This window comes from Vulcaniibacterium gelatinicum (assembly GCF_008033445.1).
Lineage (GTDB): Bacteria > Pseudomonadota > Gammaproteobacteria > Xanthomonadales > Xanthomonadaceae > Vulcaniibacterium_B > Vulcaniibacterium_B gelatinicum.
In genome coordinates this window covers 1-56,042 of record NZ_VNKO01000004.1, presented here as the reverse complement: position 1 = coordinate 56,042, position 56,042 = coordinate 1, and the positions used below count along the sequence as shown (strand labels likewise).

Annotated in this window: 50 protein-coding genes; 17 read left to right on the top strand and 33 right to left on the bottom strand. The window is 70.6% G+C overall.

From position 1 onward, the window contains the following. Positions 1–142 precede the first annotated feature (142 nt). The 6 genes from lpdA to FPV26_RS03625 form a co-directional block, all read right to left on the bottom strand. Positions 143–1,567, bottom strand: a complete 1,425-nt coding sequence (gene lpdA, locus FPV26_RS03650) for a dihydrolipoyl dehydrogenase (RefSeq protein WP_147652360.1) — start codon at positions 1,565–1,567, stop codon at positions 143–145. Positions 1,568–1,621: 54 nt separating this feature from the next. After that, positions 1,622–2,821, bottom strand: coding sequence for a dihydrolipoyllysine-residue succinyltransferase (gene sucB / locus FPV26_RS03645; RefSeq protein WP_147652359.1), 1,200 nt, complete (start codon positions 2,819–2,821; stop codon positions 1,622–1,624). Positions 2,822–2,845: 24 nt separating this feature from the next. Next, on the bottom strand, positions 2,846–5,677 hold the full coding sequence (locus FPV26_RS03640; protein WP_147652358.1) for a 2-oxoglutarate dehydrogenase E1 component: 2,832 nt from the start codon (positions 5,675–5,677) through the stop codon (positions 2,846–2,848). Positions 5,678–5,818: 141 nt separating this feature from the next. Continuing rightward, complete coding sequence (locus FPV26_RS03635) at positions 5,819–6,733, bottom strand: GNAT family N-acetyltransferase (protein ID WP_147652357.1); 915 nt, start codon at positions 6,731–6,733, stop codon at positions 5,819–5,821. Positions 6,734–6,740: 7 nt separating this feature from the next. Further along, positions 6,741–8,087, bottom strand: coding sequence for a JmjC domain-containing protein (locus FPV26_RS03630; protein WP_147652356.1), 1,347 nt, complete (start codon positions 8,085–8,087; stop codon positions 6,741–6,743). A gap of 172 nt (positions 8,088–8,259) precedes the next feature. After that, entirely contained in the window at positions 8,260–8,631 is a 372-nt protein-coding gene (locus FPV26_RS03625; protein WP_147652355.1) for a winged helix-turn-helix transcriptional regulator, read from the bottom strand. 140 nt (positions 8,632–8,771) lie between these two features. Between FPV26_RS03625 and FPV26_RS03620 the strand changes: the two genes are divergently transcribed. Together FPV26_RS03620 and gstA are read left to right on the top strand one after the other, a co-directional pair. After that, positions 8,772–9,887 carry an NAD(P)H-dependent flavin oxidoreductase gene (locus FPV26_RS03620; protein WP_147652354.1) on the top strand — a complete coding sequence of 372 codons (1,116 nt, stop codon included), beginning with the start codon at positions 8,772–8,774 and terminating at the stop codon, positions 9,885–9,887. Continuing rightward, positions 9,884–10,504 (top strand): glutathione transferase GstA, encoded by a 621-nt coding sequence (gene gstA, locus FPV26_RS03615; protein WP_147652353.1) that lies wholly within the window; start codon positions 9,884–9,886, stop codon positions 10,502–10,504. The genes FPV26_RS03620 and gstA overlap by 4 nt, the downstream gene beginning before the upstream one ends. 75 nt (positions 10,505–10,579) lie before the next feature. Here gstA and purB read toward each other — a convergent pair whose 3' ends face one another. After that, positions 10,580–11,947 (bottom strand): adenylosuccinate lyase, encoded by a 1,368-nt coding sequence (gene purB, locus FPV26_RS03610; protein WP_147652352.1) that lies wholly within the window; start codon positions 11,945–11,947, stop codon positions 10,580–10,582. Between the two features lie 126 nt (positions 11,948–12,073). Here purB and FPV26_RS03605 point away from each other — a divergent pair, with 126 nt between their 5' ends. Then, entirely contained in the window at positions 12,074–13,483 is a 1,410-nt protein-coding gene (locus FPV26_RS03605) for a class II fumarate hydratase (protein ID WP_147652351.1), read from the top strand. Between the two features lie 55 nt (positions 13,484–13,538). Here the strand turns inward: FPV26_RS03605 and FPV26_RS03600 are convergent, their stop codons facing one another. From FPV26_RS03600 to FPV26_RS03580, 5 genes are all read right to left on the bottom strand, one after another. After that, positions 13,539–14,129 (bottom strand): DUF2884 family protein, encoded by a 591-nt coding sequence (locus tag FPV26_RS03600; protein ID WP_147652350.1) that lies wholly within the window; start codon positions 14,127–14,129, stop codon positions 13,539–13,541. A 69-nt stretch (positions 14,130–14,198) separates the two neighbouring features. After that, positions 14,199–15,230, bottom strand: a complete 1,032-nt coding sequence (locus tag FPV26_RS03595; protein ID WP_147652349.1) for a hypothetical protein — start codon at positions 15,228–15,230, stop codon at positions 14,199–14,201. Further along, positions 15,227–16,099, bottom strand: a complete 873-nt coding sequence (locus tag FPV26_RS03590; protein WP_147652348.1) for an ABC transporter ATP-binding protein — start codon at positions 16,097–16,099, stop codon at positions 15,227–15,229. Before FPV26_RS03590 ends, FPV26_RS03595 begins: the two co-directional genes overlap by 4 nt. Beyond that, positions 16,096–16,461 (bottom strand): GntR family transcriptional regulator, encoded by a 366-nt coding sequence (locus FPV26_RS03585; protein WP_147652347.1) that lies wholly within the window; start codon positions 16,459–16,461, stop codon positions 16,096–16,098. Before FPV26_RS03585 ends, FPV26_RS03590 begins: the two co-directional genes overlap by 4 nt. Before the next feature lie 3 nt (positions 16,462–16,464). Next, a complete protein-coding gene (locus FPV26_RS03580) occupies positions 16,465–16,728 on the bottom strand; it encodes a hypothetical protein (RefSeq protein ID WP_147652346.1) in 264 nt (87 codons plus the stop codon). A 172-nt stretch (positions 16,729–16,900) separates the two neighbouring features. On the opposite strand from FPV26_RS03580, the gene FPV26_RS03575 reads away from it, so the two are divergent. From FPV26_RS03575 to FPV26_RS03550, 6 genes are all read left to right on the top strand, one after another. Beyond that, positions 16,901–17,467, top strand: a complete 567-nt coding sequence (locus FPV26_RS03575; protein ID WP_246109196.1) for a glutathione peroxidase — start codon at positions 16,901–16,903, stop codon at positions 17,465–17,467. Between the two features lie 97 nt (positions 17,468–17,564). Then, a complete protein-coding gene (locus tag FPV26_RS03570) occupies positions 17,565–18,497 on the top strand; it encodes an FKBP-type peptidyl-prolyl cis-trans isomerase N-terminal domain-containing protein (RefSeq protein WP_147652344.1) in 933 nt (310 codons plus the stop codon). Between the two features lie 50 nt (positions 18,498–18,547). Next, entirely contained in the window at positions 18,548–19,315 is a 768-nt protein-coding gene (gene bamJ, locus FPV26_RS03565; RefSeq protein WP_147652343.1) for a BamJ family beta-barrel-assembly machinery protein, read from the top strand. Between the two features lie 64 nt (positions 19,316–19,379). Beyond that, a complete protein-coding gene (locus FPV26_RS03560; protein ID WP_147652342.1) occupies positions 19,380–20,726 on the top strand; it encodes a UDP-glucose dehydrogenase family protein in 1,347 nt (448 codons plus the stop codon). Then, the gene (locus FPV26_RS03555) at positions 20,723–20,950 is read left to right on the top strand and encodes a SlyX family protein (protein WP_147652341.1); all 228 of its coding nucleotides are present in this window, start codon (positions 20,723–20,725) and stop codon (positions 20,948–20,950) included. Before FPV26_RS03560 ends, FPV26_RS03555 begins: the two co-directional genes overlap by 4 nt. Positions 20,951–21,023: 73 nt before the next feature. Then, positions 21,024–21,590, top strand: a complete 567-nt coding sequence (locus FPV26_RS03550; RefSeq protein WP_147652340.1) for a DUF2058 domain-containing protein — start codon at positions 21,024–21,026, stop codon at positions 21,588–21,590. Positions 21,591–21,596: 6 nt separating this feature from the next. Here FPV26_RS03550 and metH read toward each other — a convergent pair whose 3' ends face one another. The 3 genes from metH to FPV26_RS03535 form a co-directional block, all read right to left on the bottom strand. Then, complete coding sequence (metH, locus tag FPV26_RS03545; protein ID WP_147652339.1) at positions 21,597–24,293, bottom strand: methionine synthase; 2,697 nt, start codon at positions 24,291–24,293, stop codon at positions 21,597–21,599. A gap of 148 nt (positions 24,294–24,441) precedes the next feature. Then, positions 24,442–25,542, bottom strand: a complete 1,101-nt coding sequence (locus tag FPV26_RS03540) for a homocysteine S-methyltransferase family protein (RefSeq protein ID WP_147652338.1) — start codon at positions 25,540–25,542, stop codon at positions 24,442–24,444. 192 nt (positions 25,543–25,734) lie between these two features. Then, complete coding sequence (locus FPV26_RS03535; protein WP_147652337.1) at positions 25,735–26,661, bottom strand: ArsR/SmtB family transcription factor; 927 nt, start codon at positions 26,659–26,661, stop codon at positions 25,735–25,737. Between the two features lie 114 nt (positions 26,662–26,775). Between FPV26_RS03535 and FPV26_RS03530 the strand changes: the two genes are divergently transcribed. The 5 genes from FPV26_RS03530 to FPV26_RS03510 all read left to right on the top strand — a co-directional run bounded on the left by FPV26_RS03530 (position 26,776) and on the right by FPV26_RS03510 (position 37,956). Next, the gene (locus FPV26_RS03530; protein WP_425473045.1) at positions 26,776–27,966 is read left to right on the top strand and encodes an acyl-CoA dehydrogenase family protein; all 1,191 of its coding nucleotides are present in this window, start codon (positions 26,776–26,778) and stop codon (positions 27,964–27,966) included. 24 nt (positions 27,967–27,990) lie between these two features. Beyond that, positions 27,991–32,973, top strand: a complete 4,983-nt coding sequence (locus tag FPV26_RS03525; RefSeq protein ID WP_147652335.1) for an NAD-glutamate dehydrogenase — start codon at positions 27,991–27,993, stop codon at positions 32,971–32,973. Between the two features lie 114 nt (positions 32,974–33,087). Continuing rightward, positions 33,088–33,861, top strand: coding sequence for an NAD kinase (locus FPV26_RS03520; protein ID WP_147652334.1), 774 nt, complete (start codon positions 33,088–33,090; stop codon positions 33,859–33,861). A gap of 316 nt (positions 33,862–34,177) precedes the next feature. Next, complete coding sequence (locus FPV26_RS03515) at positions 34,178–36,982, top strand: bifunctional diguanylate cyclase/phosphodiesterase (RefSeq protein WP_246109200.1); 2,805 nt, start codon at positions 34,178–34,180, stop codon at positions 36,980–36,982. 68 nt (positions 36,983–37,050) lie between these two features. After that, positions 37,051–37,956 carry a 5'-nucleotidase gene (locus FPV26_RS03510; protein WP_147652332.1) on the top strand — a complete coding sequence of 302 codons (906 nt, stop codon included), beginning with the start codon at positions 37,051–37,053 and terminating at the stop codon, positions 37,954–37,956. A gap of 138 nt (positions 37,957–38,094) precedes the next feature. Here FPV26_RS03510 and FPV26_RS03505 read toward each other — a convergent pair whose 3' ends face one another. From FPV26_RS03505 to asnS, 16 genes are all read right to left on the bottom strand, one after another. Continuing rightward, the gene (locus FPV26_RS03505) at positions 38,095–38,598 is read right to left on the bottom strand and encodes an Hsp20/alpha crystallin family protein (RefSeq protein WP_147652331.1); all 504 of its coding nucleotides are present in this window, start codon (positions 38,596–38,598) and stop codon (positions 38,095–38,097) included. Positions 38,599–38,798: 200 nt separating this feature from the next. After that, the gene (locus FPV26_RS03500; protein ID WP_147652330.1) at positions 38,799–39,485 is read right to left on the bottom strand and encodes a DUF2461 domain-containing protein; all 687 of its coding nucleotides are present in this window, start codon (positions 39,483–39,485) and stop codon (positions 38,799–38,801) included. Then, a complete protein-coding gene (sbcB, locus tag FPV26_RS03495; protein ID WP_147652329.1) occupies positions 39,482–40,924 on the bottom strand; it encodes an exodeoxyribonuclease I in 1,443 nt (480 codons plus the stop codon). The genes FPV26_RS03500 and sbcB overlap by 4 nt, the downstream gene beginning before the upstream one ends. A gap of 20 nt (positions 40,925–40,944) precedes the next feature. Beyond that, positions 40,945–42,309, bottom strand: a complete 1,365-nt coding sequence (locus FPV26_RS03490; RefSeq protein WP_147652328.1) for an FAD-dependent oxidoreductase — start codon at positions 42,307–42,309, stop codon at positions 40,945–40,947. A gap of 100 nt (positions 42,310–42,409) precedes the next feature. Next, positions 42,410–43,690: a kynureninase gene (gene kynU / locus FPV26_RS03485; protein WP_147652471.1), complete on the bottom strand. Its 1,281-nt coding sequence runs from the start codon at positions 43,688–43,690 to the stop codon at positions 42,410–42,412. A gap of 11 nt (positions 43,691–43,701) precedes the next feature. Next, on the bottom strand, positions 43,702–44,712 hold the full coding sequence (locus FPV26_RS03480; protein WP_147652327.1) for an amidohydrolase family protein: 1,011 nt from the start codon (positions 44,710–44,712) through the stop codon (positions 43,702–43,704). 16 nt (positions 44,713–44,728) lie between these two features. Continuing rightward, complete coding sequence (locus tag FPV26_RS03475) at positions 44,729–45,133, bottom strand: type II toxin-antitoxin system VapC family toxin (RefSeq protein WP_147652326.1); 405 nt, start codon at positions 45,131–45,133, stop codon at positions 44,729–44,731. A 16-nt stretch (positions 45,134–45,149) separates the two neighbouring features. Then, positions 45,150–45,386, bottom strand: a complete 237-nt coding sequence (locus FPV26_RS03470; protein ID WP_147652325.1) for an AbrB/MazE/SpoVT family DNA-binding domain-containing protein — start codon at positions 45,384–45,386, stop codon at positions 45,150–45,152. A gap of 126 nt (positions 45,387–45,512) precedes the next feature. Further along, a complete protein-coding gene (locus tag FPV26_RS03465) occupies positions 45,513–46,061 on the bottom strand; it encodes a 3-hydroxyanthranilate 3,4-dioxygenase (protein ID WP_147652324.1) in 549 nt (182 codons plus the stop codon). Positions 46,062–46,065: 4 nt separating this feature from the next. Next, positions 46,066–46,491: a RidA family protein gene (locus FPV26_RS03460; RefSeq protein ID WP_147652323.1), complete on the bottom strand. Its 426-nt coding sequence runs from the start codon at positions 46,489–46,491 to the stop codon at positions 46,066–46,068. A gap of 1 nt (position 46,492) precedes the next feature. After that, positions 46,493–47,155, bottom strand: coding sequence for a carbonate dehydratase (gene can, locus FPV26_RS03455; protein ID WP_147652322.1), 663 nt, complete (start codon positions 47,153–47,155; stop codon positions 46,493–46,495). Beyond that, positions 47,152–48,579, bottom strand: a complete 1,428-nt coding sequence (locus FPV26_RS03450; RefSeq protein WP_147652321.1) for an aldehyde dehydrogenase family protein — start codon at positions 48,577–48,579, stop codon at positions 47,152–47,154. Before FPV26_RS03450 ends, can begins: the two co-directional genes overlap by 4 nt. A gap of 80 nt (positions 48,580–48,659) precedes the next feature. Then, positions 48,660–49,445: an SDR family oxidoreductase gene (locus FPV26_RS03445; protein ID WP_147652320.1), complete on the bottom strand. Its 786-nt coding sequence runs from the start codon at positions 49,443–49,445 to the stop codon at positions 48,660–48,662. Positions 49,446–49,454: 9 nt separating this feature from the next. Then, positions 49,455–49,760, bottom strand: coding sequence for a hypothetical protein (locus tag FPV26_RS03440; RefSeq protein WP_147652319.1), 306 nt, complete (start codon positions 49,758–49,760; stop codon positions 49,455–49,457). Continuing rightward, positions 49,753–50,058: a hypothetical protein gene (locus FPV26_RS03435; RefSeq protein ID WP_147652318.1), complete on the bottom strand. Its 306-nt coding sequence runs from the start codon at positions 50,056–50,058 to the stop codon at positions 49,753–49,755. The genes FPV26_RS03440 and FPV26_RS03435 overlap by 8 nt, the downstream gene beginning before the upstream one ends. Positions 50,059–50,069: 11 nt before the next feature. Continuing rightward, positions 50,070–51,470 (bottom strand): asparagine--tRNA ligase, encoded by a 1,401-nt coding sequence (gene asnS, locus FPV26_RS03430; RefSeq protein ID WP_147652317.1) that lies wholly within the window; start codon positions 51,468–51,470, stop codon positions 50,070–50,072. A 123-nt stretch (positions 51,471–51,593) separates the two neighbouring features. Between asnS and FPV26_RS03425 the strand changes: the two genes are divergently transcribed. Next, a complete protein-coding gene (locus FPV26_RS03425) occupies positions 51,594–51,935 on the top strand; it encodes a HesB/IscA family protein (protein WP_147652316.1) in 342 nt (113 codons plus the stop codon). 96 nt (positions 51,936–52,031) lie between these two features. Next, positions 52,032–53,831, top strand: a complete 1,800-nt coding sequence (locus FPV26_RS03420) for a DUF885 domain-containing protein (RefSeq protein WP_147652315.1) — start codon at positions 52,032–52,034, stop codon at positions 53,829–53,831. A gap of 144 nt (positions 53,832–53,975) precedes the next feature. Here FPV26_RS03420 and FPV26_RS03415 read toward each other — a convergent pair whose 3' ends face one another. Further along, the gene (locus tag FPV26_RS03415; RefSeq protein WP_147652314.1) at positions 53,976–54,932 is read right to left on the bottom strand and encodes a patatin-like phospholipase family protein; all 957 of its coding nucleotides are present in this window, start codon (positions 54,930–54,932) and stop codon (positions 53,976–53,978) included. Between the two features lie 26 nt (positions 54,933–54,958). Further along, positions 54,959–55,444: a DUF456 domain-containing protein gene (locus tag FPV26_RS03410; RefSeq protein WP_147652313.1), complete on the bottom strand. Its 486-nt coding sequence runs from the start codon at positions 55,442–55,444 to the stop codon at positions 54,959–54,961. 209 nt (positions 55,445–55,653) lie between these two features. Between FPV26_RS03410 and FPV26_RS03405 the strand changes: the two genes are divergently transcribed. Further along, positions 55,654–55,863, top strand: a complete 210-nt coding sequence (locus FPV26_RS03405; RefSeq protein WP_147652312.1) for a cold-shock protein — start codon at positions 55,654–55,656, stop codon at positions 55,861–55,863. The last annotated feature ends 179 nt before the right edge of the window (positions 55,864–56,042 follow it).

Sequence of the window (56,042 nt, the reverse complement as noted above, 5' to 3'; positions counted from 1 at the left end):
GGAACCGCGGGGCAGCGGGGAGGCCATGCCCATGCGCGACCTTCGGCGGCATGGATGCCGCCGAAGAGCCTACATGGATGTACTTGCGGCGTGTCGCGCATGGGCATGGCCTTCCCGCTGCCGACCATGAAGCTCACGGCACTCAGTTGGCCTTGTGGATGGCGCGCTTGTGCACCGCCATGGCCGCGTCGTGCACCGCCTCCGACAGCGACGGATGGGCGTGGCAGATGCGGGCCAGATCGTCGGCCGAACCCTTGAACTCCATGGTCAGCACGCCCTCGTGCACCAGTTCGGAGACGTTGGCGCCGACCAGGTGCATGCCGAGCACGCGGTCGGTCTCGGCGTGGGCGAGCACCTTGACGAAGCCCGCCGGCTCGGCCATCGCCACCGCGCGGCCCACCGCCGCGAACGGGAAGCTGCCGGCCTTGTACGGGATGCCCTCGGCCTTGAGCTGCTCCTCGGTCTTGCCGACCCAGGCGATCTCCGGCTCGGTGTAGATCACCCACGGGATGGTCTCGAGGTTGACGTGGCCCGGCAGGCCGGCGATCAGCTCGGCCACCGCGATGCCTTCCTCGAAGCCCTTGTGCGCCAGCATCGGCCCGCGCACGCAGTCGCCGATCGCCCACACGCCGTCCACGCCGGTGTGGCAGTGCTCGTCCACCTCGATGAAGCCGCGCTGGTCGAGCCTCACCCCGGTGTCCTCGGCCAGCAGGCCGCGGGTCGCGGCGCGGCGGCCGACCGCCACCAGCAGCCGGTCCACGACCAGGGTCTGCTCGCCCTTGTCGTCGGCGTAGGTGACGTGCACCTCGCCCTTCTTCACCTCGGCCTTGCTCACCTTGGCGCCGAGGCGGATGTCCAGGCCCTGCTTCTTGAACTCGCGCGCGGCGACCTTCGACACCTCGGCGTCGGCGGCGGCGAGGAAGTTCGGCAGCGCCTCGAGGATCGTCACCTGCGCGCCGAGCCGGTTCCACACGCTGCCCAGCTCCAGGCCGATCACGCCGGCGCCGATCACGCCCAGGCGCTTGGGCACTTCCTCGAAGTCCAGCGCGCCGACGTTGTCCACGATGTGCTTGCCGTCGAACCTGGCGAACGGCAGCTCGATCGAATCCGAGCCGGCGGCCAGGATCACGTTCGTGCCCTTGAGCTCGACCTCGCTGCCGTCGTGCTGCTTGACCTTGACCACGTTGCCCGGGTGCAGCACGCCGAAGCCGTAGTACGGCGTGACCTTGTTCGCCTTGAACAGCTGGGCGATGCCGCCGGTGAACTGCTTCACGATCCTGTCCTTGCGCGCGATCATCGTCGGCACGTCGATCGAAGCAGCCTGGGTGCTGATCCCGTGCTCGCCGAAGATGTGCGACAGGTTCCAGAACTGGCGCGAGGAGTCGAGCAGCGCCTTGGACGGGATGCAGCCCACGCGCAGGCAGGTGCCGCCCAGCGCCGGCTTGCCGTCCTTGCCGAGCGCGGCGTCTATGCACGCGGTCTTCATCCCCAGCTGCGCGGCGCGGATCGCGGCGTGGTAGCCGGCGGGGCCGGCGCCGATGACGATGACGTCGAATTGTTCTGCCATTTGCGTGTTCCCGGGAGAGAAGCGAGTGGGGAGAAGTGGACTCACTCCTCGTGCTTACATGCCCAGCAGCATCCGGTGCGGGTTCTCGAGCTGGTTCTTGATGTCCACCAGGAACAGCACCGCGTCCTTGCCGTCAATGATGCGGTGGTCGTAGGAGAGCGCGATGTACATCATCGGCGCGATCACGACCTGGCCGTTCTCGGCGATCGGCCGCTCCTTGATCGCGTGCATGCCCAGGATCGCGCTCTGCGGCGGGTTGACGATCGGGGTGGACATCAGCGAACCGAAGGTGCCGCCGTTGGTGATGGTGAAGGTGCCGCCCTGCAGGTCCTCCAGCTTCAGCCCGCCCTCGCGCGCCTGCCTGGCGTAGGTGGCGATGGCGGCCTCGATCTCGGCGAAGGACATGCGCTCGGCGTTGCGCAGCACCGGCGTGACCAGGCCCTTGTCGGTGGCCACGGCGACCGAGATGTCGGCGTAGCCGTGGTAGATGATGTCGTTGCCGTCCACCGAGGCGTTGATGATCGGGAAGCGCTGCAGGGCGTTGGCGACGGCCTTCACGAAGAAGCTCATGAAGCCGAGCTTGATGCCGTGGGCCTTCTCGAACTGCTCGCCGAGCTGCTTGCGCATCGCCACGACCTTGCCCAGGTTGACCTCGTTGAACGAGGTCAGCATGGCGATCGAGTTCTTCGACTGCATCATGCGCTCGGCGATGCGGGCGCGCATGCGGGTCATCGGCACGCGCTCCTCGGGACGCGCGCCGCCGGCCACGCCGGCGGTGCGGCCGGCGGCGTAGTTGAGCAGGTCCTCCTTGGTCACCGCGCCGCGGCGGCCGGTGCCCTCGACCAGCGACGGGTCAATGCCTTCCTTCGCCGCGGTGAAGCGCGCGCCCGGCGGCAGCGACTCCAGCCCGGCCGGCGCGGCGGCCCTGGCCGGCTCGGCCTGCGCGGCGGCGGCCGGCGCGGGCTTGGCCGCCTCGGCCTTGGCCTCGGCCTTCGGCGCTGCGGCCGCGGCCACCGCGCCTTCCTCGATCAGCGCGATCACCTGCTGGCTGGTGACGGTGGCGCCGCTCTCGAACTTGATTTCCTTGAGCACGCCGTCCACCGGCGCCGGCACCTCGAGCACGACCTTGTCGGTCTCCAGGTCGAGCAGGTTCTCGTCGCGCTTGACCGCATCGCCGGGCTTCTTGTGCCAGGTGGCGATGGTGGCGTCGGAGACGGATTCGGGCAGGACCGGGACTTTGACTTCGATGGCCATGGTGGGCGTCCTAGATTTGGAATGTCATTCGGGGCTGGCGTCGCCGTTGACCGGATTGACCAGGGCATCGGCGACGAGCTGCGCCTGCTCGGCGACGTGCTCGGCGAAATGCCCGGCGGCGGGCGAGGGCGAGCGCGGGCGGCCGGCGTAATGGAGGGTCTGCTTCGGCTGCAGGCAGGCGCGCAGGTGGTGCTGGATCTGGTACCAGGCGCCCTGGTTCTGCGGCTCCTCCTGGCACCACACGACCTCGGCGGTGGAGGCGAAGCGCTTGAGCTCGGTCGCCAGCTCCTGGCGCGGGAACGGGTACAGCTGTTCCACCCGCACCAGGGCGACGTCCTTGATGTCCTGCTTCTGCGCTTCCTCGAGCAGGTCGTAATAGACCTTGCCCGCGCAGACCACCACGCGGCGCGGCTTCTTCGCCGTGGCGGTGGTGTCGGGGATCAGGCGCTGGAAGCCGCCGCCGGCCAGCTCGTCCAGGGTCGAGACCGCGAGCTTGTGGCGCAGCAGCGACTTCGGCGTCATCACCACCAGCGGCTTGCGCGTGGTCATGCGCATCTGCCGGCGGATCATGTGGAACGCCTGCGCCGGGGTGGTGGGCACGCAGACCAGCATGTTGTCGAGCGCGCACAGCTGCAGGAAGCGCTCCAGGCGCGCCGAGCTGTGCTCCGGGCCCTGGCCCTCGTAGCCGTGCGGCAGGAACAGCGCCAGGCCGCACAGCCGGCCCCACTTGGCCTCGCCCGAGGACAGGAACTGGTCGATGACCACCTGCGCGCCGTTGGCGAAGTCGCCGAACTGGGCCTCCCAGATGTCCAGCGTCATCGGGTCGGCGGTGGCGTAGCCGTACTCGAACGCCATCACCGCCTCCTCGCTCAGCAGCGAGTCGACGATGGTCACGTGTTCCTTGTTTTCGACCAGCTCGCGCAGCGGCAGGTAGCAGGCGTCGGTGGCCTGGTCGTGCAGGATCGCGTGGCGGTGGAAGAAGGTGCCGCGGCCGCTGTCCTGGCCCACCAGGCGCAGCTTGTAGCCCTCGGCCAGCAGGGTGGCGTAGGCGAGGTTTTCGGCGAAGCCCCAGTCGCCCGGCAGCTCGCCGGCGGCCATCTTCTGCCGGTCCTCGTAGATCTTGGCCACGCGCGGATGCAGCTTGACCGTGTCCGGAACGGTGTTGATCGCGCGCGCGAGGCGGTCGAGCGTGGCGCGTTCGACCGTGGTGTCCACTGGGTCGGACAGCCTGCCGGAGAGGTACTTCGACCAGTTGACGGTGAACTCGTCGCTCTTGACCTGCACCAGCTCGGTGGTGACCTCGCCCTTGTCGAGCTTGGCGCGGTAGCCGTCCACCAGCGCCTTCGCCTCGTCGGCGGAGACCGCGCCCTCGGCGGCCAGGCGCTCGGCGTACAGCTCGCGCGTGGTCTTCATCGAACGGATCCTGCGGTACATCACCGGCTGCGTCGCCGCCGGTTCGTCGGCCTCGTTGTGGCCGTGGCGGCGGTAGCACACCAGGTCGATGACCACGTCCTTGGCGAAGCGCTGGCGGAAGTCGAGCGCGAGCTCGGCGCAGAACGCCACCGCTTCCGGGTCGTCGCCGTTCACGTGCAGCACCGGCGCGCCGACCATCTTGGCCACGTCGGTGCAGTACAGCGTGGAGCGCGCGTCCTGGCGCTCGCTGGTGGTGAAGCCGACCTGGTTGTTGATGACGATGTGCACCGTGCCGCCGACCGCGAAGCCGCGCGCCTGCGACATCTGGAACAGCTCCATCACCACGCCCTGGCCGGCGAAGGCGGCGTCGCCGTGCATCAGCACCGGCAGCACGGCCTTGCGCTCGCTGTCGCCGCGGCGCAGCTGGCGCGAGCGCGCGCTGCCGGCAACCACGGGGTCCACGATCTCCAGGTGCGAGGGGTTGAAGGCCAGGGCCAGGTGCACCGGGCCGCCCGGCGTGGCCACGTCGGCGGAGAAGCCCATGTGGTACTTCACGTCGCCGGTGTGGGCGCGGTCGTCGTGGGCGTGCTCGAACTTGCCCTCGAACTCGTCGAACAGCTTGCGCGGCGGCTTGCCCAGGGTGTTGACCAGCACGTTGAGGCGGCCGCGGTGGGCCATGCCCATCACGACTTCCTTGACGCCCTGTTCGCCGGCGCGGCGGATCATCACGTCGAGCAGCGGGATCAGGCTGTCGCCGCCTTCGAGCGAGAAGCGCTTCTGGCCGACGTACTTGGTGTGCAGGTAGCGCTCGAGCCCTTCGGCCGCGGTCAGGCGCTCGAGGATGCGCGCCTTCTGCTCACGGGTGCGGCGGTAGTTGCCGGCGGCCGATTCCAGGCGTTCCTGCATCCAGCGACGCTGCTCGACGTCGGTGATGTGCATGAACTCGGCGCCGATCGGGCCGGTGTAGGTGGCCTTGAGCAGGCTCACCAGCTCGCCGAGCTTCATGCGGTCGCGGCCGCCGACGCCGCCGGTGGAGAACTCGTCGCCGAGGTCGCGTTCGGACAGGCCGTGGAAACCGAGCTCGAGGTCGGGGGCGGCCGGCTTCTCCAGCAGCCCGAGCGGGTCGAGGTTGGCGGCGAGGTGGCCGCGCGAGCGGTAGGCGGTGATCAGCTTGGCCACTGCGCACTCGCGCACGTCGGCCGCGCCGGCCGGGGCGGCGAGCAGGCCGCGCGCGGCCAGGCGGCCGGCTGCGGCGACCTGGGCCATCACCGCCGAGTGCGGGACGTCGCCGGCCTCGCGGCCCTTGAACCCGTCGAAATACGCCTTCCATTCGGGCCCCACGCTGTCGGGGGCGGCCAGGTACTGCTCGTACAGCTCCTCGAGGTAGGCGGCGTTGGCGCCGAGTTGCGAGGACTGGGCAAACTGCTTCAGAAGACTGTCCACGATCGGGTCAGGCTGCTCGGTGGGGGCAAGTGGTTGATCGGACGAGGGTTTGAAGGCCCCGGCCGGGCGCGCCTGAATCGGGCGCGAAAGGACGGAAAGTATAACGGCTGGGGCGCTCGCGCGCGGGGACTGGGCGGCGGATCAGAGCCCGAGCGCGCGGTATTCGGTCACCGGCCGCGCGCGTTCCCAGACCGCGGCGAAGTCGTCGCGCAGCTGCCGCGCGCGGCCCGGGGCGTGCAGGTCGGCCTCGCCGTCGAAACGGTGGCCCAGGCCGCGGAAGTAGTAGCCGCCGGCGTCGCTGGCGATGTAGGCGGAGGGGTAGGACCGATCCACCGGATCGTCCACCTCGCGGAACAGGAAGATGCTGGGCAGGCGCTGGGCCAGGGCCAGCAGCGGGGCGTGGTCGCGCTGCGGCGTGCTGGCGTCCTGGAGCAGGATCCGCACCTCCACCCCGCGCCCGGAGACGGCGAGGGTGCGCAGCGCCTCGAGCACGGGCGGGGCGTCCAGCAGGCCCGGGTCGAGGTCGCGGGTATAGATGCACAGCAGGCGGCGCGCGCCGCGGACCAGGGCCTCGGTCACGGCCACCGCGTCGTCGCGGGTCTCGACCGCGTGCGCACCGGCCAGGTCGCGGCGCATGGCCTGGTGCTCGATCCCGGCTTCCATGAAGCGCTCGCCCACCGGTACGAAACCGTTGCGGGCGTAGAACTCGATCGCCGGGGCCTGCGCGTGCAGGGTGACCTCGCGCCAGCCGTGCCGGCGCGCCTCGGCGACCAGGGCCGAGAGCATCGCCTGGCCGACGCCGCGGCCGCGCCACTCGCGCAGCACGGCCATGCGGCCGATGCGGTGGTCGGGGGTGAGCCGGCCGGCGCCGATCGCGGCCCCGTCGATGGTGCGGGCGATCACATGCACGCACTGCGGGTCGAGCCCGTCGCGCTCGAGCGAGGCCGGCACCTGCTGCTCCTCGACGAACACCCGCGTGCGGACCGCGTTCAATTCGTCCGCGGCGGTCTCCCAGGCCACCGTCTCGACATGGAAGGGGCGGGGTTCGGCGCTCATGGTGGGCTCACGCTTCCTCGTCGGTCAGGAGCCGGTAATGGCCGGCGCAGAGCAGGTCGAACACCGCGTCGCGCCCGGCCTGCGACAGCGCGTCGTACTGCGCCCCGTCCAGCGCGGCGGCGGCGGCCAGCCGCTGCGCGTCGCGCACCGGGACGGCGTAGGCCCGGCCGTTGGCGTACAGCCGGGCGCCCTTGCCGGCGCGGCGCCAGGCCATGCGCGACCACGGGTGCCGTTGCAGGCATGCCCCATGGGCCAGGTCCCACTCCAGCTCGATCCGCGGCGGCGGCTCGCCGGCCGGAACGACCTCCATCGCATTCCGGTACAACGTGATGTAGCGGCCGAACCAGTCGCCCAGCCGGTCGGGGTCGTTCATGCGCAGGGCGTTGAGCGCCTCGACCACGCGCTGCATCGCGGCGGCGTCGATCTCGTTCGGATCGGCCGGCGGGGCCAGGTCGGGGTCGCGGTAGCGCAGCGCCTCGTCGGCCGTGGCGGCGAGCGTGTCCACGTAGTCGCCCAGCAGTTCGGCCGCGCTCGGCGCGCGCATGCCCACCGAGAAGGTCAGGCACGGGTCCTCGGCCACGCCGTGGTGCGGCACGCCGGGCGGCAGGTAGAGCATGTCGCCGGGGGCGAGCACCCACTCGTGGGTGGGATGGAACTCGCGCAGCAGCTTGAGTTCGACGTCGTCGCGGAACTCGGTGGACGGCGACGGCGAGGCGTCGATCAGCCAGCGGCGATGGCCGTGGGCCTGGAGCAGGAACACGTCGTACTGGTCCACGTGCGCGCCGACCGAGCCGCCGGTGGCGGCGAACGAGACCATGATGTCGTCGATGCGCCAGCGCGGCAGGAAGCCGAAGGCCGGCAGCAGCGCGGCCACGTCCGCGTCCCACTTGTCCACGTCCTGCACCAGCAGGGTCCAGTCGCGGTCGCCGAGGGCGGGGAACAGCGCCTCGTCGAACGGGCCGTGCTGCAGCGACCAGGCGTCGCGCGCGCGGTCGTGGCGCACCAGCCGCGCCAGCACGCCCTCCTCGCAGGCCAGGCCGGCCAGGTCCTCCGGCGCGATCGGCGAGACGAAGCCGGGAAAGGCGTTGCGGACCAGCAGCGGCCGCTTCTGCCAGTAGTCGCGCAGGAAGCGTTCCGCGGGCATGCCCAGCGGCGGCTGCGCGGCGGCGTCGGTTTCGATGGGCAGGGCCTGCGCGGCCTTGCGCACGCTGCCCTTCGCCGCCTTTGTGGCGGGGGCTGCGCGCCGGGCGGCCTTCGCCGCGACGGGCGGCGTCGTGTGCCTGCCCGTCTTCGCGCGGGCGGCCCCGGGCTTGCCCGACTGCGTCGGCGTCTGTTTCTGCTTCTGTTCTTGCATTGGATCGTCATCCCGGCGAACGCCGGGATCCATTCTGCTGTTGCGGTTGTGAGGGGCGGCGGCTCATCCAGCCGTCGCAATCTCGTCATGCCCCCGCCCGCAGAACTGGATCAGGCGCCGCCGTGCCCGTGGGGACCGGCGAGCGGCGGCCTCGGTCGAAGGGGCGCGAATTCTACTTCGCGGCCGGTCGACTCCGTGTGGCGGTCGCGGCCTTGAGCTTCTTGCCCACCTCCACGATGGCATGGATCGCCGGGACCAGTTCACGCCCGAGGTCGGTCAGGGCGTATTCGGCCGAAGGCGGCGAGGTATCGAGCACGCGGCGCGTCACCACGCCCTTGGCCTCCAGTTCGCGCAGGCGCGCGCTCAGTACGCGCGCGGAGATGCGCGGGATGTCGTGACGCAGCTCGCCGAAGCGGCGCGGCTCGCCGCTCAGGTACCAGATGACGTTCGGCGCCCATGCCCCGCGCAACAGCCTCATGCATTCGGTGAGCGGGCAGGTCGGTGCCGGGGCGACGACTTTGCTCTTGCGCAGCGGCAGGCCCATGGGCGTGTTCCTTCTCGTCTTCTTTCGACTTCGGTAACCGTCTGGTTACCACATTTTGATGGTAGTAGCCAGTTAGAAGGTATATATCAGTTACCAAGTTGCTCTAGGATACGCCACGCACCGGCAAGCGAAGGACGCACATGAACAGCTTCAGGGTCAACGAGGTTACGCGCCGCCTCGGCGTGGACCACCCGATCATCCAGGGGCCGTTTGGCGGCGGGTTGTCGACGGCGAAGCTCGCTGCCACCGTCGCCAACCTCGGCGGGCTGGGTTCCTACGGCGCGCACATGCTGCCGCCCGAGCGCATCGGGCCGGTCGCGGACGAGATCCGCGCGCTGACCGACAAGCCGTTTGCGCTGAACCTGTGGGTGAGCGACCACGACGAGGGCGGCGACCGCATCGAGCCCGACACCTTCGAGCGCGCCTGGCCGTTGTTCGCGCCGTACTTCCGCGAGTTGGGGCTGGACAAGCCGGTGCCGCCGGAACGTGGCCATCCGCGCTACGACGAGCAGATCGACGCGCTGCTGGAAGCGCGCCCGCCGGCCTTCAGCTTCGTGTTCGGCATCCCGTCGCCGCGCATCCTGACCGAGTGCCGCCGTCGCGACATCGTGACCATCGGCGCGGCGACCTCGATCGCCGAGGCGCAGGCGCTGGAAGACGCCGGCGTCGACCTGATCGTCGCCACTGGCGCGGAAGCGGGCGGACACCGGCCGTCGTTCCTCGCCCGCGCCGAGGAGTCGCTGATGGGCACGCTGCCGCTGGTGCAACTGGTGGCGGCGCGTGTGCGCACGCCGGTGATCGCAGCCGGTGGCATCGCCGACGCGCGCGGCACCCGGGCGGCGTTCGCGCTGGGTGCGCAGGCGGTGCAGATCGGGACGGCGTTCCTGGCCTGCGAGGAATCCGGCACCACCGACGCGCACCGCGACGTCCTCTTCAGCGACCGCGCGCAGCACACCACGCTCACCCGTGCCTTCACCGGACGCCTGGCGCGCGGCGTGCGCAACCGCTGGACCGAGGAGATGGCGCCGCGCATCGCGCAGCTGCCGCCGTTCCCGACCGCCAGCTGGTTCGTTTCGCAGTTGCGCCCGGCGGCGATCGCGGCCGGACGCACCGATCTGGTCTCGCTGTGGAGCGGCCAGATCGCCCCCAATCTGCGCCATCGCAGCGCGACGGCGTTGATGCAGTCGTTGTTGTCCGATCTGGAGCGCGAAGCTCTGGACGCCCCTCCCTCCCACGCAAAGGAAACCATCGCATGAAGCTCTACTACTCCCCCGGCGCCTGCTCGTTCTCTCCGCACATCGTCGCCCGCGAGCTCGGCATCCCGCTCCAGCTCGAGAAGGTGGACACCCGGACCAAGCGCACCGAAACCGGGCGCGACTTCCTGGAGATCAATCCCAAGGGCTACGTGCCTGCGCTGGAACTGGACGACGGCCAGGTGCTGACCGAGGGGCCGGCGATCGTGCAGTACCTGGCCGACCTCAGGCCCGAGGCCGGGCTGGCGCCCGCCAACGGCACGTTCGAGCGCTACCGGCTGCAGGAGATGCTCGGCTACATCAACTCCGAGATCCACAAGGCCTACAGCCCTCTGTTCGATCCGAACGCTCCGGCGCAAGTCCGCCAGGAACGGCAGGACTACCTGCGCAAGCGTTATGCGCTGCTGGAGGCGCTGCTGGCGCGGCAGCCGTACCTGCTCGGGGAGCGTTTCAGCGTGGCCGACGCCTACCTGTACACGGTGACCAACTGGGCGGGCTACGTGAAGCTCGACCTGTCCGGGTTTCCGGCGCTGGCGCAGTTCCAGCAGCGCATTGCCGCCCGGCCGGCGGTGCAGGCTGCGCACGAGGCCGAGCGCAACGGCAAGCAGCAGGTCGCCTGAGCCATCCCGACCCGGAAGCGCCCGCCTGTCGCAACGCACGGCATGCGCCGTCGCGCCCGCGGCGGGTGGGCGCGCTCAGATCTCGCGCGCCAGGCGCTCGGCCAGGCCGGTGTAGCTCGCCGGCGTCATCGCCAGCAGGCGCTGCTTCGCGTCCGCGGGCAGCTCGAGCGAGGCGATGAACTCGCGCATCGCCGCCTCGGTGATGCCCTGGCCGCGGGTCAGGGCCTTGAGCTGCTCGTAGGGATTGGGCAGGCCGTGCCGGCGCATCACGGTCTGCACCGCCTCGGCCAGCACTTCCCAGGCCGCGTCCAGGTCCTCGGCCAGGCGCTCGGGGGCCACGGTGAGCTTGCCCAGGCCCCTGTCCAGCGAATCGAGCGCGACCAGGGTATGGCCGAAGGCGGTGCCGAGCGCGCGCAGCACGGTGGAGTCGGTGAGGTCGCGCTGCCAGCGGCTGATCGGCAGTTTGGCGCCGAAATGCTCGAACAGCGCATTGGCCACGCCGAGGTTGCCTTCCGCGTTCTCGAAGTCGATCGGGTTGACCTTGTGCGGCATGGTGCTGGAGCCGACCTCGCCTTCCTTGAGCTTCTGCCGGAAGTAGCCGAGCGAGATGTAGCCCCAGACGTCGCGGCAGAAATCGATCAGGATGGTGTTGGCGCGGCGCACCGCGTCGCCCAGCTCGGCGACGGTGTCGTGCGGCTCGATCTGGGTCGTGTAGGGGTTGAAGACCAGCCCCAGGCGCTCGACGAAGCGGCGCGCGAACGCGGGCCAGTCCACCTCCGGGTAGGCCGCCACGTGCGCGTTGTAGTTGCCGACCGCGCCGTTGATCTTGCCGGTCAGTTCCACCGCCAGGATCTGCGCCCGCTGCCGCTCCAGGCGCGCGACCACGTTGGCGAGCTCCTTGCCGAGCGTGGTGGGCGAGGCGGTCTGGCCGTGGGTGCGCGAGAGCATGGGCTGCGCGGCGTGCGCGTGCGCCATCCCGCGCAGGGTGGCGACGATGCCGTCGAGCGCCGGCACCAGCACGGCGGCGCGCGCCTGCTCCAGCATCAGCGCGTAGCTGAGGTTGTTGATGTCCTCGCTGGTGCAGGCGAAGTGCACGAACTCCAGCGCGGGGGCCAGTTCGGCGTCGTCGCGCAGGCGTTCCTTGATGAAGTATTCGACCGCCTTGACGTCGTGGTTGGTGGTGCGCTCGATCTCCTTGACCCGCGCCGCGTCCTGCGGCGAGAAGCCTTCCGCCAGCGTGCGCAGGCGGGACGTGGCGGCGGTGGGGAAGGGCGGCAGCTCGGCGATGGCCGGCTCCTCGGCCAGGGCGATCAGCCACTCGACCTCGACCTTCACCCGCGCCCGGATGAGCCCGTACTCGGAGAAGATCGGGCGCAGCGCGTCCACCTTGGCGGCGTAGCGGCCGTCGAGCGGGGACAGGGCGAGCAGGCGGGCGTCGGACATGGGCGGCGGCGGAGCGGCAAAGACCGCCAATTCTAAACGGTCGCGGCGTATGCTGCCCTCGCGTCCTCCCGGCGCGGGGCCGGCCCCGTGGCGGGCGGGCCCGCGGTGCTTCCCCGGAGATCACGCATGGCCGCAAGGACTCCCGAACGCTTCCGCATCGAGCACGACAGCATGGGCGAGCTGCGCGTCCCCGCCGACGCGCTCTGGGGCGCGCAGACCCAGCGCGCGGTGCAGAACTTCCCGATCTCCGGCCGGCCGATGCCGCGAGGCTTCATCCGCGCGCTCGGCCTGGTCAAGGCCGCCGCGGCGGAGGTCAACGCCGGCCTGGGCCTGCTGCCGCAGGCGCAGGCGCGCGCGATCCGCGCCGCGGCGCTGGCGGTGGCGGAGGGGCGGTACGACGCGCATTTCCCGGTGGACGTGTTCCAGACCGGCTCGGGCACCTCGAGCAACATGAACGCCAACGAGGTGATCGCCACGCTGGCCACGCGCGCGGGCCGGAAGACCCACCCCAACGACCACGTCAATCTCGGCCAGAGCTCCAACGACGTGATCCCGACCGCGATCCGGGTGTCGGCGCAGCTGGCGGTGGTGGAGGACCTGCTGCCGGCGCTGAAGCACCTGCGCCGCACCATCGAGCGCCGTGCGCGCGCCCTGCGCGGCATCACCAAGACCGGCCGCACCCACCTCATGGACGCGATGCCGCTGACCTTCGCCCAGGAGTTCGGCGCCTGGGCGGCGCAGCTGGCCTCGGCGCAGGCGCGGATCGAGGATGCGCTGACCCGCCTGCGGCGCCTGCCGATCGGCGGCACCGCGGTCGGCACCGGCATCAACGCCGATCCGCGCTTCGGCGCGCGCATGGCGAAGGCGCTGTCGGCCCTGGCCGGGACGCGCTTTGTGTCCGCCGCCGACAGGTTCGAGGGCATCGCCGCCCAGGACGACGCGGTGGAGCTGTCGGGACAGTTGAACGCGCTGGCGGTGGCCCTGACCAAGATCGCCAACGACCTGCGCTGGATGAACTCCGGCCCGCTGGCGGGCCTGGGCGAGATCGAGCTGCCGGCGTTGCAGCCGGGTTCCTCGATCATGCCGGGCAAGGTCAACCCGGTGATCCCGGAGGCGGTGTGCATGGTCTGCGCGCAGGTGACGGGCCACCACGTCGCGATCACCGTGGCCGGGCAGAGCGGCAACTTCCAGCTCAACGTGATGCTGCCGCTGATCGCCGCCAACCTGCTCGACGCGATCGCGCTGCTGGCCAATGCGATGCGCCTGCTCGCCGACCGCGCGATCGCGGGGCTGAAGGTGCGGCGCGAGCGCGTGGCCGCGGCCCTGGACCGCAACCCGATCCTGGTCACCGCGCTCAATCCGGTGATCGGCTACGAGCAGGCCGCGGCGATCGCCAAGCGTGCCTACGCCGAGGGCCGGCCGGTGCTCGAGGTCGCGCGCGAGATGACCGGCCTGCCGGAGAAGACGCTGCGCAAGCTGCTGGACCCCGCGGCGCTGACCCGGGGGGGGATCCGCGAGGGCGTGTCCGGCGGCTAGCGAAACGCCCCGCCGCTCCCGCCTGCGCGGCAGCGACGGGGTTGCGGGGGCGCCGTCAGCCGTGTTCGGCCGCGTCCTTGCGGCACTCCTCGATCTCGGCCTGGTCGAGGCGGGCGTAGGGGCGGAACGCGGGCAGGGCCTCGGCCACCCGGTCCTGTGCGGCCCTCAGGCCTTCGAGGTGGTCGCACAGCTTCATGGCCTCGCTCGCGATCTTCCTCGCCTCGGCCTCGACCTTGGCCTCGATCGCCGCCTCGTCGCCGGTGAACACGTTCGCGAGCGCTTCCTTCACCGCGGTGCCGGCCAGCGCGGCGGCCTGGCCGCCGATCTCGATCCCGCTCTCGGCCACGGCGAGCAGTTCCTTGTGGTAGGCCTGCAACAGCGCGCGCTGTTCCGGCGTGACTTCCACTTCCTTGCCGGCGATGCGGAAGGTGCCGTCGGCGGCGATGGTCGCCTCGGGCTGCCCGCCGGCATTGAGTTCCAGCGGCTTGGTGGCGAGCTCCTTGCGCGCTTCGGCCAGGCCGGCCTCGACCTCGGCCTGCACGCGGTCCACGAGCGACTTGCGTTCGGACTTCGGCTCCTCCTGGCGGCATCCGGCCTGCACCGTTGCCAGGGCCAGCACGAGCGGGAGCAGGAACAAGGATTTCATGCGGGGTGTCTCCCTTGGAAGGACTCCGGCCCGCCGCGGCGGGCCGGAGCGTGCTGCGTGAACGATGCCTCAGCCCTCGTCGCGCCAGCGGCGCAGGCGGATCGCGCCGAGGATCATGGCCGCGCCCGCCACCACCCCGGCCCACAGCTGCGCCGTGCCCAGGACCGAGTAGCTGGCGCCGAGGTCCAGGATCAGGTCGGCCATCTGGCGCGGGCCGTCAATCTCGACATGGTCGAACCGGGCCACGTCCAGCCAACTGCCCGGCACCGCGCTCAGCAGCAGCCGCGCCACGACGTTCTTCCAGAACCAGACGGTCTCCAGGTTGAACAGCTGCATCAGGTCGAACCAGCTGACGAAGATGCCGGCGAAGACCGGGATCATGATCGCCCACAGGAACGGCTTGCTGCGCGCCCAGGCCGAGCACAGCAGCAGCCAGCCGACCGTCGGCAGCGCCCACAGTGCATAGACCGGGATCAGGGCGACGAGCTTGGCGGCGACGGTCAGCGGGCTGCCCGGGCCCCACAGCAGCAGGAACGGGTTGCCGCCGTGGAACAGCACCAGCACGCTCATCAGCAGCAGGAAGCCGAACATCGTCGCGACCGCGGCGGCCACCGCGAGCAGCGGCGCGACCAGGGTGGCGCTGGCCACCTTCGACAGCACCGTGTCGCGGTCGGAGACCGGCAGCGACTTCCAGAACAGCACGCTGCGGTCGCGGCGGTCGTCGTAGAGCGCGCCGAGGCAGTAGAAGAACACCACGAACGTCAGCACGATGAAAGGCCAGCTCGAGGCCATGATCAGGCTCAGGTCCACGCCGCCGGCGAGGTGTTGCATCTCCTCGGGGCCGAGCTTGCGCGTGACCATGCCGAGGTCGATGCCGTTGATCATCACCTCGCCGTCGATCTGGATCTCGTGGCCGGACTCGATCGCGCGCCGGGCCGCGATCTCGGCCGCGCCGATGCCCATCAGCGCCAGCAGCAGGAAGATCGCGCCGGCCACCAGCGGCGCCCAGAAGAAGCCACCCTTGTGTTCCCAGAACTCGCGCTTGAGCAGCAGTCGGTAGGTGTGGGTCGGGTGCACCGACCCGTGGCTCACGGCATTCATGCGTAGGTTCCTTTCATGGTGGCGACGAACAGGTCGGCCAGGCCCGGGGTGCGGGTTTCGCCCAGCGCGGCCAGCCGTTCCTGCGGGACGCCGTCGAACAGCATCACGGTCTTGCCGAAGGGCAGGGCGCGCTCGTCGATCGGCTTCAGGCCGCGCGCCTCCTCGGCGCGGTCGGCGTTGACCAGGAGCTCGACATAGCGTTCGCCCACGCCATCCATCGGCGACTCGAGCACGATCCGGCCGTCGCGGATGAACATCACGTCGGTCAGGATGTGCTCGATCTCCTCCACCTGGTGGGTGGTGACGATGATGGTCTTCTCCTCGTCGAAGTAGTCCTCCAGCAGGCGCTGGTAGAACTGCTTGCGGTACAGGATGTCCAGGCCGAGGGTGGGCTCGTCGAGCACCAGCAGCCGGGCGTCGATCGCCATCACCAGCGCCAGGTGCAGCTGCACGATCATGCCCTTGGACATCTCGCGCACGCGCATTTCCGGCCTGATCTGGGTGTTGGCGAGGAAGCGCTCGCACTTGCCGCGGTCGAAGCGCGGGTGCACGCCGGCGACGAACTCGATCGCCTCGCGCGCGCGCATCCAGCGCGGCAGCACGGCCACGTCGGCGATGAAGCAGACATCGCGCATCAGCTCGTCGCGCTGCGTGCGCGGGTCGAGCCCGAGCACCTCGAGTTCGCCCTCGAACGGGATCAGGCCGAGCAGCGCCTTGAGCGCGGTGGTCTTGCCGGCGCCGTTGGGGCCGATCAGGCCGACGATGCGCCCGGCCTCGATCTCGAACGAGGTGCCGTCCAGCGCCAGCTTGTTCCTGTAGGCCTTGCGCAGGCCGCGGGCGCGGACCACGGGACGGTTGGCGGCGTTCATCGCTTGCCTCCCGCGTCGCGCAGCAGCTGTTCGAGCGACAGGCCCAGGCGCTGGATGCGCTCGAGCACCGCGGGCCATTCCTCGCGCAGGAAGCGTTCGCGTTCGCTGGCGAGCAGTTTCTCGGGAGCCCCTTCCGTGACGTACATGCCAAGCCCCCTGCGTTTTTCGACGAGTGCCTCGTCCGCCAGTTCCTGATAGGCGCGCGAGACGGTGATCGGGTTGAGCTGGTATTCCGCGGCGACCTGCCGGACCGAGGGCAGGGGGTCGCCGGGCTTGAGCACGCCGTCGAGCATCATCGCCACGACGCGCTCCTTGAGCTGGCGGTAGATCGGAGCGCCATCGCTCCACTGGATCGCGGTCATGGCTCAGCCCCGCGGCGCGAAGGAGAAGAAGGGCATGGCCAGACCGTGCCTGCTGCGCTTGCCGGCGCTGCCCCCGCGGCGGGCGGGCTGCGGCTGCGGCTCGGCCTGGCCGAGGGCCGTCCCGGCTTCGGGGGCGGCGGCGGGAGCGACCTGCGCCGTGTCCACGTCACGGGCGGCCGGTGCCGGCACCGCGGTGATCAGCGCCAGGGCCAGCAGCACGCCGCTGACCGACAAGGCAGCGACGGTGTTGTGGAGCTTGCGGTTCATGGGGACGTCCTGCTCGGGGGTGATCTGTGTTGTAGGCAACTATAACACCAAAATGCCCAAGGTCAAGCCCAGGGCCCCCAACTGATGGCACAGCCCGGCTTCCGGGCGGGCAGGACACCGGCCCGGTTGTTACAGTGGCACTCACCTCGCCGGAGATGCCGCCATGCGCAGGATGTCATTGTTTTTCCTTGTGTTCTCCCTCTGTCTGGCGGCCGCGCCCCTGGCCGCCGGGGGCGGGTTGCTGGATCGCAGCTACCGTCCGCTCGCCGGCCGGACCCCGGTCAACCTGGCCGAGGTTCATGCCGGCAAGGTGCTGCTGATCGTCAACACCGCCAGCAAGTGCGGTTTCACCCCGCAGTTCGAGGCGCTCGAGGCCCTGCACGCGAAATACAAGGACCAGGGCTTCGCCGTGCTCGGCTTCCCGTCCGGTGACTTCAAGGAGCAGGAGTTCGAGGACGAGGCGCAGATCCGCGAGTTCTGCACGCTCACCTACGGGGTCAAGTTCCCGATGTACGAAAAGGTGCACGTGGTCGGCGAAAACGCCACGCCGCTGTACCGCGACCTGGCGCGCGCGGCGGGCGAGGCGCCGAAGTGGAACTTCCACAAGTACCTGGTGGGCCGCGACGGCAGGCTGATCGCGAGCTTCGGCACCCGCATCAAGCCGGACGATCCGGCCGTGGTCGCCGCGATCGAACGCGCGCTCGAGGCGCCGCGGCCCGCGCCGCGCAAGCCGCGCTGAACGACACCCGCGCCGGACGATTGCCGCCGACCGCTCCGACCGCGACAATGCCCGGTCGCCGCGCTCGCGCGGCCCCGTACCCACAGGAGTGATCCGGATGAAGGCCCTGATGCGCGGCGTCGCCGCGCTGCTGACCCTCGCGGCGCTGGCCGCGGTTTCCCTCGCCGTCGCGCAGGACAAGACCACGCTCGCCACCGAGCGCGAGAAGGTGGGCTACATGATCGGCCTGGACGTGGGCCGTTCGATCTCGCCGGTGGGCCCGGACCTCGACATGGCCGCGTTCGAGCGCGCCATCGTCAATGCCTTCGCCGGCGGCAAACCGCTGCTCGACGAGGCCGAGAGCCGCAACGTGGCCCAGGCCCTGATGCAGCGCATCGCCGCGCGCAGCGGCCGCGCGCAGCCCGGGCAGCCGGTGCCCGAGGTGGCGAAGGACAAGGTCGGGCTGCTGGTGGGCACCGACGTGGGCCGCTCGCTGGCGCCGATCAAGGCGGAGTTCGACCTGCCGCTGTTCCTGCAGGGCGTGCGTACCGTGCTCGCCGGCGGCAAGCCGCTGCTTTCCGACGAGGAGGCCAATGCGCTGCGCCAGTCCTTCTCGCGTCGTCTGCAGGAGAAGATGCAGGCCGAGGCCGCGGCGCTGGCGCAGAAGAACAAGCAGGAAGGCGCGGCGTTCCTGGCGAAGAACAAGACCGTGAAGGGCGTGTACACCACGCCGTCGGGCCTGCAGTACATGGTCCTGCGCCAGGGCGCCGGCCCGCGCCCCAAGCCGACCGACGTGGTGCGCGTGAACTACCACGGCACGCGCCTGGACGGCACCGTGTTCGACAGCTCCTACGAGCGCGGCCAGCCGGCCGAGTTCGCGCTGAACCAGGTCATCCCGGGCTGGACCGAGGGCGTGGGCCTGATGCCGGTGGGCAGCAAGTACCGTTTCTGGATCCCGGCCGAACTCGCCTACGGCGAGAACGGCCCGCCCGGGATCGGCCCCAACGCCACGCTGGTCTTCGACGTCGAGCTGCTCGACATCCGCAAGTGATCCCCCCGGCGGGCGCCTCCTGCGTCCGCGCCCCGCAAAGGAGCTTTCCCTTGAGCAAGCACGTCTCGCGCACTTTCGCGCTGACCGCCGCGGCCCTGGCCGCCCTCGCCACGGCCTGCCAGCCGCCGGCCGACAAGCCCGCCGCGGACAAGGCCGCGGCCGAGGCGGACGGCAAGACCGCCGCGATCGCCGGTCTGGAAACCGAGAAGGAACAGACCAGTTACATGATCGGCATGGACATCGCCAAGTCGCTCGATCCGGTCAAGGACGAGATCGACCTGGACACGCTGGTCAAGGCGATGCGCACCTCGCTCGAGGGCGGCAAGCCGCTGCTCGACGAGCAGCAGGCGCAGAAGATCCGCGAGAGCTTCGGCCAGAAGCTGCAGGCCAAGCAGATCGCGAAGATGATGGCCGAGGCCAAGAAGAACCTCGAGGACGGGCAGAAGTTCCTGGCCGACAACGCCAAGAAGCCGGGCATCGTGACCACCGCCTCGGGCCTGCAGTACCAGGTGATCACCGAGGGCAAGGGCCCGAAGCCGAAGGCGAACGATGTGGTGCGCGTGCACTACAAGGGCACCCTGCTCGACGGCAAGACCTTCGACAGCTCCTACGACCGCGGCGAGCCGGTGGTGTTTCCGCTCGGCCAGGTGGTGCCGGGCTGGCAGGAAGGCCTGCAGTTGATGCCGGTGGGCAGCAAGTACCGGCTGTGGATCCCGGCCAAGCTCGGCTACGGCGAGCGCGGCACGCCGGGCGGCCCGATCGGCCCGAACCAGACCCTGGTGTTCGAGGTCGAGCTGCTCGAGATCGTCAAGCAGTAACGCTCGTCCACGAGGCTGTGCGCGCAGCCGCCCCGGCTGCGCGCCTGCGGAAGGAACGTCGTCCATGCGCGTGAGCATCTTCGGCACCGGCTACGTCGGCCTGGTCACCGGCACCTGTCTGGCGGAGGTCGGCAACCACGTGACCTGCGTGGACGTGGACGCGGACAAGATCGCCGCGTTGCGGGCCGGCCGCGTGCCGATCTACGAGCCGGGACTGGCGCCGATGGTTGCGGCCAACCAGGCGGCCGGCCGCCTGGCCTTCACCACCGAGGCCGCAGAGGCGATCGCGCAGGCCGAGCTCCTGTTCATCGCCGTGGGCACGCCGCCCGACGAGGATGGCAGCGCCGACCTGCGTCACGTGCTGGCGGTGGCCCGCACCATCGGCCGGCACTTGTCGCATCCGGCGATCGTGGTCAACAAGTCCACCGTCCCGGTCGGCACCGCCGACCGGGTGCGCGAGACCATCGCCGCCGAGCTCGCCGCGCGCGGGGTCGAGGTCGCCTTCGACGTGGTGTCCAATCCGGAGTTCCTCAAGGAGGGCGCGGCGGTCGAGGACTGCATGCGCCCGGACCGGATCGTGATCGGCGCGGACAGCACGGCCGCGGTCGGGAAGCTGCGCCGCCTGTATGCGCCGTTCAACCGCAGCCACGAGCGGATCGTGGTGATGGACGTGCGCTCGGCGGAGCTGACCAAGTACGCGGCCAACGCCATGCTGGCCACGCGCATCAGCTTCATGAACGAGATCGCCAACATCGCCGAGCGCGTCGGCGCGGACGTGGAGATGGTGCGGCAGGGCATTGGTTCCGACCCGCGCATCGGCTGGCATTTCATCTATCCCGGCGCCGGCTACGGCGGCTCGTGCTTCCCCAAGGACGTGCAGGCGCTGGCGCGCACCGCGCAGCAGCACGGGGTGACGCCGCGCCTGCTGCAGGCAGTGGAGGCAGTGAACGACGCGCAGAAGGGCCATCTGTTCGAGCTGATCGCGCGCCACTACGGCGGCGCCGACGCGCTGCGCGGCAAGACCTTCGCGGTGTGGGGGCTGGCGTTCAAGCCGAACACCGACGACATGCGCGAGGCCTCCAGCCGCCGCCTGTTGGCGCAGCTGTGGGAGGCCGGCGCGCGGGTGCGCGCCTACGACCCGGAGGCGATGGGCGAGGCGCGGCGCGTGTTCGGCGAACGCGACGACCTGGTGTTGTGCGAGTCGGCGCAGGCGGCGCTGGACGGGGCGCATGCGCTGGCCATCGTCACCGAGTGGAAGCAGTTCCGCAGCCCGGATTTCGCCCGGCTGCACGCAGCCCTGGCCGACAAGGCGGTGTTCGACGGCCGCAACCTCTACCATCCGCCCGAAGTCGAGGCCGCGGGCCTGGCCTACTACGGCATCGGCCGCGGGCGTTCGGTGCAGCGGCCATGAGCGGGGCGCTGCCGGAGGCCCTGGAGGCGCGGCTGGTGGAGCTGGAGACCCGGCTCGCGTTCCAGGAGCGCGCCCTGGCCGAACTCAGCGATGCGCTTGCGGCCGCGCGCCTGGAGAATGCGCGCCAGGCCGAGCTGCTGCGGCGCGCGCTGGAGGAGCTGAAGGCCGGCGGCAGCCCGTTCTATGCCGATCCGTCCGAGGAACCGCCCCCGCCGCATTACTGAGCGAGCGCTGCCGCCGGCGGTGCGGCATCCTGTCACCCGCAGTGGTTACACGCCCGACGCATTCCCCCGCGCCATGAGCCATTCCCTCCGCGACCAGTTGCTGAACCTGGGTTTCAAGCCACAACCGAAGCCGGAACGCGCCAAGGACACGCGCAAGCCCGGCGCTGCGCGGACCAAGGCGGGCACCGGCAAGCCGCACAGGGCCAGGAACCAGGAGGAGATCGACCTCGCCAAGGCCTACGCCCTGCGCGCGCAGAAGGAGCAGGAGGAGCGCCAGGCCGCCGAGGCCGCGCGCCAGGAGGAGGCGCGCAAGCGCCGCGAGGCACGGGCGAAGCTGGCCGAGCTGGTGCAGGGGCGGGCGCTGAACGACCCCGAGGCCGACATCGCCCGCCATTTCCCCTACGGCGGCAAGATCAAGCGCATCTACGTCACCGCCGCCCAGCTCAAGGCGCTCAACGCCGGCGAGCTCGGCGTGGTCCAGCTCGACGGCCGCTACCTGCTGGTGGATGCGCAGCTGCTGGCGCAGGCCGAGGCGATCTTCCCGCCCGCGATCGCGCTCAAGGTGGATCCGGACGCGCCGGCCGAGGACGACCCGTACAGCGACCCGAAATACCAGGTGCCGGACGACCTGGTCTGGTAGCGGCGCTCAGTCCGGGTCGTAGTCCAGGTTCGCCGCGAGCCACCGCTCGGCCTGCCGCAACGGCACGCCCTTGCGCCGCGCGTAGTCCTCGACCTGCTCCTTCGACACCCGCCCGACCACGAAGTACTGGCTGCGCGGGTGGCTGAAGTAGTAGCCGCAGACCGACGCCGCGGGGGTCATCGCGAAGCTCTCGGTCAGGCGCATCCCGGCATTGCGTTCGGCGTCGAGCAGGCGGAACAGCGTGGCCTTCTCGCTGTGCTCCGGGCAGGCGGGGTAGCCCGGGGCGGGACGGATCCCGACGTAGCGCTCGGCGATCAGGCCTTCGTTGTCCAGCGCCTCGTCCGCGGCGTAGCCCCACAGTTCCTTGCGCACGCGCTCGTGCAGGCGTTCGGCCAACGCTTCGGCGAGGCGGTCGGCCAGCGCCTTGAGCAGGATCGCGTTGTAGTCGTCGTGCTGCGCCTCGAAGCGCGCGACGTGCGCCTCGATGCCGAGCCCGGCGGTCACCGCGAACGCGCCGATCCAGTCCTGGCGGCCGGACTCCTTCGGCGCGATGAAATCGGCCAGGCAGAAGTCCGGGCGGTCGGCGGGCTTGTCGGCCTGCTGGCGCAGGAAGTGCAAGCGCACCGGCTCGCCCCGTGCGCCGGACGGCCGCACCTCGACGTCGTCGCCGACGCCGTGTGCCGGCCACAGCCCGCACACCGCCTTCGCAGTCAGCCACTTCTCGCGCACGATGCGTTCCAGCATCGCCTGCGCGTCGCGGTACAGCTCGCGCGCCTGCGCGCCGACCCGCGGATCGTCGAGAATCGCCGGGAACTTCCCCGCCAGCTCCCAGGTGGAGAAGAACGGCGTCCAGTCGATGTAGGCGACCAGTTCCTGCAGCGGGTAATCATCGAACACGTGCAGGCCGGGCTGCCTGGGCGCCGGCGGCACGTGGTCCGCCCAGCCGCCGTCGAAGCGCTGCGCGCGTGCCTTCGCCAGCGGCACCAGCCGCTTGCCGTCGCCGCGGTCGCGGTGCCGTTCGCGGATCTCCGCGTATTCGGCATCGTTGGCGGCCACGAAGCGCTCGCGCAGCTCGGGGCTGATCAGCGACTGCGCCACCGACACCGCGCGCGAGGCGTCCTTCACCCAGACCGTCGGCGCCTGGTAGTGCGGGTGGATCTTCAGCGCCGTGTGCGCGCGCGAGGTAGTGGCGCCGCCGATCAGCAGCGGGATGCGGAAGCCCTGGCGCTGCAGTTCCTTCGCCACATGGCTCATTTCCTCGAGCGAGGGCGTGATCAGGCCCGACAGGCCGATCAGGTCGGCGTTCTCGGCCCTGGCCCGGTCCAGGATGGTCTGCGCCGGCACCATCACGCCCAGGTCCACCACCTCGAAGTTGTTGCAAGCCAGGACCACGCCGACGATGTTCTTGCCGATGTCGTGCACGTCGCCCTTGACCGTGGCCAGCACGATCCGGCCGTTGGAACGGCCGGCCTGGCCGCTGCGGCGCTTCTCCTCCTCGATGAAGGGGATGAGGTACGCCACCGCCTTTTTCATCACCCGTGCCGACTTCACCACCTGCGGCAGGAACATCCTGCCGGCGCCGAACAGGTCGCCGACCACGTTCATGCCGGCCATCAGCGGGCCCTCGATCACGTCCAGCGGGCGCGCCGCCTGCGCCCGCGCCTCCTCGGTGTCCTGCTCGATGTACGCATCGATCCCGTGCACCAGCGCGTGGGTCAGGCGCTGTTCCACCGGCAGGGCGCGCCAGGCGAGGTCCTCGCCCTTCTTCGCGCCCTTCCTGCCCTTGTAGCGTTCGGCGATCTCCAGCAGCCGCTCGGTCGCGTCCGGGCGGCGGTTGAGCACCACGTCCTCGACCCGCTCGCGCAGCTCGGGATCGAGGTCGTCGTACAGCGGCAGCGCGCCGGCGTTGACGATGCCCATGTCCATGCCGGCGCGGATCGCGTGGTACAGGAACACGGCGTGGATTGCCTGGCGCACGGTCTCGTTGCCGCGGAACGAGAACGAGACGTTGGACACGCCGCCGGAGACGTGGCTGTGCGGGAAACGGCGCTTGAGCTCGCGCACGGCCTCGATGAAGGCGACCGCGTAGTCGTCGTGCTCGGGGATGCCGGTGGCGATCGCGAACACGTTGGGGTCGAAGACGATGTCCTCCGGCGGGAAGCCCACCCGTTCGGTCAGCAGCCGGTACGCGCGCGCGCAGATCTCCACCTTGCGCTCGACCGTGTCGGCCTGGCCCTGCTCGTCGAAGGCCATCACCACCACCGCTGCGCCGTAGCGGCGCACCAGCCGCGCCTGGCGCAGGAACTCGGCTTCGCCCTCCTTGAGCGAGATCGAGTTGACGATGCCCTTGCCCTGCAGGCACTTCAGCCCGGCCTCGATCACCGACCACTTCGAGCTGTCCACCATCACCGGCACCCGCGCGATGTCGGGCTCGGCGGCGATCAGGTGCAGGAAGGTGACCATCGCCTGCTCGGAGTCGAGCAGGCCCTCGTCCATGTTGACGTCGAGGATCTGGGCGCCGTTCTCGACCTGCTGCCGCGCGACCGCCACCGCCTCGTCGAAGCGTCCCTCGAGGATCAGCTTCTTGAACTGCGCGCTGCCGGTGACGTTGGTCCGCTCGCCGATGTTGACGAAGTTCGACTGCGGCGTGACGACCAGCGGCTCGAGGCCGGCGAGGCGGGTGTGGCGGGGGAGAGTGGTCATCGTTCAGTCATTTCCAGGCATTTTTAGCCACGGATAAACACGGATCAAGAAAAAGAAGTGGGTGGTACCTCGGACTGCGGGATGGGTGCCGCTCTCCTCCTGAAAAGCTTTATCCGTGTCCATCCGTGCAAATCCGTGGCCAACACCCTCACCCCACATCCGCCAGCGAAGGCACGGCCCGCGGCGGCACCCCGCGCACGGCCTGGGCGACCGCGGCGATGTGCGCGGGGGTGGTGCCGCAGCAGCCGCCGACGAAGTTGAGCAGGCCGGCGCGGGCGAACTCGCCCAGCACCTGCGCCATGTCCTGCGGGGTTTCGTCGTAGCCGCCGAAGGCGTTGGGCAGGCCGGCGTTGGGGTGGCAGCTGACATGGGTGTCGGCCACCCGCGCCAGCGTGTCCACGTGCGCGCGCAGGTCCTTCGCGCCGAGCGCGCAGTTCAGGCCGATCGCCAGCGGCTGCGCATGGCGCAGCGAGTACCAGAACGCCTCGACGGTCTGGCCCGAGAGCGTGCGTCCGGAGGCGTCAGTGATCGTGCCGGAGATCATCACCGGCAGGCGCGCGCCGCAGGCCTCGAACGCATCCTCGATCGCGAACACCGCGGCCTTGGCGTTGAGGGTGTCGAACACGGTCTCGACCATCAGCACGTCGGCGCCGCCCTCGATCAGGCCCACGGCCGCCTCGCGGTAGGCCGCCGCGAGTTCGTCGAAGCTGATCGCGCGGAAGCCGGGGCGGTTGACGTCCGGGCTGATCGAGGCGGTGCGGTTGGTCGGCCCGAGCACGCCGACCACGAAGCGCGGCCGCGACGGATCGGCGGCCTCGGCGGCGTCGCAGGCGGCGCGCGCCAGCCGGGCGCCCTCGCGGTTGAGTTCCCGCGCCAGGTGCTCGAGCCGGTAGTCGGCGAGCGAGATCGCGGTGGAATTGAAGGTGTTGGTCTCGACCAGGTCCGCGCCGGCGTCGAGGTAGGCGGCGTGGATGGCGCGGATCACGTCCGGCCGGGTCAGGGTCAGCAGGTCGTTGTTGCCCTTCTGGTCGTGGCCCGCGCAGCCGCAGCCCGGCCCGTGCGCATGCCCGTCCGGCGCGGCCAGGGCGTCGTAGCCCTGCGCGAAGCGCTCGCCGCGGTAGTCGGCCTCCTCCAGCCCGTGGCGCTGGATCATCGTCCCCATCGCCCCGTCGAGCACCAGGATCCGCTCGCGCAGCAGCGCCTCGAGGGTGGCGACGCGGTCGGGACGGAGCCAGGGCAGAGCGGGCATTGGGGAAGCGGTATCAGCCACGGATTTGCACGGATGGACACGGATCAGGCAAGGCACGCACGAGAAGAGAGGCCCACGTACTGATCGGGCGGAGCCGCGCTCCGGGCGTCCCGTGCGAGGGGCCGTCGCCAACCCTGCTCCTCGCCCAGGCTCGATCCGTGTCCATCCGTGTCAATCCGTGGCCCATCGTTCTTATTTGCGCCCGATCAGCGAGATCACCTCGAAATGCGGCGGGCGCTTCTCGCGGGTGACGGTTTCGGCGGTGGCGACGGCCAGGCCGGCCTTGTCGAGGAAGCGGCGCAGCTCCTTCTCGGTGAAGCCCAGGTTCACGTGGCCGTAGGCCTCGACCACGCTGCGGTGCTCGTGCCTGGCCAGGCTGGTCAGCAGCAGGCGGCCGCCGCGGCGCAGCACGCGTGCGGCCTCGGCCACCGCCTGCGCCGGCTTGTGGGCGTAGGTCAGCGCGTGCATCAGCACCACCAGGTCGAAGCTGTCGTCGGCGAAGGGCAGGGCGTGCATGTCGCCCTGGCGCACTTCCACGTTGGGGAAGCGGCGCAGGCGCTCGGCCGCCGCGGCCACCACCCGCGGGCTGGCGTCGATGCACACGTAGCGACGGCTGTGCGGGGCCAGCAGCTCGGCCAGCACGCCGTCGCCGGAAGCGATGTCGAGCACCTCGCCGGGCGCGAGCAGCGGCAGCGCCGAGCGCGCCAGCGCCTCCCAGGTGCGGCCGGGGGAGTAGTGGCGCTCCATGTCCCCGGCCACCGAGTCGGCCCAGTTCTGGTCGGCGGCGCGCATCGCCAGCACCGCCGGCACCCGTTCGGCGTCCTGGCGCAGCAGGGGGTCGTCGTTGCCGGCGCTGATGGACTGCCAGAGCGCACGCTGGGCGGGGTCGAGCGCGGCTTCGTCGAAGCGGTAATAGGCCGACACGCCGGCGCGGCGGTCGCGCACCAGGCCGGCCTCCTTGAGCCGGGCCAGGTGGGTGGACACGCGCGGCTGGGCCAGTTGCGTGATCGCCGACAGTTCGGCGACGGTCAGCTCCTCGCGCTCGAGCAGGGCGAGCAGGCGCACGCGGGTGGCGTCGGCGAAGACCTTCAGACAGGCGGACCAGCCTTCCAGATCCATAAATATCTTTCCATCGCGATTTAGCGATAAGTGTCGGCCCGGGCTTGCTCCAGGTCAAGCCCGGGGCACCTCCGGGCTGGGGCCGGGCGGTGCGGCCGGCTACAATTCCGTCTCTTGTTCGAGTGGACGCGAGGTGCGCGCGTGGATTTCCGTTTCACCGAAGAGCAGTTGATGATCCAGGACGTGGCCCGGCGGATCGCGCAGGAGAAGATCGCGCCCACCGCCGAGCGCTACGATCGCACCGGCGAGTTCCCGCTCGAGAACATCCGCCTGATGGGCGAGAACGGGCTGATGGGCATCGAGGTCCCGCCCGAGTACGGCGGCGCCGGCCTGGACGCGATCGGCTACGTGCTGGCGATGATCGAGATCGCCGCGGCCGACTGCGCGCATTCGACCATCATGTCGGTCAACAACACGCTGTACTGCAACGGCCTGCTCAAGCACGGCACCGAGGAGCAGAAGCGGAGGTACGTGACCCCGATCGCCAGTGGCCAGGCGATCGGCGCCTATGCGCTGACCGAGCCGCAGTCCGGCTCCGACGCCTCGGCGATGCGTTGCCGCGCGGTGCTCTCGCCCGATGGCAGCCACTACGTGGTCAACGGCAAGAAGAGCTGGATCACCTCCGGCCCGGTGGCCCGCTACATCCTGCTGTTCGCGATGACCGACCCGTCCAGGGGGCCCAAGGGCATCTCGGCCTTCATCGTGGACACCGAGCGCGAGGGCTTCCACCGCGGCAAGACCGAGCCCAAGCTCGGCATCCGCGCCTCGGCCACGTGCGAGATCGAGTTCACCGACTACAGGATCCCGGTCGAGGACCGGATTGGCCCGGAGGGCGAGGGCTTCAAGATCGCGATGAGCGTGCTCGACGCCGGCCGCATCGGCATCGCGGCGCAGGCGGTGGGCCTGGCGCGCGCCGCGTATGCGGCATCGGTGGCCTACGTCAAGGAGCGCAAGAGCTTCGGCCAGCCGATCGGCAGCTTCCAGATGATCCAGGCCAAGATCGCGGACATGAAGTGCCGGCTCGACGCGGCCACGCTGCTGACGCTGCGCGCGGCCTGGGCCAAGGACCAGGCCGCCGCCTCCGGCGCGCGCTTCTCCACCGAGGCCTCGGTGGCCAAACTGTTCGCCTCGGAAACGGCGATGTTCGTGACCCACCAGGCCGTGCAGATCCACGGCGGCATGGGCTATTCCAAGGAAATGCCGCTCGAGCGCTATTTCCGCGACGCCAAGATCACCGAAATCTACGAGGGCACCAGCGAAATCCAGCGCCTGGTCATCGCCCGCAACGAAACCGGCCTGCGCTGACCGAGCGTTCCACCGTTCCTTCCGATGGCCGCGCTCCGCGCGGCCTTCGTCCTATCCGACTCCCGCACTCCCGCCATGAACAAGAAAGCTTCCGCCGCCCCCGCCGCCGGCTTCTCCCTGAAACCGATCCTGGACGCGCTGCAGGGGCGTGTGCCGAAGGCGCGCCTGGACGAGGCGCGCACCTTCGTCCAGGCCTTCTACAAGCGCATGAGCGAGGACGAGTTCCCGCAGCACAGCGCCGAGGGCTGGGCCGCGCTCGCCGCCGACATGCTCGAGTTCGCCCGCCTGCGCAAGCCGGGCACCGCCAACGTGCGCCTGTTCAACCCGCAGGGGCTGCGCTGGGAGTCGCCGCACACGGTGCTGCAGGTGGTCAACGACGACATGCCGTTCCTGGTGGACTCGGTGACGATGGCGCTGGCCGAGGCGGGCATCGGCGTGCACGTGCTGGGCCACCCGGTGGTGGCGCTCGAGCGCGACAAGGCCGGCCGGCTGGCCGGCGTGGGCAAGGGCACCCCGGAATCGTTCCTGCACCTGGAGATCGACCGCCTGGCGCCGGAGGCCATGCCGGGCATCCAGGCGCGGATCGAGGAGGTGCTCGAGGACGTGCGCGCCACCGTGCGCGACTGGAAGGCGATGCGGGCGAAGATGCTGCAGATCGCCGAGGAGCTGCCGCAGCGCACCATGCCGGTGTCGGAGGAAGGCCGGCGCGAGGCGCAGGAATTCCTGCGCTGGGCCGCTGACGACCACTTCACCTTCCTCGGCTACCGCGAATACGCGGTGGTCAAGCAGGGCAAGGAGGAGGTGCTGGTGGCCGACGAGGCCTCGGGCCTGGGCCTGCTGCGCGGCGTGCCGGCCGGCAAGCCGCGGCCGCTGAAATCGCTGGCCGCGCACTACATGCCGCAGTCCGGCTCGGTGGACGCGCTGATCCTGACCAAGACCAACGCCCGCGCCACGGTGCACCGCCGCGGCTACATGGACTACATCGGCGTGCTCAAGTTCGACGCCAAGGGCAGGCCGGTCGCCGAGCAGCGCTTCCTCGGCCTGTACACCTCCAGCGCCTACAACCGCCGCCCGTGGGACATCCCGCTGGTACGCGAGCGCTACGAGTACGTGGTCCGCAAGAGCGGCCTGGCCCCGCACAGCCACAGTTGGAAGGCGCTGCGCCACATCCTGGAGACGCTGCCGCGCGACGAGCTGTTCCAGTCCAGCGAGGAGGAACTGTTCCGCATCGCGATCGGCATCCTGGGGCTGCAGGAGCGGGTGCGCAGCAAGCTGTTCCTGCGCCGCGACCGCTACGGCCGCTTCTTCTCGGTGCTGGTGTACGTGCCGCGCGATCGTCTGAACACCCAGATGCGCCGCCGCATCGAGCGCATGCTGCAGGACGCACTGCACGGCGAACACGTGGACACCAACATCCAGGTCGGCGACTCGCCGCTGGCGCAGCTGCACATGATCGTGCGGCCGCGCGCCGGCGAGACCGTGGAGGTGGATCCGGCCCGGCTCGACGAGGAACTGGGCCAGATCGTGCGCGACTGGCAGGACGAGCTGCGTGAACAACTCGTCGCGCGCCATGGCGAGGAGGCCGGCCTGCGCCTGGCCGAGCGTTTCGGCCGCGCGCTGCCGACCGGCTATATCGAGGAGGTCACGCCTGCGGTCGCCGCCACCGACGTCGAGCACCTGGCCGCGCTCACCGGGCCGGACGACCTGCGCCTGAGCCTGTACCGCGCCCGCGACGGCAGGCTGCGCTTCAAGTTCTACCGCCAGAACGACGACATCCCGCTCTCGGACGCGCTGCCGATGATGGAGAACATGGGCCTGCGCGTGATCGCCGAGCACCCGTACCGGCTCGAGGCCGGCAGCGAGGTCGCCTACATCCAGGACTTCGAGGTCGAGTCCAGCATTCCGGACCTGGATGTGGATCGTCTCGACGAGGCCTTCGAGGAGGCGTTCGCCGAGATCTGGCGCGGCAACGCCGAGAACGACGGCTTCAACCGCCTGATCCTGGGCGCGGGCCTGTCCTGGCGCCAGGTGTCGGTGCTGCGCGCCTACTGCAAGTACCTGCTGCAGGTCGGGGTGCCGTTCTCGCAGAGTTACATGGAGCAGACGCTGGCGCGCTACCCGCTGCTCTCGCGGCTGCTGATCGAGTTGTTCGAGGCACGCTTCGACCCGGTCACCGGCAAGGAGACCAAGGCCGAGATCAAGGCCGGCGCCGAACGCTTCCGCGGACAGCTCGCTGCACTCGCCGGTGGCGATGCAGCCACGCTCGCCCTGCTCGAGCCGGTGGTCGCCGCGCGTGCCGGCAAGCGCGAGCAGCAGATCGAGGCCACCCGCACCGCGATCAAGGCACTGCTCGATCGCGTCTCCAGCCTGGACGAGGACCGCATCCTGCGCAGCTTCGTCGGGGTGATGGACGCGACCCTGCGCACCAGCTACTACATCCGTCGCGAGGACGGCCGGCGCAAGGACGGCGGCCCGGCTGACTACATCAGCTTCAAGTTCGATCCCTCGAAGGTGCCGGACCTGCCCAAGCCGCGCCCGTACCGCGAGATCTTCGTCTGCGGCCCGCGCGTGGAGGGCGTGCACCTGCGCTTCGGCCCGGTCGCGCGCGGCGGCCTGCGCTGGTCCGACCGGCGCGAGGACTACCGCACCGAGGTGCTGGGCCTGGTCAAGGCGCAGATGGTCAAGAACACGGTCATCGTGCCGGTGGGCTCCAAGGGCGGCTTCTACTGCAAGCAGCTGCCGGATCCGTCCGCGGACCGTGACGCCTGGTTCAACGAGGGCGTGGCCTGCTACAAGCGTTTCATCAACGGCCTGCTCGACATCACCGACAACCTGGTGGACGGCAAGGTGGTGCCGCCGCAGGACGTGGTGCGCCACGACGGCGACGACCCGTACCTGGTGGTGGCCGCCGACAAGGGCACCGCGACCTTCTCCGACATCGCCAACGGCATCGCCCGCGCGCACGGCTTCTGGCTCGACGACGCCTTCGCCTCGGGCGGTTCGGTCGGCTACGACCACAAGGCCATGGGCATCACCGCGCGCGGCGCGTGGGAGTCGGTCAAGCGCCACTTCCGCGCGATGGGACGCGACTGCCAGACGGAAGACTTCACCGTGGTCGGCATCGGCGACATGTCCGGCGACGTGTTCGGCAACGGCATGCTGCTCAGCCGCCACATCCGCCTGGTCGCCGCGTTCGACCACCGGCACATCTTCGTGGATCCGAACCCGGACGCCGAAACCTCGTTCCGCGAGCGCGAGCGCCTGTTCAGGCTGCCGCGCTCCTCGTGGGACGACTACGACAAGACGCTGATCAGCAAGGGCGGCGGGGTGTGGCCGCGCTCGGCCAAGAGCATCCCGCTCTCGGCCGAGGCCAAGGCCGCGCTGGGCATTGATCCGGCGGTCGAGGCCATGACGCCGAACGAGCTGATGAGCGCGATCCTGAAGGCGCCGGTGGACCTGCTCTGGAACGGCGGCATCGGCACCTACGTCAAGGCCACCAGGGAGTCGCACGCCGACGTCGGCGACCGCGCCAACAACGCCATCCGCGTCAACGGCTGCGAGCTGCGCTGCAAGGTGGTGGCCGAGGGCGGCAACCTCGGCCTGACCCAGCTCGGCCGGATCGAGGCCGCCCAGCACGGCGTGCTGCTCAACACCGACTTCATCGACAACTCGGCCGGCGTGGACACCTCCGACCACGAGGTGAACATCAAGATCCTGCTCAACGAGGAGGTCAAGCGCGGCCGGCTGACCATGGCGGCGCGCAACAAGCTGCTCGCGGCGATGACCGACGAGGTCGCCGAGCTGGTGCTCAACGACAACTACCGCCAGAACCAGGCGATCAGCCTGATGGAGCGGCTCAGCGTGTCGCGCCTTGGCTCCAAGCAGCACTTCATCCGCACCCTGGAGGCGCAGGGCCTGCTCGACCGCCAGATCGAGTTCCTGCCGTCCGACGCCGAGTTGGCCGAGCGCAAGGCGCGCGGCCAGGGGCTGACCCGCCCCGAACTCGCGGTGCTGCTGTCGTACTCCAAGATCGTGTTGTTCCAGCAGCTGCTGAACTCCGATGTGCCGGAGGACCCGTACCTGTCCAAGGAACTGGTGCGCTACTTCCCCGTGCCGCTGCAGAAGAAGTACGCCGCGGCGATGGAACGGCACCAGCTCAAGCGCGAGATCATCGCCACCGCGGTGACCAACTCGATGGTCAACCGCATGGGCGCGACCTTCACCCTGCGCATGACCGAGGACACCGGCCGCACCCCGGCCGAGGTCGCCGAGGCCTACACCATCGCCCGCGAGGCGCTGGACGCGCGCGAACTGTGGGCGCAGGTGGACGCGCTCGACGGCAAGGTGCCGGAGGCGGTGCAGATCGACGCCCTGATCGCGATCTGGAACCTGCTGCGCACGCTCAGCCGCTGGCTGCTCTCGCGCCCGGGCAAGCTGCCCGAGATCGCCGCCGGCGTGGAGCGCTACAAGGCCGGCATCGAGGCGATCCGCAAGGCGCTGCCGGCAGCGCTGCCGGCGCAGGCGCGTGCGGCGTTCGAGTCGCGCCTGCACGGCTGGAAGGAGAAGCGCCTGCCGGCCGGGCTGGCCATGCAGCTGGCGGCGCTGCCGATGCTGGAGTCGGCCTGCGACATCGTGGAGGTGGCGCGCGCGCGCAAGCTGGCTCCGGTCGAGGTCGCGCGCGTGCACTTTGCGCTCGGCGAGGCGCTGCACCTGCCCTGGCTGCACGAGCAGATCGATGCGCTGCCGGTCGAGGGGCGCTGGCACGCGCACGCGCGCGGCGTGCTGCGCGACGAGCTGGCCGCACAGCAGCGCGCGCTGGTCGGGCAGGTGCTGGCGCTGCCGGGCAAGGGCGACGCGGCCGAGCGGGTCGAGCGCTGGCTGCACCGCGACGATCCCGCGCTGCGCTTCACCCAGGCCATGTTCAACGAGCTGCGCAGCCAGGTCTCGCTGGACTACCCGACGGTCTCGGTCGCGGTGCGCCGCCTGGCGCAGATGGCGGCGGCGTGATTCCTGCGGTGTGATCCCGGCGGCCGGGCCGGCAAGCCGGCCCGGCCTGCACCACGCGCGCGGCCTCGCGCGCGTCCGGGTTATGCTGGGCGGCGCACCAGCCCGGAGCCGACGATGACTGCATCCCAGCCGCGGATCGCCTTCCTCGCCAGCCCTTCCGCCGACGCGCAGCAGGCACTGCAGGCGCTCGTCGCGCTCCACGGCCAGCACGAGCCGGACGCCGCCGACGTGCTGGTCGCGCTCGGCGGCGACGGCTTCATGCTGCAGACCCTGCATCGCCACGGCGGGCTGGGCAAGCCGGTGTTCGGGATGAAGCTCGGCGCGGTCGGCTTCCTGATGAACCATTACCGCACCGCGGACCTGCTGGCGCGGATCGAGGCCGCCGAGCCGGCGGTGCTGCGGCCGCTGGAGATGATCGCGCTGACCGAGTCGGGGGCGAGCGTGGGCTCGCTGGCGTACAACGAGGTTTCGCTGCTGCGGCAGACGCGGCAGGCGGCGCACCTGGCCATCGACCTCAACGGCAAGCCGCGCCTGGACGAGCTGATCTGCGACGGGGTGATGGTGGCCACGCCGGCCGGCAGCACCGCCTACAACTACTCCGCCAGCGGCCCGATCCTGCCGCTGGGCTCGCGCGTGATCGCGCTGACCCCGATCGCGGCGTTCCGCCCGCGGCGCTGGCGCGGGGCGCTGCTCAAGGCCGATACCGAGGTGCGGTTCCGGGTGCTCGACCCGTACAAGCGCCCGGTCAGCGCCACCGCCGATTCGCACGAGGTGCGCGACATCGTCGAGGTCACCATCCGCGAGTCGGGCGAGCGCACGGTGACGCTGCTGTTCGACCCCGAGCACAACCTCGAGGAGCGGATCCTCAGCGAGCAGTTCGTGACCTGATCCAGCCCGACGGGCGATGCCCCGGCAGGCATCGAGGCTGGCACGGATCGTCCGCCCCGCCGAGCGGGGTGCCCACGCCGTTCGGCGGCGGTGCCGGCGCCGGCTTGCGGGCCGCGCGCTATAGTGCTCCGGACCTATGGCCAGGCGCGTCCAGCGGGCTGGGTGGAACCACGGGTTCGGTGTCGAGGCCGGGGCCGAACCAGCGGCCGATCTCGTGTCCGCATTGTTCGCGGAGACCGATCCGGAAGCCCTGAACAGGCTCGTCGCGCGCGAAGCCCGAGCCCGTTTCGGCTGCCGCGCCGTGCGTGTGGTGCCCATGCCCCTGGAGGCCGCGGACGCCGCGCTGCCGCCGGCCGAGCGCGGCTGGATCGAGGCGGCCGCGGCGCAGCCCACGCGGGTGCATGCCGCCGCACCCCAGGCGGGTTGGTTGCCGGTCGCGAGCCTGGCGACCGCGCCGGCCACCGGCGAGGTGCTGGCCGCCGTGCTGGCCGAGTGGCCGGAGTCGCATTGCCTGCCCCTGTCCGCGGCGGCGCCGTGGCGCGCCTTCCTCGCCCTGGTCGGCGCCCGCATGGCGGTGATGCGCGAGCTGGCCGAGCAGCGGCAGGCGATCGAGGGCCTGAAGAAGACCGCCCGGCTGCAGAGCGCCCTGTACGCGATCGCCGACCTCGCCAGCAGCGAGCTCGACATGCCGGAGATGCTGCGCCGCATCCACGGCGTGGTCGGGGAGCTGATGTACGCCAGGAACTTCTACATCGCGCTGTACAACGCCGAGCGCGACACCCTGCGCTTCATCTATTTCGCCGACGAGCACGAGATCAAGGGGGTGGACACCACGCAGGACGTCCCGGCGGCGAGCATCCGCGACAGCCTGACCCTGGCCGTGATCCGCAGCGGGCGCGCCGCCCTCGGGCCGTCCCTGGCGCTGCGCAGCGAGTTCGGGCTGGATCCCGACGCCGATGTGTCCCGCTACGGGCCGGAATCGGTGGACTGGCTGGGCGTGCCGATGATCGAGGCGGGCAGGGTGCGCGGCGCGGTGGTGGTGCAGAGCTACGACCAGGCGACCCGCTACAGCGAGGAGGACCGTGCGCTGCTGTCCTTCGTCGCCCAGCACATCCTCACCGCGCTGATGCGCAAGCGCGCGCAGGAGGAACTGGAACGGCGGGTGGAGGAGCGGACCCAGGCGCTCATGGCCGAGGTGCGGGAGCGCCAGCGCGGCGAGAAACTGCAGGCGGCGCTGTACAGCATCGCCGACCTGGCCAGCAGCGAACTCGACATGAGCGAGATGCTGCGCCGCATCCATGGCGTGGTCGGCGAGCTGATGTACGCCAGGAACTTCTACATCGCGCTGTACAACGCCGAGCGCGGCACGGTGCGGTTCATCTACTTCGCGGACGAGCGGGACCCGGGGCTCGTGGATCCCGAGGCCGAGATCCCCGTCGGCAAGCTGCGCAACAGCCTGACCCTGGGGCTGCTCCGGCATGGCCGCCCGGTGATGGGCCCGGCGCGGAAGGTGGCGCAGGAGATGCACGTCCCCGGCGGCGTCGGCCTGGGCACCCTGGCCGAGGACTGGCTGGGGGTGCCGATGCTGGACGCGGGCGAGGTGCGCGGCGCGGTGGTGGTGCAAAGCTACGATCCGTCGGTGCGCTTCACCGAGGACGACCGCGTGCTGCTGGCCTACGTGGCCCAGCACATCCACACCGCCCTGGCGCGCAAGCAGGCCAAGGCCGAGCTCGAACGACGGGTGGCGGATCGCACCCACGAGCTGGCCGAGGCCGTGCGCGCGCTGCGTGCCCAGGTCGCCGAACGCGAGCGCGCGGAGCAGCGCCTGATGCACGAGGCGCTGCACGACGCGCTGACCGGCCTGCCGAACCGGAGCTTCTTCTACCACGCGCTCGAGCGCGCGCTGGCGCAGATCAGGCGCGACCCGAGCCATCACTTCGCCGTGCTGTTCCTGGACCTGGACAGGTTCAAGGTCATCAACGACAGCGTGGGCCACCTGATCGGCGACGAGGTGCTGAAGGAGGCGGGGCTGCGGCTCAGCACCTGCATCCGTGCCCCCGACGTCGTCGCGCGCCTGGGCGGGGACGAGTTCGCCCTGCTGCTCGAGGGCACGCGCAACCCGGAGGACGCCTGCCATGCGGCGCAGCGGGTGATCGAGGCGCTGAGCGAGCCCATGCGCATCGGCGGCAAGGACCTGTTCACCTCGGCCAGCGTCGGCATCGCCCTCAGCCACGAACGCTATCGCAGCGCCGAGGAGCTGCTGCGCGATGCCGACGTGGCGATGTACCGCGCCAAGGCGCACGGCCGGCAGCGGTTCGAGATCTTCGACGAGCGCCTGCACAGCGAAGCCCTGCGCCTGCTGGAAGTGGAGAGCGACCTGCGCCGCGCCATCCAGCGCTCCGAGTTCGAGCCGCATTTCCAGCCGATCGTGCGCCTGCGGAACGGGCGCGTGATCGGTTACGAAGCACTGCTGCGCTGGCGCCATCCGCGGCGCGGGCTGTTGACGCCGCAGGAGTTCCTGGCCGTGGCGGAGGAGAGCGGCAGCGTCGAGCAGATCGACTGGCAGATGTTCGAGAAGACATGCCGGGAGGTGCGCTCGCTCGCCGACGGGTACGGTTACGTCACCCTCAACGTCTCGCCGCGGCATTTCCGTTCGCCGCGCCTGGCCACGCAGATGCTGGACCTGCTCGACGCGCATCGCCTCTCGCACGAGCGGATCCGGCTGGAAGTGACCGAGGGCGCGCTGTTCGACAACCCCGAGCAGGTGCGGGCCACGCTCGAGACCCTGCGCACGGCCGGCGTAGTGGCGGCGCTGGACGATTTCGGCACCGGCTACTCCTCGCTGAGCTACCTGCACCGTTTCCCGCTGCACGCGCTCAAGATCGACCGTTCGTTCGTCAGCGCCCTGCGCCGGGACGAGGAGGGCGGCGGCAGCGCCGCCGTGGTGCGGGCGGTGCTGGCGATGGCCGGGACCCTGGGCATGGAGGTCGTGGCCGAGGGCATCGAAACTGCCGAGCAGCGCGACTGCCTGCTGGCGCTGGGGTGCGAGCACGGGCAGGGGTTCCTGTTCTCGCAAGCCCGCCCGGCCTCGGAATGGGGCGCGGGCGCCAGGGGCCACTGAACCCGTCCCGCGCGGCCCGGGCCGCGGGCGTCTCGCCTGCTGCGACCGGCATCGCCGATACTGCCGGCATGACCGATGCCGCCAGCCCGCTCGTCGTCGCGATCACCTCGCGCGCCCTGTTCGACCTCGAGGAAAGCCACGCCCTGTTCGAGCGCGAGGGGGTGGAGGCGTTCCGCGAATACCAGCGCCGGCACGAGGACGACCCGCTCGCGCCCGGCATCGCCTTTCCGCTGGTGCGCAAGCTGCTGCGCCTGAACGAGGGCGCCCCGGCCGATGCGCCGCGAGTCGAGGTGATCCTGCTTTCGCGCAATTCGGCCGACACCGGCCTGCGCGTGTTCAACTCGATCCAGCACCACGGGCTGGGCATCACCCGCGCCACCTTCACTTCCGGCGCGCCCACCTGGCCCTACATCAAGCCGTTCGGCGCGCACCTGTTCCTGTCGGCCAACCCCGACTCGGTGCGTAACGCGCTCGCGCACGGGGTGGCAGCGGCCACGATCCTGCCGGCGCGGGCGCCGGAGCAGCGCCACGACCAGCTGCGCATCGCCTTCGATGGCGACGCGGTGATCTTCGGCGACGAGTCCGAGCGGGTGTCGCAGGAGCAGGGGCTGGAGGCGTTCCACCGGCACGAGGCCACGCGCGCTGGCGAACCGCTCTCGGGCGGGCCGTTCCGCGGCTTCCTGGACGCGCTGCACCGCCTGCAGCAGGCGTTTCCGGCCGGGGAGGACGCGCCGATCCGCACCGCGCTGGTCACCGCGCGCTCGGCGCCGGCGCACAAGCGGGTGATCCTGACCCTGCGCGAATGGGGCGTGCGCCTGGACGAGGCGCTGTTCCTGGGCGGCAAACCGAAGGGGCCGTTCCTGGAGACCTTCGGCGCCGACATCTTCTTCGACGATTCGCACCACAACATAGACTCGGCGCGCCGGCACGTGGCGGCGGGGCATGTGCCGCACGGGGTGGCCAACGCCGGTTGAGCGTGCAGCCGGCGCGCGTGGGCGAAAAGAAAGCCGACGGCGCGATGCCGTCGGCTGACAGCAGGCGGAGCCGGCATGACCCGGCGCCGCCGGGTCATGCGCTCCGCTGCCGCCGGCGTGGCCGGCGCGGGCAGGGCATCAGGCCTTCTGGATCGCGATGCGCTTGCCGCGCGGCTTGGCGTTGGCGGCTTTGGGGAGGGTGACCGTCAGCAGGCCGTCCTTGAAGGCCGCGGTCACCTTGTCGGCCTGCACTTCGACCGGCAGCGGAATCTGGCGTTCGAAGCGGCCATAGAAGAACTCGCTGAACTGGCGCTCGTTGTCCGTGTGCGCGCTGCGGCGTTCGCCGCGCAGAACCAGCGAGTCCTCCTCGAGCAGGATCTCCACGTCCTTGTCGCTCATCCCGGGCAGCTCCGCGGTCAGCGTCAGCTCCTTGTCGCTTTCATGCAGCTCCACGCTCGGCCAACCGAAGCCGAAACCGTCCCGGCCGAAACGGGCCAGGGGCGCGTCGAACCCGCGCCACATGTCGTCGAAGACGCGGTTGATCTCGCGCTGCAGGCTGGTGAAGGGATCACGCGCCTGGCGCTGCTGCAGCTCCGTGCCGCGATTCCGCGTCCACGGGATCAGGTCGGTCATCAGGCTCATGTCGTACACCTCGGTTTCGCTGTTGCATCGCTGCGGATGCCCGAGGTCCGCGGCATGCCGGGAAGCCCGGCTGCCGGCGCGAAGGAATGCGCCGGCGCCACGGCGGGCTCGGCCATCCGAGCTCCCAAATGGTGCCGCCCGGGCCGGTTTCAAGCTGGTGGCGGCGCGGCGTTCAGCGTCGGTTTCGCACCCGGCGGTTGTCAGAACTCCAGGTCCAGCGCCGCGCAGAGGTAATCCATGAACGGGGCCAGCGCGGCCAGGTCGGCCTCCAGCGTCTGCCGCAGGCGCGGGCCGAGCACGGTGGCGTCGGACAGTTCGCGCCAGGCCACGTAGTTGCGGCGCTTGAGGTCGTCCAGGAACTCGAAGTCGGCCGGGTAGCCGCGCGGGGCGCGCACCAGGTTCTCGCTGTCGTCGAGCGTGTAGCGGCGCCGGAACGCCGGCGCGTGCGTCGCGGTGCGCCAGCTGGCCGGGTTGTCCACGATGCACTGGCGCACCCGGCGCAGCGTGTCCGGCTGCGGGTGCCACAGGCCGGCGCCGACGAAGCACTGGCCGGGTTCGAAGTGGATGTAGAACGAGGGCGCCTCGACCTCGCGCCCGCGCGCATGGAACAGGCGCGCGCCTTGCCAGGTCTTGTACGGCGACTTGTCGTTGGCGAAGCGGGTGTCGCGCTGGATCCGGAACAGCGAGCCGCCGAGCGGCTTCGGATCGGCACGGTAGTGCGCGCTGACCTGCGCCAGCGCCGGCTGCAGGTCGGTGAGCAGGCGCTGGAACGGCGCGCGGACATGCGCCTCGTACTCGTGCTTGTGCGCGTGGAACCAGGCGCGCTCGTTGTGCCGCGCCAGGGCGCGCAGGAAGCGGAAACCGGCGTCGGTGAAATAGCGGCTCATGGCAGGCCGGCCTCCAGGTCGCGGCCCCAGGCCTCGAGCGCGTCGAGCAGGGCCAGGCGCGCGGCGTCGCCGGCATGCTGCGCGCGCAGGGCGGCCAGTTCGGCGCGATAGCTGGCGAAGGTCTGCTCCGGCTGGCCGACGCCCTGGCGCAGGCGGCGGGCGCGGAATTCGTCCCAGCGCGCGCGTTCGGCCGGCGTCAGGGTGTGCGGCCAGTTGCGGGCGCGGTAGCGGAACAGCAGTTCGCGCAGGCGCGGGTCGGAGAAGCCGAAATCGCGCGTGCCGAGCGCCTCCGGCGGCGTGCCGCGCACCTGCGGCAGGCGCGCGCGGTCGGCGTCGGGGATGAAGCCGTCGTACAGCGCGCCGTCCACGTCGCCGGGTTCGCGCGGCGCCTCGAGCGCGTACACGCGCCGGATCTTCTCGGCCAGCGCCGGGCCCACCGCGCGCAGCCGTGCGGCGCGGCGTTCGGCTTCGGCGCGTTCGATGCGCAGGCGGGCGAAGTCGTCCTCGCGCAGGTGCGACCAGGCCACCAGTGCCGGACAGCGGTTCAGGTGCACTTCCTTGAGCGGGATGCGCGACTCGCCCTCGGCCAGCGCGTGGGATGGCGTGTAGAGGCGGGCGGCGATCGCCTCGGGCTCGAGCGCGAGCAACGGCTCCGGATCGGCGTCGAGGTCGAACACGATCACCCGGTTGTCCACCCGCGGATGCCGGGCCAGCGGCGCGACCGCGGCCGCGCACAGACGCGTGGCCGGATAGCGCTGGGAGACGTGCAGCAGCGGCGCCATCGCGGTGAGGTTCAGCAGGGATGCGACGAAACGCTTGTCGCGCAGGCGCAGCGCGTACTCCCACAGCCGCGGCTGGGCCGCCTTGAACAGCCGCGCCAGCCCGATCAGCGCGCGCACATCGGACAGGGCCTCGTGCGCATCGCCGATGCGGACGTCGTTGGCGGCGGCCAGGTGCTCGAGCCGGAACGAGGGCGCGCCGTCCTCGCGACGCGGCCAGGCCAGCCCGTCCGGCCGCAGCGCGTGCGCCAGCCGCAGCACGTCGAGCAGGTCCCAGCGCGAGTTGCCGTTGCGCCATTCGCGCTCGTAGGGGTCGTAGAAGTTGCGGAACAGGCCGTGGCGGACGAACTCGTCGTCGAAGCGCAGCGAGTTGTAGCCGACGCTGCAGGTCTCCGCCTGCGCCATCAGTTCGTGGATGCGGGCGAAAGCCTCGGCCTCGGCCACGCCTTCGCGCAGCGCGCGCTGCGGGGTCAGCCCGGTTACCAGCACCGCGCCGGGCGAGGGCAGCAGGTCGTCGGCGGGGCGGACCAGGACGTCGGCCGGTTCGCCGACCTCGTTCAGGTCGGCATCGGTGCGGATCGCGGCGAACTGCGCGATGCGCGAGCTGCGCGGATCGCTGCCGAAGGTTTCCAGGTCGTAGAACAGGAAGCTGGCCGGCATCGCGCGCCCTTCCCCGGTCCTCAGCCTTCGGCCGGCAGCGGCGGCAGCCGATGCTCGACTTCGGCGTCGAGCCAGGCCCAGTCCAGGCCGTCCAGCGAATCGCGTCCGCGGGTGGCCTCGGCCAGCAGCCCGCGCTGCACCTGGCCGCGCTCGAAGGCGAGGGCGTAGGGCAGGCGACGGAACGTCACCATCGTGTAGCGCGGCACGAAGCGGCCCGGATGGCGCTCGGCGAGCTGGCGTTCGAGCTGGCGCTGGAGCAGGAAGTCCGGATCGTCCACCCGGTCGCGCATCTCGACGTAGTTCTCCAGCGCCATCGCCTGGATCGCGCGCGCGTTCGGCTTGCGCTCGGCCTCGAACGCGGCGAAGGCGGCGGCGAGGTCGGGCTCGCGTTCCAGGTGCGCGGCCAGGGCCACGCAATCCTCGAACGCGCAGTTCATGCCCTGGCCGTGGAACGGCACCATCGCGTGCGCGGCGTCGCCGAGCAGAACGGCGCGGCCGTCGAGGTGCCAGCGCTCGAGGTACAGCGTGCCGAGCTGGCCGACCGGGTTGCGCTCGAAATCCTCCTCGAGCCGCGGGATCAGCGGCAGCGCATCGGGGAAGTCGCGCGCGAACAGGGCGCGCGCGTCGGCGCCGGTGCGGACCGTGGCGAAGCTCGGGTCGCCCTCGTTGGGCAGGAACAGGGTGACGGTGAAGGTGCGCTCGTCGTTCGGCAGGGCGATGCACATGTAGCCGCCGCGCGGCCAGATGTGCAGCGCGTTCGGCTCGATGCGGAAACCGCCGTCGTCGGCCGGCGGGATCTCCAGTTCCTTGTACGAATGGCCCAGCGGCTCGTGGCGCTCGCCCAGGTCCAGGTAGCGCTGCATGGCCGCGCGCAGGCCCGAGCCCGCGCCGTCGGCGCCCACCAGGGCCCGGAACGGGTGCTCGTGGCGCAGGCCGTTGCGGTCGTCCACGAAGCTGGCGATGCCGGCGTCGAAGCGGACCTGGTCCAGGCGGCGGTCGAAGTGGATCCGCGCGCCGGCGGCTTCGGCGGCGTCGAGCAGGACGATGTTGAGCTCGGCCCGGCTCACCGACCAGATCACTTCGGAATCGTCGCGGCCGTAGCGCTGCAGCTGCTGGCCGCCTTCGGCGAAGTGCACCATGCGGCCGCGCATCATCACCGCCTTCTCCAGCACCGCCGCGTCCGTGCCGGCGATGCGCAACGCATGCAGCCCGCGCTCGGCCAGCGCCAGGTTGATCGAACGTCCGCCGCTGTAGCCCTGCACGCGCGGATCGCCGCGGCGCTCGTACACGTCCACGCGCCAGCCGCGCCTGGCGAGCAGCGTGGCGAGCAGCGCCCCCGCCAACCCCGCACCTGCGATCGTGATGTGCCTGCCTTCAGGTGTCATCGGACTTGCTCTTCGATATCAGCCACGGATTGCCACGGATGAACACGGATGAAGCAAACAGGATATTTACCCAGTGTTTTTCATCCGTGTAGATCCGTGGCTAATGGTTTTGGTCCCTGCGCCATTCCGCCACGCAACGGGCGAAGCGGAGGATGTCGGCGTGGGTGTTGTAGAGCGGGGCGGGGGAGATGCGGATCACGTCGGGTTCGCGCCAGTCGCCGAGCACGCCATGCGCGGCGAGGTGTTCGAACAGCGCGCGGCCGCGTTCGCGGCCGCCGGCCACGCGCAGCGAGAGCTGCGCGCCGCGGCGTTCCGGTTCGCGCGGGGTGACGATCTGCAGCGTGTCCGACAGGCGCTCGCGGATCAGGGCTTCGAGGTAGCCGGTCAGGCGCAGGGAGCGTTGCCGCAACGGCTCCATTCCGGCCCGCGTGAACAGCTCCAGCGAGGCGCGCAGCGGCGCCAGGCCCAGGATCGGCGGGTTGCTGAGCTGCCAGCCTTCCGCCCCCGGTGTGGGCTCGAAGCGCGGGCCCATGCGGAAACGGGTGTCCTGGCGGTGGCCCCACCAGCCGGCGAAGCGCGGCCGCTCGGTGTTCGCGTGGCGCTCGTGCACGAAACAGCCGGCGACGGCGCCGGGCCCCGAGTTCATGTACTTGTAGTGGCACCACACCGCGAAATCGGCGCCGGCATCGTGCAGGCGCAGCGGCAGGTTGCCGACCGCATGCGCGAGGTCGAAGCCGACCACCGCGCCGGCGGCATGGCCGAGCCGCACGATCGCGGCGAGGTCGAACGCCTGGCCGGTGCGGTACTGCACCCCCGGCCACAGGATCAACGCCAGGCGGTGGCCGTGCTCGCCGATGGCGCGTTCGATCGCTGCCATGGACACCGTGCCCTCGGGCTCGTCGGGTTCGAGCTCGATCAGGTCGGTGGCGGGGTCGAAGCCGTGGAAGCGCACCTGCGATTCGAGCGCATGCCGGTCCGACGGGAACGCACCGGCCTCGAGCAGGATCGCCGGACGCTCGCGTGTGGGCCGGTAGAAGCTGACCAGCATCAGGTGCAGGTTCACCGTCAGCGTGTTCATCGCCACCACTTCCGAGGGCAGCGCGCCGACCACCTGCGCCAGCGGTTCGCGCACCAGGGCGTGGTAGGGCATCCATGGCGCGGGTTCGAGGAAGTGCCCCTCGACCGCCTCGCGCGCCCACTTGTCCAGCACCTCCTCGACCATCGCCCGCACGCCCTTCGGCTGCAGGCCAAGCGAATTGCCGCAGAAGTACGCCATCTCGGCGCTCTCGTGGCGCGGGATGTGGAACTCGCCGCGGAACGTAGACAGCGGATCGGCGGCGTCGCGCGCGCGGGCGTCGTCGTCGGAGAACAGTTCGGTCATCGGCAGGGCACTCATTCGAAGCGGGATTTCGGCAGCCCCATCCATTCCAGCGCCGTGCCGTGGTACAGCCTGGCCTTGTCGGCTTCGTCCAGGCCGAGCGCCTCGATGCCGGCGCCGGGTTCCTGCTCGCCGAGCGGGAAGGGATAGTCGGTGCCCAGCATCACCCGCGACACCCCGCAGGTGTCGAGCAGGTAGCGCAGCGCGCGCGTGTCGGCCACCCAGGAGTCGTAGTACAGGCGGCCAAGGTATTCGCGCGGGTTGCGGAAGTTGTCGGTCGCCACCAGGTCCGGGCGCATGCGGAAACCGTGCTCGATCCGGCCGATGGTGTAGGGGAAGCTGCCGCCGCCGTGCGCCAGGCACACGCGCAGCTTCGGCAGCCGCTCCAGCACGCCGCCGAAGATCAGGCTGCAGGCCGCGCGCGACTGCTCGGCGGGCATGCCCACCAGCCACGGCAGCCAGTACTTGGGCATGGAGGCCGCGCCCATCATGTCCCACGGGTGGACCAGGATCGCCGCCCCCAGCTCGCTGGCGGCCTCGAAGAATTCGAACAGCTCCGGTGCATCCAGGTTCCAGTCGTTGACGTGCGAGCCGATCTGCACGCCCTGAAGGTTCAGCTCGTCCATGCAGCGCTCCAGCTCGCGCACCGCCAGCGACGGCGACTGCAGCGGCACGGTGCCGATCCCGGCGTAATGGCGCGGATGGGCGCGGCAGGCCTCGGCGATGTGGTCGTTGAGGGCCTGGTGCAGCTCGAGCGCGTGGTGCGGCCTGGCCCAGTAGCTGAACATCACCGGCACGGTGCTGATCACCTGCACCTGCACGCCGAAGCGGGCGTAGTCCTCGATCCGGATCTCCGGGTCCCAGGTCTTGGGCCAGATCTCGCGGAAGAACTTGCCGTCCTTGTAGATCCGGTGCCGGCCGTCCTCGCCGTGGTGGATCACCGGGAAGCGGTTGTCGCCGTACTTCGCGGCCAGGTCCGGCCAGTCGCGCGGCAGGAAGTGGGCGTGGATGTCGATCTTCAGCATGCGGCGATTTCCGGGGTTACTGGTCCGGCGTGATGAGCTCGACGGTCGGAAAATAGGCGCGGTAGCGCCGTGCATCGCGGGTCAGAAGCGGCCAGCGCATCACTGCGGCGTGGGCGCCGATGAAGAAATCGGCGAGCACGTTGTGCCGGCTGCCGCCCTTGCGGCGGTAGCGAACGAAGGCCTTGCCGGCCAGGAACAGGGCGGGGCGGGGCAGTTCCTGCAGTTCCACCTGCATTCCGGCGAGGGCGTCATCCAGCGCCTCCGGACTGTCGAAGGTCAGCGACAGCTCGGCGTAGATCACCGGGTTGATCACCAGCGTGTGCAATTGCGATTGCGCGCGCAGCTGGGCGATGGACCAGTCGGCCCAGTGGGGGTCGTCCTCGAGCACGTCAACGAGGACGTTCGTGTCCACGAGCAGCATGGCCGATCGTGCCCGCTCAGTCGCGCAGCAGGGCCATCAGTTCGTCGCTGCGCCATTTGACCTGGGCCTTGCCGCGCGCGGCCTCGAAGCGGTCCCGGCGCGGGGCGCGCCTGCGGCTGCCGGCCTTGCGCACGACCACCTCGCCGGCAGCGTTGACGGCGAACTCCACCGCGCTGCCCGGCTCCAGTCGCAGGGCGTCGCGGACCGGTTTCGGGATGGTGACCTGGCCCTTGACGGTGAGGATCGTGCTCATCGGCAGATTCCTGGTATTACCTCGGCCGAGTATGTAATACCCGGGCGGCGGGGGCAAGCGCCCGGCCGGATCCGTCCTGTCCCCGCTGGGGCACCTGACGGGCGGACCTCTCCGGCCGGCGGCTGCTCAGGGCATGCCGGCGTCCGGATCCTGTGCTGCCTCGTACTTCGCCGGCGCGGGATTCAGGTGCCCGCAGGTTCGGCAGGTGCGGTTGGCGCGCGAGCGGTAGAAACGCTCGAACACGGCCGGGAAGTCGGTCTCGATGTTCCGCAGCACGAAGAACTCCTCGTAGAGCTTCGTGTTGCACTTCTCGCAGAACCACATCAGCCCGTCGCGCTCGTGCGGCAGGCGCTTGCGCTCGACCACCAGGCCCACCGAGCCGGGCATGCGCTGCGGCGAGTGCGGCACGCGCGGGGGCAGGTAGAAGACCTCGCCGGCGCGGATCGGGATGTCGCGCACGCGGCCGTCCTCCTGGATCTTCAGCACCATCTCGCCTTCGAGCTGGTGGAACCACTCCGGGCCCTCGTCCCAGTGGTAGTCGGTGCGCTGGTTGGGGCCGCCGACCACCATCACGATGAAGTCGCCGTCCACGATGCACTTGTTGCCCACCGGCGGCTTGAGCAGGTGGCGGTGCTCGTCTATCCAGGCCTGGAGGTTGAAGGGGCCGGGCAGCATGGGGTCACTCCTTCACCACCGCGACGCACTTGAGCTCGATCGCGATCGGCGTGGGCAGCGCGGTGATGCCGAGGGTGGTGCGGCAGGGGGCGGTGGCCGGATCCGGGAAGTATTCGGCCCAGACCGCGTTGTAGGCCTTGAAGTCGCGCGCCATGTCGGTGAGGTACACGGTCACGTCCACCAGGTCCTCCCAGCGCGCGCCGCTGGCCTCGAGCACGGCGCGCACGTTGGCGAACACGGCGCGGGTCTGGGCGGCGATGTCGTAGCGGCGCACCCGGCCGTCGGCGAAATACTCGTTGCCGGGGATCTCGTCGCTGACCGGGTCGCGCGGGCCGATGCCGGACAGGAACAGCAGTCCGCCGGCGCGGCGCGCGTGCGGGTAGGCGCCGACGGGCTTCGGTGCGGCGGTGGTGCGGATCGCCTCGCTCATCTCAACGCTCCTCCCGCGCCAGGCGGATGCGGGCAAGGGCCTCGGCGTACTGCGGCGCGAGCCGTTCCAGGCCATCCACATCCATCCCGAGGTCGTTGACCAGGCCGTCGCACAGGCTGTACACCCAGCCGTGCACGGCCAGCGCCTGTCCGCGCGTCCAAGCGTCGCGCACGATCGTGGTCTGGCACACGTTCACCACCTGCTCGAGCACGTTCAGTTCGCACAGGCGGTCGTGCTGCCGTTCGGGCGCGCCGGCCTGGTGCAGGCAGCCCTCGTGCTTTTCGGCCACGTCGGTGACGTGGCGGATCCAGTTGTCCACCAGCCCCAGCCGCTGCCGGGTCAGCGCCGCGTGCACGCCGCCGCAGCCGTAGTGGCCGACCACCAGGATGTGCTTGACCTGGAGCACGTCCACCGCGTACTGGATCACCGACAGGCAGTTGAGGTCGGTGTGCACCACTACGTTGGCGATGTTGCGGTGCACGAACACCTCGCCCGGCGCCATGCCGATGATCTGGTTGGCCGGCACCCGCGAGTCCGAGCAGCCGATCCACAGGTACTCGGGCGCCTGCTGGCGCGACAGGTGCAGGAAGAATTCCGGATCCTCGCGGTGGATGCGTTCGGACCATTCGCGGTTGTTGCGGATCAGATGATCGAGCTTGCTCATCGCAGTGCGATCCCGACGTTCCGTGGCTCGGTGAAGAAGCGCATGGCCTCGAAGCCGCCCTCGCGGCCGAGGCCCGAGCTGCCCATGCCGCCGAACGGCGTGCGCAGGTCGCGCATGAGCCAGGTGTTGATCCAGACCATGCCCACGCGCAGGCGCGCGGCGAGGCGATGGGCGCGGTCCAGGTCGCGGGTCCAGAGCGAGGCGCACAGGCCGTAGTCGGTGGCGTTCGCCAGGGCCAGCGCCGCGTCCTCGGTGTCGAAGGGCTGCAGCGTGGCCACCGGGCCGAAGATCTCCTCGCGGTTGGTGGCGCACTGCGGGCCCAGGCCCTCGATCACGGTCGGAGCCACGTACCAGCCGGGTCGGTCGAGCGCGTGGCCGCCGCAGAGCACGCGGCCGCCCTCGTCACGGGCGCGGGCGATCGCGGCCATCACCTTGTCGAAGTGCGCTTGCGACACCAGCGGGCCCAGTTCCGTGTCCGGATCCGAGGGCTCGCCCAGGCGCAGCGCCTGCGCGCGCTCGACCAGCGCGTCGCGGACTTCGGCGTAGATCGGCCGCTCGACCAGGATCCGCGAGCCGCACAGGCAGATCTGCCCGGAATTCTGGAAGGCCGAGCGCACCAGGGTGCCCAGGTGCGCGCGCCAGTCGGCGTCGGCGAACACCAGGGTCGGGTTCTTGCCGCCGAGTTCGAGCGAGAGTTTCTTCAGCATCGGCGCGGCCAGCCCGGCGATGCGGCGGCCGACCGCGGTGCTGCCGGTGAAGGAAATGGCGCGTGTTCCGGCGTGCGTCACCAGCGGCTCGCCGACCGCGGGACCCAGGCCGTGCACGATGTTGAGCACTCCTTTCGGGAGGCCGATCCGCGCCGCGAGCTCGCCGAGCATGGTCGCGGTGAGCGGGGTCACCTCGGACGGCTTGGCCACCACCGTGTTGCCTGCCGCCAGCGCGGGGGCGATTTTCCAGGTGAACAGGTACAGCGGCAGGTTCCAGGGCGAGATCGTGCCGACCACGCCGAGCGGCTGGCGCAGGGTGTAGTTCAGGCCGGCCTGGCCGTGGTGCGACTCGCTGGCGAACTGGGTCGCGGCATGGGCGAAGAAGCGCAGGTTGCTGACCGCACGCGGGATCTCCAGCTCGCGCGCGAGGCGGAGGGGCTTGCCGCCGTCGCGCGATTCGGCGCGGGCGAAGTCGTCCAGCTGCGCCTCGAGCGCCTCGGCCAGCCGTTCCAGCCACCGCGCGCGTTCGCCGTTGGGCAGGGACGACCAGTCGGGGAAGGCGCGTTCGGCCGCGGCGATGGCGGCCTCCACGTCCTGCGCGTCGCCGTCGGCGACCTCGGCGAAGGGCTCGCCGCGGGCGGGGTCGAAGACCGCGCGCCAGCGGCCGCAGGCCGCTTCCCGGGGTTCGCCATCGATCCAGTGGGGCAGGCGCATCATCCGCCTAGCTTAACGGTTCCCTGCGTCCCCGCCCCAGTCCATCCCGCTCGCACGAGCGGAAGCGGAAGCGTCGGCGTGGCTCAGATGGACTGCATCCGCCCGCCGTCCACCGCCAGCGAGACGCCGTTGACGTAGGCCGCGGCCGGCGAGCACAGGAACGCGATCACCCCGCCGACTTCCTCCGGGCGGGCGAAGCGCCCGGCGGGCACGCTGCGGCGCATCTCCTCGGCGATCTCCGCCTCGCTGCGGCCGCCGGCACGGGCGCGGTCGCGCACGATCTGGGCGATGCGCGCGGTCTCGGTATAGCCGGGCAGGACGTTGTTGACCGTGATCCCGAACGGCGCCAGCTCGCGCGAGAGGGTCTTGGCCCAGCTCGCCACTGCGCCGCGGATGGTGTTGGACACGCCGAGGTTGGGGATCGGCTCGCGCACCGAGGTCGAGATGACGTTGACGATGCGGCCGAAGCCGGCGGCGCGCATCCCGGGCAGCAGCGCCTGCACCAGCACGTGGTTGGCGACCAGGTGCTTGCGGAAGGCGTCCTCGAACGCGGCCACCGCCGCGGTGTGCGCAGGTCCGCCCGGCGGGCCGCCGGTGTTGTTGACCAGGATGTGCACCGGCTTGCCGGCGGCCAGCGCCTCGGCCTGCGCGCGCAACGCGTCGGTGTGCGCCATGTCGGCGGCGATCCAGCCGTGCGCCTGCGCACCGCGGCGGGGCAGGGCGGCGGTGACCTCGCGCAGCACGTCCTCGCGCCGCGCCAGCACGGTCACGTCGGCGCCGAGCAGCGCCAGCTCCTGCGCCGCGGCGCGGCCGATGCCTTCGGAGGCGCCGCAGACCAGGGCGTGCTTGCCGGAAAGATCCAGATCCACGGAGTTCCCTCAATGCCGGCCGGGCAGCTTCTGCACCATCCGCTCGCGCAGCGTCGCGTCGTCCTCGGCCTGCGGCGGGGTGAGTTCGTCGAGGCCGAAGCCGCGTTCGGCCGCGTCGTCGGCGTCCATGCCGTCCAGGGCGACGAATTCGGCGTCCATCAGCGCGGCGCGGGCGCTGTCCTCGCTGTCGAAGACGAGCGTCCTGCCGTCGCTGTCGAACACCTCGGCGGTGCCGGCCTCGCGCACCCGCAGCCGGGCCCAGACCACGGTGCGGCCGAGCGTGGCCAGCCACCACTCGTCGTGCGCGTCAGTCACTGGCCACCGCCCACAGGGCCAGGATCCCGGCCAGGCCGAGCCCGGTGAAGATGCACAGCAGCGCGATCCGTGCCGGCGTGGCCAGGCCGGACAGCTGGCGGTCGCGGGTGTCGTGGTAGGCGCCGCGCAGCAGCCAGCCCAGCGCCACCGGCTTGAGGAATGCGCCGGCGCCGAATTCCGCCGCGACCTGCGGGTGCCGGTCGCGCACGTGCACCAGGGTCAGCGGCCAGAAGATCACGAACGCGCAGGCGCCGGCAATGGCGACGGCGACGAACAGCAGGGCGAAGAACAGGATCATGTCCGCCGGCCTCAGAACTCCGCGTGCCCGGGCGCACGCGGGTAGGGGATCGCGTCGCGGATGTTGGACAGCCCGCACACGTACACCACCAGGCGCTCGAACCCCAGGCCGAAGCCCGCGTGCGGCACGGTGCCGTAGCGGCGCAGGTCGCGGTACCAGGCGTAGTGCTCGGGGTCGAGCCCGAACTGGGCCATGCGCGCATCGAGCATGTCCAGCCGCTCCTCGCGCTGGCTGCCGCCGATGATCTCGCCGATGCCGGGGGCGAGCACGTCCATGGCCGCCACGGTCTTCCCGTCGTCGTTCAGGCGCATGTAGAACGCCTTGATGTGCTCGGGGTAGTTGGTCACCACCACCGGACGGCCCACGTGGACCTCGGTCAGCCAGCGCTCGTGCTCGGTCTGCAGGTCCAGGCCCCATTCCACCGGGAACTCGAACTTCTGCCCGGACTTCTGCAGCAGCGCGATCGCGTCGGTGTAGTCGATGCGTTCGAACGGCGCGTTGACGAACGTTTCCAGGCGCGACACCGCGTCCTTCTGCACCCGCTCGGCGATGAAGGCCATGTCGTCGCCGCGCTCCTCGAGCACGGCGCGGAACAGGTACTTGAGGAAGCCCTCGGCCAGCCGCGCGTCCTCGTCCAGGTCGGCGAAGGCGATTTCCGGCTCGATCATCCAGAACTCGGCCAGGTGGCGCGTGGTGTTGCTGTTCTCGGCGCGGAAGGTGGGGCCGAAGGTGTAGACCTTGCTCAGTGCCAGGCAGTAGGCCTCGACGTTGAGCTGGCCGGAGACGGTCAGGAACGCCTCCTTGCCGAAGAAGTCGCGCGAGAAGTCCACCTCGCCGCCGGCGGTGCGCGGCAGGTTCATCAGGTCGAGGGTGGAGACGCGGAACATCTGCCCCGCGCCCTCGGCATCGGAGGTGGTGATGATCGGGGTGTTGACCCAGTAGAACCCGTGCTCGTGGAAGAAGCGGTGGATCGCCTGCGCCAGGCAGTGGCGGATGCGGGCGACCGCGCCGAACAGGTTGGTGCGCGGACGCAGGTGCGCCACCTCGCGCAGGAACTCGAGCGAGTGCGCCTTGGGCTGGATCGGGTAGGTTTCCGGATCGTCCACCCAGCCCACCACCTCGATCCGCGTGGCCTGGATCTCGAACGCCTGGCCCTGGCCCTGCGAGCGCACCAGCGTGCCGGTGGCGACCACCGCGCAGCCGGCGGTGAGGTGCTTCACCTCGGACTCGTAGTTGGGCAGCGTGTTCGGCGCCACCACCTGGATCGGGGCGAAGCAGGAGCCGTCGCTGACGTTGACGAAGGACAGGCCCGCCTTGGAGTCGCGCCGGGTGCGCACCCAGCCGCGGACCGTGACCTCGCCGCCGACCGGCAGCCGGCCGGCCAGCGCATGCTCGACGCTCACTACTGTCATGCCTTGAATCCTCGTCGTCGCGGGCGCATTTCCTGACTGCGCCCCGAAGCCCGCCAGTGTACCGGACGTCCGCTGCCGGAGGGCCCGCGGGTACAATGTCCCCGCCGTTTCCCGGAGTTCCCCATGGCCGTCACCCTCGCCCCCGCCGCCCTCGACCGCGTCCGCAGCTACCTGGCGCAGGAGCCGCAGGCGCTGGGCCTGCGTTTCGGGGTCAAGCGCACCGGCTGTTCCGGCTGGGGCTACCAGGTGGACCTGGCCCGGGAGCAGCGTCCGGACGATGCGGTCTTCGTCCAGGGCGAGGTGCGCATCTTCGTGGATGCCGCCAGCCTGCCGCTGGTGGACGGCACCGAGATCGATTTCCTGCGCCAGGGCCTGAACGAGCAGTTCGTGTTCCGCAATCCGAACGTGCAGGCCGAATGCGGTTGCGGCGAGTCGTTCACCACCCTGGCCGACCGCGCCGCCTGACCCGCCGGCACTGAATGCGCCCGGCCAACCTTCGGCACGGGGGGCACCACCGCACGCCGGCTAGACTCGGGCGGTTCGTCCCGGGGAGCCCGTGCCATGTTCCGACCGCTGCTGCTCGCCGTCGCGCTCGCGACCGCGCTGTCCGTTCCGCCCGTCTTCGCCGCGCAGGACGCCGCCGCGCCGGTCGCGGCCCGCAACGCCGCCACTGCCGCACTGCATGCCCTGTTCGAGGAGGAATGGGAGCGCGACCTGCGCGAATCCCCCGAGACCGCGAGCCACCGCGGGGACCGGCGTTACAACGATCGCTGGACCGACCTCAGCCTTGCGGCCATCGCCCGCCGCGAGGCCGCCGACCGCGAGGTGCTGCAGCGCCTGCGCGCGATCGACCGCAGCCAGCTCTCGCCGGCCGACCAGCTCAACTACGACGTGTTCCTGTGGCAGCAGGAGAAGGCGGTCGAGCGCCAGCGGTTCAAGGAATGGCAGCGCCCGCTGAACCAGCGCGGCGGCGTGCAGACCGCGAGCGAGATCGCCGAGGTGCTGCCGTTCGCCACGGCCAAGGACTACCAGGACTGGATCGCGCGGCTGGAGGGCGTACCGCGGCTGGTCGAGCAGACCACCGTACTGCTGCGCGAGGGCCTGAAGGCCGGCAACACCCAGCCCAAGGTGCTGATGCAGCGGGTGCCCGCGCAGATCGCCGCCCAGGTGGTGGCCGACCCGACCCGGAGCCCGTTCTACAAGCCGTTCCTGAAGATGCCCGAATCCATCCCGCAGGCCGAGCGCGAGGCGCTGGCGGCGCGGGCGCGCGAGCTGATCGCGCAGCGGGTGGTGCCGGCCTACCGCGCTTTCGGCGAGTTCTTCGAGCGGGAGTACCTGCCCGGCGCCACCGATTCGATCGCCGCCGTGGACCTGCCCGACGGCAAGGCCTACTACGACTTCCTCGCCAGCCACTTCACCACCACCCGGCTGACCGCCGACGAGATCCACGCCATCGGCCTGAAGGAAGTGGCCCGGATCCGTGCCGAGATGGAGAAGGTGAAGGCCGAGGTGGGCTTCACCGGCACGCTGGCGCAGTTCTTCGAGCATCTGCGCACCGATCCGAAGTTCTTCTACAGGACGCCGGAGGAACTGCTCGTCGCCTACCGCGACGTCGCCAAGCGCATCGACCCCGAGCTGGTGAAGGTGTTCCGGACCATCCCGCGGCTGCCCTACGGCGTGCGCCCGATCCCCGACAACATCGCCCCCGACACCACCACCGCGTACTACCAGCCCGGCGCCGTGGACGGCAGCCGTGCCGGCTACTACTACGTCAACCTGTACCGGCCGGAGGTGCGGCCGAAGTGGGAGATGATGGCGCTGTCGCTGCACGAGGCGGTGCCGGGCCACCACTTCCAGTTTTCACGCGGTCTGGAACTGCCGGATGTCCCGATGTTCCGGCGTGTGGGCTATTTCGTGGCCTACGGCGAGGGCTGGGCGCTGTACGCCGAGCGCCTGGGCTACGACATGGGCCTGTACGACGATCCGTACGACCGCATGGGCCAGCTGGCCTACGACATGTGGCGCGCGGTGCGGCTGGTGGTGGACACCGGCATGCACAGCAAGGGCTGGAGCCGCGAGCGCGCGATCCGTTTCTTCATGGACAACGCGCCGAAGACGGAGCAGGACATCGTCAACGAGATCGACCGTTACATCGCCTGGCCGGGCCAGGCGCTGGCCTACAAGATCGGCCAGCTCAAGATCTCCGAGCTGCGCGAGCGGGCGCAGCGCGAGCTGGGCGAGCGCTTCGACCTGCGTGCGTTCAACGACGCGGTGCTCGAGACCGGCTCGGTGCCGCTGGCGGTGCTGGAACGGCACATGCAGGCGTGGATCGAACGCCAGCGTGCACGTCCGTCGGGCTGAGTCGCCTCGGAAAGCAGCGGGTGAGATGGCCGCCCCTGGTCAGGTTTGATTGCGGGAGGCTTGGTCGTCCCGGATTCGGTGCGCGCGCAAACGCCCGCGCCACGCCCGAAGCGACGAACACCACACGCAAGCACGGAACCCGGCTTACAGCAGCGTCACGAGCCGGGCCAGCTTTGCCCGCGTCTCCGCCTGCAGCAGGTAGTCCCCGGCCAGCTTCTCGAGCGCCAGCAGGTTGGTCTCGCTGGTGTCGTCAATGTCGTCCAGGCCGAGGGTCAGGCGCGTCTGCAGGCGCACGTAGCCGTCGCCGACCAGGTGCCGCGCGATGTAGTCCACCGCCTCGGCACTGCCGTCGAACAGCACGTCGATGATCGGCACCGCCCACTCCAGCGCACCCCATTCCCGCGCCTCGCGCAGCGAGATCGGCCGGTTGCGCTCGCCGCTGCCGACCGAGAGCACCACCAGCTCGTGGCTGTCATGCACGCGCGCATCCTTGCGCAGCGCCTCGGCGATGGCGCAGGCGGTGGGATTGTTGGCGACCACGCCACCGTCGATGAGCGCCCGCTGTTGTCCCTCGACGACCATGCCGTGGGCGGGAAAGTAGGTCGGCGCCGCGGCCGAGGCCCGGCACACCTCCCACATCGGCAACTGGCGGTGCTCGGGCTTGAAGCTCTTGAAGATCACCGGCGAGCGCGAAATGGTGTCGTAGCTGGTGACCAGCACCGGCCGCGCGGCGTCGCCGAGCCGGGCGTCACCGAGCACCTCGCGCAGCACATGCTCCAACCCCTTGCCGTCGTACTTTGGCGCCGACGGGCCGTGGGTGAACAGGCGCCCGGCGCGCGACCACAGCCGCCCGGCCAGGCCCGGGAAGATCTCGTGGCGGTGCTCGCGGTACAGCGCGGCGATGCGGCGCGGTTCCAGGCCGCGGGCCAGGGCGCATGCGACCAGCGCCCCGGTGGAACTGCCGGCGATCAGGTCGAAACGCGGCATGAGCCCGGGTTTCCCGGCCGCGGCCAGCGCGTCCTCCACGCCCGCCAGCCACAGGCAGGCAACCAGGCCGCGGATGCCGCCGCCATCAATGGCGAGGATGCGTCGCATGTGCATGGCGGTTCCCTCCCGGGCAGCCTGCGTCAGGTCCACCACGCCAGCGCGAAGATCCCGAGCATCGCCAGCGCCAGCCCGAACTTGAGCACCACCGCCAGGACGATCCCGAGCCAGGTGCCGAAACCGACCTTCGCCGCCTGCCGCACTTCGCGGCCGTGCAGCAGCTCGCCGGCGAGTGCGCCCACGAACGGCCCCACCAGCAGCCCGACCGGCATGAACAGCAGCCCGGCGAAGGTGCCGAGCACGGCGCCGACCATCGCCTTCCGGCTGGCGCCCACGCGCCGGGCGCCGTGCGCCGTGGCCCAGAAGTCCACCGCGAAGGAGAGGGCGGTCAGCACGCCCAGCACGACCAGCGTGGCCGGGCCGACCTGCTGGAAATCCCCGATCCAGGCCGCCAGCAGCAGCCCTGCGAAGACCAGCGGCAGGCCCGGCAGCACCGGCAGGACGGTGCCGATCAGGCCGATCACGACCAGCGCGGCGGCGAGCAGATACAGCAGGGTCTGGGTTTCCATGGGCGGTCGGCACGGGGGCGGCGCGCCGGATCGGCGGCCGTTGCATTTTCACAGACCCCACGCTAAGTTGCCGACGCTGCGTTTGCCAAGGTCACAGTGAATCGTGGCCTGATGCGGCCCATGCCGTAGATGCACCTCGCTTCCTCCTTGGAGCCAGCACGCCGGATCTCGGCGTTTTTCCACCACCACCGCTCCAGGGAGCATGTGCGATGTCGAACCGTGAAACCGGTACCGTCAAGTGGTTCAACGATGCCAAGGGCTTCGGCTTCATCAGCCGCGCCAACGGCGAGGACGTGTTCGTCCACTTCCGCGCGATCCAGATGCAGGGCTTCAAGAGCCTGAAGGAAGGCCAGCAGGTCACCTTCGTGGTCGTGCAGGGCCAGAAGGGCCTGCAGGCCGACCAGGTGCAGCCGGCCTGATTCCGGCGCGCCCGTCGTGTCGAGAAGAACCCGGCTTCGGCCGGGTTTTTCTTTGGCGCTGTTCGCGTTGATTGTTGATCGTCTCAGTCGGTGAGCCGGCCCGAGCGCAGGCTTTCCCCGTGGCCTGAGGTGTTCGGGCGGGGAGAGGACGGTATGCGGGCACGTGAACTCAAGCGCTG

Excerpts from the sequence above, each read along its gene's own strand:
- lpdA (WP_147652360.1), bottom strand. The coding sequence starts at position 1,567 with ATGGCAGAACAATTCGACGTCATCGTCATCGGCGCCGGCCCCGCCGGC.
- sucB (WP_147652359.1), bottom strand. The coding sequence starts at position 2,821 with ATGGCCATCGAAGTCAAAGTCCCGGTCCTGCCCGAATCCGTCTCCGAC.
- FPV26_RS03635 (WP_147652357.1), bottom strand. The coding sequence starts at position 6,733 with ATGAGCGCCGAACCCCGCCCCTTCCATGTCGAGACGGTGGCCTGGGAG.
- FPV26_RS03630 (WP_147652356.1), bottom strand. The coding sequence starts at position 8,087 with ATGCAAGAACAGAAGCAGAAACAGACGCCGACGCAGTCGGGCAAGCCC.
- FPV26_RS03625 (WP_147652355.1), bottom strand. The coding sequence starts at position 8,631 with ATGGGCCTGCCGCTGCGCAAGAGCAAAGTCGTCGCCCCGGCACCGACC.
- FPV26_RS03620 (WP_147652354.1), top strand. The coding sequence starts at position 8,772 with ATGAACAGCTTCAGGGTCAACGAGGTTACGCGCCGCCTCGGCGTGGAC.
- gstA (WP_147652353.1), top strand. The coding sequence starts at position 9,884 with ATGAAGCTCTACTACTCCCCCGGCGCCTGCTCGTTCTCTCCGCACATC.
- purB (WP_147652352.1), bottom strand. The coding sequence starts at position 11,947 with ATGTCCGACGCCCGCCTGCTCGCCCTGTCCCCGCTCGACGGCCGCTAC.
- FPV26_RS03605 (WP_147652351.1), top strand. The coding sequence starts at position 12,074 with ATGGCCGCAAGGACTCCCGAACGCTTCCGCATCGAGCACGACAGCATG.
- FPV26_RS03600 (WP_147652350.1), bottom strand. The coding sequence starts at position 14,129 with ATGAAATCCTTGTTCCTGCTCCCGCTCGTGCTGGCCCTGGCAACGGTG.
- FPV26_RS03595 (WP_147652349.1), bottom strand. The coding sequence starts at position 15,230 with ATGAATGCCGTGAGCCACGGGTCGGTGCACCCGACCCACACCTACCGA.
- FPV26_RS03590 (WP_147652348.1), bottom strand. The coding sequence starts at position 16,099 with ATGAACGCCGCCAACCGTCCCGTGGTCCGCGCCCGCGGCCTGCGCAAG.
- FPV26_RS03585 (WP_147652347.1), bottom strand. The coding sequence starts at position 16,461 with ATGACCGCGATCCAGTGGAGCGATGGCGCTCCGATCTACCGCCAGCTC.
- FPV26_RS03580 (WP_147652346.1), bottom strand. The coding sequence starts at position 16,728 with ATGAACCGCAAGCTCCACAACACCGTCGCTGCCTTGTCGGTCAGCGGC.
- FPV26_RS03575 (WP_246109196.1), top strand. The coding sequence starts at position 16,901 with ATGTCATTGTTTTTCCTTGTGTTCTCCCTCTGTCTGGCGGCCGCGCCC.
- FPV26_RS03570 (WP_147652344.1), top strand. The coding sequence starts at position 17,565 with ATGAAGGCCCTGATGCGCGGCGTCGCCGCGCTGCTGACCCTCGCGGCG.
- FPV26_RS03560 (WP_147652342.1), top strand. The coding sequence starts at position 19,380 with ATGCGCGTGAGCATCTTCGGCACCGGCTACGTCGGCCTGGTCACCGGC.
- FPV26_RS03555 (WP_147652341.1), top strand. The coding sequence starts at position 20,723 with ATGAGCGGGGCGCTGCCGGAGGCCCTGGAGGCGCGGCTGGTGGAGCTG.
- FPV26_RS03550 (WP_147652340.1), top strand. The coding sequence starts at position 21,024 with ATGAGCCATTCCCTCCGCGACCAGTTGCTGAACCTGGGTTTCAAGCCA.
- metH (WP_147652339.1), bottom strand. The coding sequence starts at position 24,293 with ATGACCACTCTCCCCCGCCACACCCGCCTCGCCGGCCTCGAGCCGCTG.
- FPV26_RS03540 (WP_147652338.1), bottom strand. The coding sequence starts at position 25,542 with ATGCCCGCTCTGCCCTGGCTCCGTCCCGACCGCGTCGCCACCCTCGAG.
- FPV26_RS03535 (WP_147652337.1), bottom strand. The coding sequence starts at position 26,661 with ATGGATCTGGAAGGCTGGTCCGCCTGTCTGAAGGTCTTCGCCGACGCC.
- FPV26_RS03525 (WP_147652335.1), top strand. The coding sequence starts at position 27,991 with ATGGCCGCGCTCCGCGCGGCCTTCGTCCTATCCGACTCCCGCACTCCC.
- FPV26_RS03520 (WP_147652334.1), top strand. The coding sequence starts at position 33,088 with ATGACTGCATCCCAGCCGCGGATCGCCTTCCTCGCCAGCCCTTCCGCC.
- FPV26_RS03515 (WP_246109200.1), top strand. The coding sequence starts at position 34,178 with ATGCCCCTGGAGGCCGCGGACGCCGCGCTGCCGCCGGCCGAGCGCGGC.
- FPV26_RS03510 (WP_147652332.1), top strand. The coding sequence starts at position 37,051 with ATGACCGATGCCGCCAGCCCGCTCGTCGTCGCGATCACCTCGCGCGCC.
- FPV26_RS03505 (WP_147652331.1), bottom strand. The coding sequence starts at position 38,598 with ATGAGCCTGATGACCGACCTGATCCCGTGGACGCGGAATCGCGGCACG.
- FPV26_RS03500 (WP_147652330.1), bottom strand. The coding sequence starts at position 39,485 with ATGAGCCGCTATTTCACCGACGCCGGTTTCCGCTTCCTGCGCGCCCTG.
- sbcB (WP_147652329.1), bottom strand. The coding sequence starts at position 40,924 with ATGCCGGCCAGCTTCCTGTTCTACGACCTGGAAACCTTCGGCAGCGAT.
- FPV26_RS03490 (WP_147652328.1), bottom strand. The coding sequence starts at position 42,309 with ATGACACCTGAAGGCAGGCACATCACGATCGCAGGTGCGGGGTTGGCG.
- kynU (WP_147652471.1), bottom strand. The coding sequence starts at position 43,690 with ATGACCGAACTGTTCTCCGACGACGACGCCCGCGCGCGCGACGCCGCC.
- FPV26_RS03480 (WP_147652327.1), bottom strand. The coding sequence starts at position 44,712 with ATGCTGAAGATCGACATCCACGCCCACTTCCTGCCGCGCGACTGGCCG.
- FPV26_RS03475 (WP_147652326.1), bottom strand. The coding sequence starts at position 45,133 with ATGCTGCTCGTGGACACGAACGTCCTCGTTGACGTGCTCGAGGACGAC.
- FPV26_RS03470 (WP_147652325.1), bottom strand. The coding sequence starts at position 45,386 with ATGAGCACGATCCTCACCGTCAAGGGCCAGGTCACCATCCCGAAACCG.
- FPV26_RS03465 (WP_147652324.1), bottom strand. The coding sequence starts at position 46,061 with ATGCTGCCCGGCCCCTTCAACCTCCAGGCCTGGATAGACGAGCACCGC.
- FPV26_RS03460 (WP_147652323.1), bottom strand. The coding sequence starts at position 46,491 with ATGAGCGAGGCGATCCGCACCACCGCCGCACCGAAGCCCGTCGGCGCC.
- can (WP_147652322.1), bottom strand. The coding sequence starts at position 47,155 with ATGAGCAAGCTCGATCATCTGATCCGCAACAACCGCGAATGGTCCGAA.
- FPV26_RS03450 (WP_147652321.1), bottom strand. The coding sequence starts at position 48,579 with ATGATGCGCCTGCCCCACTGGATCGATGGCGAACCCCGGGAAGCGGCC.
- FPV26_RS03435 (WP_147652318.1), bottom strand. The coding sequence starts at position 50,058 with ATGATCCTGTTCTTCGCCCTGCTGTTCGTCGCCGTCGCCATTGCCGGC.
- asnS (WP_147652317.1), bottom strand. The coding sequence starts at position 51,470 with ATGACAGTAGTGAGCGTCGAGCATGCGCTGGCCGGCCGGCTGCCGGTC.
- FPV26_RS03425 (WP_147652316.1), top strand. The coding sequence starts at position 51,594 with ATGGCCGTCACCCTCGCCCCCGCCGCCCTCGACCGCGTCCGCAGCTAC.
- FPV26_RS03420 (WP_147652315.1), top strand. The coding sequence starts at position 52,032 with ATGTTCCGACCGCTGCTGCTCGCCGTCGCGCTCGCGACCGCGCTGTCC.
- FPV26_RS03415 (WP_147652314.1), bottom strand. The coding sequence starts at position 54,932 with ATGCACATGCGACGCATCCTCGCCATTGATGGCGGCGGCATCCGCGGC.
- FPV26_RS03410 (WP_147652313.1), bottom strand. The coding sequence starts at position 55,444 with ATGGAAACCCAGACCCTGCTGTATCTGCTCGCCGCCGCGCTGGTCGTG.
- FPV26_RS03405 (WP_147652312.1), top strand. The coding sequence starts at position 55,654 with ATGTCGAACCGTGAAACCGGTACCGTCAAGTGGTTCAACGATGCCAAG.